This is a genomic window from Hoeflea marina (assembly GCF_003182275.1).
Taxonomy (GTDB): Bacteria; Pseudomonadota; Alphaproteobacteria; order Rhizobiales; family Rhizobiaceae; genus Hoeflea; species Hoeflea marina.
The window spans coordinates 454,487-512,157 of record NZ_QGTR01000001.1 but is presented as its reverse complement, the minus strand read 5'-3'; the positions used below and the strand labels follow the sequence as shown (position 1 = coordinate 512,157).

Genomic DNA, 57,671 nt, shown 5'->3' with positions numbered 1-57,671 from the left:
CTTGCCGGCCTTGAGCCGCGCAAGTTCACCGGTGCCGAATATCTTGTAGAGATATGAGCGGGAGAGGCCGGAGAATTGGGTCGCCTGAGGGATTGTCAGCGCGACCTTTTCGACAGGGATTTTACCAGGTTGTGCTTCTTGTAAATTGTGGTCCATTCGGGGTAGGCCTCCATCTCGGTTTGTGACAGTGCCCATTCATACGCAACCTTTTTTCGTTGTATGTTAGAAAGTAATGGGTATTTCTTTCTAACGTCCGCAATGCTGATTTTTCCGGCTCTCGTGAATTTTGAGACGGTACTTTTTGCGGTGGAGAATTTGACTGTTTCAACATCAAGAGCCTCCGGTGTAACGTCCTCGGGCACGTACGCGACTCCCTTCGCATCCCAAGTGCGGCAGATGATCTCTCGGCAAATGCGCTCTTGTGAACCATTTTTTATGCCGCTTAGTTCGAGCAGTGTTGCTATTTGTCCGGCAGCGACGAGATAATCCCATGCCCTGCCAAAATCGAAAATGTCGCCACCAGCTGGTTGCCCCCTTTTCCTTTTTGGCGGCGCGGTTGGTGCGATCTCAGGATGCTCTGAAGCAGCGCGCACCAATGCTTCCAGCACCGTCATGCCGGGTGCCGGTTCGACATCGCGCCTGAGCAAGAACAACTGCAATGCCTTTTCAATTGAGATCATGTCTTTGGATACAAACTGATCTTGCTCCGATACGACAGAAATCTGTGGCTTTGGAGCATAGAGGCCAGGTGGTTCATGACTGACGGTCGAGGCAAAAAGTTCACTTTGCAAAAGGTGTAGAGCTGCAGCGCGGGTAGCCACCTGCGATTCAAGATATCTTTCTTCTTCATCAGAGAGTTTCGACAAACTGGCACCAGCTTTCCATGAGTTCTCGTCGTTTGGCCAAGGCGTCGCCCCGGCGGTAGGCACGCTCGGTAGCATCGCCCACGACATGTGCGAGTGCAGCCTCAGCAATCTCTCGCGGGAATTCGCTTTCCTCACCCGCCCAGTCCCGAAATGAGCTTCGGAACCCGTGCACAGTTACATCAACCAGCTTCATTCGTCGCAGCAGCATTTCCATGGCCATGCCCGAGAGCGGCCGGCCCGGCCGTTGTCCCGGGAAAACGAATTCCGATTGGCTGCTCACGCGCAATTCGGTCAACAACTCGCCTGCCCGTTTGCTGAGCGGGACCCTGTGCGGTCGCCCCGCCTTCATGCGCGCGGCGGGCACGGTCCAGACCATCTGGTCCAGATCAAACTCGGACCAACGGGCGCCAAGAACCTCGCCTGACCGCGCTGCGGTGAGGATCAAGAATTCCAGCGACCGTGCTGCCATCGCCGCGAGGCTGCGCAACCGGATCACGAACGCGGGGACATCGGCATAGCCCATCGCCGCGTGGTGGCCGCGTGTGAGCTTGGCTCGAGGTGGGAGGATGTTGCGCAGATGACCGCGCCAAAGCGCCGGGTTCTCGCCCGACCGCCAACCTCGCGCCTTGGCATAATCGAGCACCCGCTCCACGCGGCCGCGGATCCTGGAAGCCGTCTCCGCCTTTGTCTGCCACACCGGCGTCAGCACGGCGAGCACGTCGTCGGTGGCTATGGCAGACACACGCATCGGCAGCAGCCGCTTGCAGTATGCCTCGCCCAACGTCATGCGCCACTGCTGCCGGTGTTTCTCATTGCGCCACTGCCCTTCCATGGAGGTAAGGAACCGATCAGCGCACTCGGCGAATGTCGGCTCCTCCGACAGCCGCTGAAGCGCGATGGGATCTTCGCCGGCCGCCACCAGCGCGCGATACTCTTCGGCCTTCTTCCGCGCAGCCCCCAGCTTGACCGCAGGATACGGACCGAGCCCTGCGACCCGCCGCTTGCCGCTCACATTGAACATGAAAACCCAGCTCTTCGAACCGCCGGGCTTGACGTTCAGATACAGCCCTCCGCCGTCACTGTACCTGCCGTCGGAAAGACGGTCGGACTTGACGAAGGCGTCGGTCAGCTTGTGGATGGTCCTGCTCATCGTGTGCACTTCTGTGTGCACTTAATAGCGTGGGCAGAAGCAGCCGATGAAAAATCGTAGTGGATGAATGAAGCCATTTTATTGTGATATCACAATGCCTTGGCAACACAATCACAGACACTGAAAAATCAACAGAAATCGAGGTTCGTCGGACACCTCCTCCGCCAGCTTTGTTTGCGCGCAGCCGCCACGCCAATCCTGCGCAGGTGGCGCCGGGTTCGAACTTCGTCCTTCACCTTCCGCCATCGCGCTTTCCGTGTCTGACCACCGCTCATCAGCTTGAACGGCAAGGTGGAGCCTGTCGAGTGACGCAAATCCAGGCTGCGTGATGGCCCGCGACAGCCCGCGCTCAAGCGCTCCGTTCCTCCTTTTGTTCGCGGTGCACGCGGCTCTAACGCGGGGGACCAGTTTCCCGAATTTTGGGCGCTGCTTCACATGCTCGAACTGCTGAAGCCGGAGACACCGCTACCCACCGATCCACCTAAAGCACATCGCGTGAATTCGCATTCTCGCGATGTGCTTTAGCTCTTTGTAATTATGCATGTCGTGATCCCGAAACCGCTGCACACTTTCGGGCGACATGCATTAGGAGAACCGCATAATTCTGTCTTTGAACCTAAGCCATCATTGAGGTCGCGCGTACACTGGACCCGAAGGACAGGCCTTGGTTGCTTAACCTGCAGCACGTTCAAGCATTCGCGCATGTCAACGCGCGCAGTCTTAGCGAATAGCAGCCCGCCAGCTTTCCGGGTCGAGTCGCAAGGCGGCGGCGAGCGGCGGGTTGACGGTGAATATCTGCGGGGTCTGGGCGAAGCGGTGCACGCGGTAGAGCTGCCACGCATCCTTGCGCTCTTCGGCGACTTCCACTTCCGTGCGCGTCAGGAAGAAGGGTGTTTTGGCCGCGCCGTTGGCGGTCTTCACCTCGATCAGCATTTCGGTGCCCGTCGGCTCGAATGAGAGGATGTCGTACCCCGCACCATCCCCATCCTCCATAGAGACCCAGCGGATTTTTCTCGCCAGGTCGGAGCGGTCCTGATCGATCAGTCGCTGGCGTTCGATATCGAGGACGAACTGCTCCCCACCCTTCCCGAGCTCCCTGTTTCTGAAATCACGCTCAACAGGATCAAACTTGCGCACCAGGCGCTCCAGCCCGGCTGAACGCTTGGAGGGCGGATCTTCTGCCTGGGGCATCGGAACAAAGACCGATTGAGGCTCGGCCACATGCAACACTCTGGTCGGTGCCTGCCGGTACGCCTCATCGCGATTGCCCGTCAGGTGCCGGTCGATCGCATCAAAGAGCGCGTTCTGGAAGTTCACGGCGGGCTTGTATCCAAAGATCCAGGGCAACCCCAGTTCATGCAGCACCGCCGAGATGTTCTGGTACTTGAACTCAATCGACCCGCGCGATCTGCCTATAGCTCCGGCGACGGCAGCATTGTGATGGGACTTCACATAGGGGTGGCGGGCCAACTCCTGGCCCAGCATTGAGAAATAGTCGGCGACGATGACGTCGAGTTCGTCATCCGTCCAATCCGACCCTGCCTTCGAATCATACGCCACCAAAGCCCCCTTCCGGCCAGGGTGCGGGAATCCCTCCCGCTTGCCAAGCGCCCGAGGCTCCGGTTTGCACTTCGTCTGAGATGCTCAATTCCATTGAGTCTACCGGGGCAGACATGAACTGGACCGCAGTTTGAAAAGGCGCTATTCTACTCAACATGGTTGAGCAGAATACGCCCCGACTAAACCGACTTGAGCAGGACCTTCCCGAAGGGCTACTGGTTGATGGCGCTTGGCTTGAGAAGCGCGGCTACGCCAGCAACCTGCGTACCTATTACGCCAAGAACGGCTGGCTCTCGCAGCCGACGCGCGGCGTCTATGGCCGCATACGCGGCCCTCTCAAATGGCAGCAGGTCATCATATCCCTGCAAACCATCCTCGAATATTCACCGCTGATCGTAGGCGGTCGCACGGCGCTCGAACTGCAAGGACTGACCCATTATCTCTCGCAGGATATACGCGAGGTGCATCTTTACGGGCCAAAGGCACCACCGACATGGGTACACAAACTGCCATTGGACCAACGCTTCGTCTATCACAACGATCGCAGGCTTTTCCACAATAACCCAGTCCACTACGGCATAAGCAGCCTTGCCTGGGATGTAAAATCCAATCGGGGGCGCGATCTCACCCGGCTTCAGGGCGGCGATGTCACGTCAATGGCGTGGGGTCAGTGGGATTGGCCGCTCACCCTGTCCACGCCCGAGCGCGCCGTCCTCGAACTGCTCGACGAGTTGCCCTCTCGGGAGAGCTTTCACCATGCCGATAAGATAATGGAGGGCCTCTCCACCTTGAGCCCGCGCCGCATGCAGAAGCTTCTTGCCGACTGCGCGAGCGTGAAGGTCAAACGTCTGTTCTTCTTCTTCGCCGACCGCCAAGGGCACGCATGGCTCAAGCGCCTCGATCGCAGTGCCATCGACTTAGGCTCGGGCAAGCGCATGCTCGCCAAAGGTGGCCGTTACGACCCGGTCTATCAAATCACCGTGCCGGGGGACCTCGATGCCAATCAATGAGACCTACCGCCGCCAGGTGGCGTTGCTTCTGCGTATCCTTCCGTTCGTCGCAGCGGAGGACTGTTTCGCGCTCAAGGGCGGCACGGCCATCAACCTCTTCATTCGTGATATGCCGCGCCTCTCGGTCGATATCGATCTGATGTACCTGCGCGTGCGTTCGCGCGTGGACTCTCTGGCGGAGATCGATACGGCGCTAAAACGTGTTGAAGCGGCAGTCACCAAAAGCATTGCCGGATCGCAGGTTACCCGAACGCTAACCGAGGGCGCTGTGACCAAGCTGCTGGTCCGTGCTGATGGCGTTCAGATCAAGATCGAGCTATCGCCTGTTACGCGCGGGACGGTGTTCGAGCCGCAACTACGTGGCGTGTCACAAGCCGTGGAAGACGCCTTTGGCTTTGCCGAAATCAATGTCGTGTCCTTCTCTGACCTCTATGCGGGCAAGCTGGTGGCAGCCCTCGACCGCCAACACCCCCGCGACCTTTTTGACGTTCGCGATCTGCTAGCCAACGAAGGCATCACCGATGACCTGCGTGAAGCCTTTGTCGTCTACATGCTCAGCCATAATCGGCCAATGGGCGAGGTTCTGTCCGGGCGCACGAAGAACCTCGCAACTGAATACAAGAACGGCTTCGAAGGAATGACCGAGATACCCATTGCCATCGAGGATCTAATCGCGGCTCAAAACGCCCTGATCAAAACCGTAATCAGCGGCATGCCCAATCGACACCGACAATTCCTGATCGGCTTCGAGCGCGGGGAGCCGGACTGGTCGCTGCTCAATATACCGCATGCCTCTACGCTTCCGGCCATTCTGTGGCGGCAGCGAAACCTTGATGGCCTGGAACCGGACAAGCGCGCGCGTCTGGTCGCCCGGCTCGAAGAGGCGCTCGCAGGTCCGACTGACAGCAAGACCTGAGTTTTCCGGCAGAGCGAAGATATGGATCTCAACTCACGCGAGATTGCCTCGCTTGTCTGGACAGGAATCGCCCTGGTGGCGTCCCTCTCATAGGCGCCAGTCCACCCCGCGATGCGCGAGGTCTGGTGCGCCTTGAGACATGGGAAGAGTCTGATCGTCCCGGGTTTGCTCGGCCTCTACGTCGCAGGCATTGTCTGGTGTCGGGGCGCGTCTCGGCCTGTGGGGGTGGGATCAACTCACGATCCGGGCTTCTTCGGCAAATGGATCACTGACGACCTGAAGTTCTTTGTCGTGGTCGAGTTCCTGGTGAATTTCTACACCGTCCACCTCGCGGTCGAGCTTCTCATGCTCCCGTTCTTGACTCTGGTGTTCATGATGCCGGCGGTGAACGAGAGTTCAGAAAAATACGCCCCCGTGACCAAAATCCTGAACGCCGTCATCGTTATCATCGGTCTCGTCATTCTTGCCTACACGCTGGCGATGGTCGTTGCCGATTTTTCCAACTTTGCCTCGCTTTCGACGCTACGTGATTTATATACACTCGTTCTGCAGTCACTGCTGTCCACGAGGCGAGTGTCCATCCACCCTGGAACCCGAAAACGCGCCCCGCCCCGCCACCACTCACTCCGGCAGCACCTGGGCAATCGCGAGGCCGGCCAGGCGGGCGGTGGAGAGTAGGCGGTCGAGGCCCTGGCCGCGGCGGGCGACAGCCGACAGCCCGGTCATGGTGATGCCGACGAAATCAGTGAGCGCCTGCGCCTCGCCGGGGTGGCGCGCGGCGATGTAGCCGTGGATCGCTTCCAGGGCTTGGCGCTGGAAGACGCAGGCCGCCTCGCGCGCCTCGTCGTCCGCCGAGCGCGTCCCCTCCACCACCAGGCAGCCCGTCGCCACCGGATCGGCGACATACTGCCTGGCCGCTTCCTCGAGCAGGCCGGCGAGCGCCTGCCCCACCGGCCTGTCGGGGCGCAGATGCGCGTCGAGATCCAGCGCGCCGTTATGCTGGTAGCGGTCGAGGATCTGCGCGTAGAGCCCCGCCTTGCTGCCGAAGGCGGCATAGAAGCTCGGCGGGTTGATGCCGATGGCGTCGGTCACGTCGGAGACGCTGACCCGGTCGAAGCCGCGCGCATGGAAGAGATGCTGCGCGGTGGCGATCGCCGCGTCGGGGTCGAATCCGCGGGGCCGGCCGCGCGGCCGGGACGTTTTTGTAGGAGTCATTACATATTTGCCTTGACGATCGGTTCGGGTTGTTTATGTAACGCAGACTACATTAAAACTCAAGGAGAGCCTGATGGCCATGTTTGACCGAAAATCCGTCCTCGTGCTGGGCGGCAGCCGCGGCATCGGCGCCGCGATCGTCCGCCGATTCGCGGCGGAGGGCGCGGCGGTGACGTTCACCTATGCCGGATCGCGCGAGGCGGCGCTCGAGCTGGCCCGCGAGACCGGCAGCACGGCGGTGATGACGGACAGCTCCGACCGCGACGCGGTGCTCGCCCGGGTGCGCGACATGGGCGCGCTCGACGTGCTGGTGGTCAATGCCGGCATCGCCGTCTTCGGTGACGCGCTCGACCAGGATCCCGACGAGATCGACCGGCTCTTCCGCATCAATGTGCTCGCCCCCTATCACGCCTCGGTGGAGGCTGCGCGGCGGATGCCGGAGGGCGGCCGGATCATCATCATGGGCTCGGTCAACGGCGACCGCATGCCGGTGCCCGGCATGGCTTCGTACGCGCTGAGCAAATCGGCGCTGCAGGGCCTGGCGCGCGGCCTGGCGCGGGATTTCGGCCCGCGCGGCATCACCATCAACGTGGTGCAGCCCGGCCCGATCGACACCGACGCCAATCCGGAGGCCGGGCCGATGAAGGAGCTGATGCACAGCTTCATGGCCCTCAAGCGCCACGGCCGCCCGGAAGAGGTGGCCGGCATGGTCGCCTGGCTCTCCGGCCCCGAGGCCGGCTTCGTCACCGGCGCCATGCACACGATCGACGGCGCCTTCGGCGCCTGAACCGGGCGGGCCGCAACGGCCGTCCACAGCGCGGCAGAGGATTGTGCTCACCGCAGGCTTCGCCCGGTTCATCCCGGGCGAAGCTGATGGCGCGCGGGCCATGCCTGCCACCGCCACCGCCGCCCCCGCACCCTGTCACCCGCCCGGACCTCAGACCTTCTGCCTATGTGGCATGGCGATTGCTTGACATCGGGTGACCTTGGACCCCGGCGACAGGATTTCCGCGATGAACACGCTCAGCCTGGATATCCGCATCCTGCGCTCGCTGCAGAACGTGGCCGAGACCGGCAACATCACCGAGAGCGCGCGCCGGCTCGGCCGCACCCAGCCGGCCATCACGCTGCAGCTGCAGCGGCTCGAGGACATCTGCGGCTTCAACCTGTTCCGCAGCGAGGGCCGCCGCATGCTGCTCACCCCCGACGGCGCGCTGGTGCTTTCCTACGCCAACTCGATCATCCGGCTGCACGACGAGCTGATCTCGCGGCTGCAGGCGCCCGACGTCGAGGGCCAGGTGGTGCTCGGCACGCCCGATCTCTACGCCGCCTTCATCCTGCCCTCGGTGCTGGCGCTGTTCCGCCAGGCCTTCCCGCGGGTGCAGGTGCAGCTGCAGTGCTCGCTGTCGACGCCGCTGGTCCGCCTGGTGCATCGCGGCGAGGTCGACCTGGCGCTGGTCACCCGGATGAACGATTTCTCCGGCGGCCGCGTCGTGCGGCAGGAACAGCTGATCTGGATGACTGGAGACAACTCCTCCGCCCATATGGAGACGCCGGTGCCGCTGGCGCTGCTGCCGCCCGGCAACATCTACCGCGACCACGCCATCGAGTGCCTGGAGACCGTGCAGCATCCCTGGCGCATCGCCTGCGTGAGCGAGAGCGTCAGCGGGCTGCAGGCGGCCGTCTTCGCCGGCATGGCCGTCACCGTGCTCGGCCGCAGCGCGCTGGTGCCGGGCATGCGCGAGATCGTGCGCGGCCCGGACTATCCGGCGCTGCCGAAGGTCGACCTGCTGCTCTACAAGGCGCCGGGAACCAAGTCGGCCGCCGCCAACGCGCTGCACGACTACCTGGCGCATTACCTGCCGCTCGGCCCGGGCACCGACTTCCTCAAGCCGCTGCAGGCCGCAGCCCAGGGCCGCGACACGGCCGCCGACGCCGACGCCGAATGAGCGCCTGTGCCGCCCCCACCGGCGGCGGACAGGGGCGGCACCGGCGCGTTCCGGAGAAAATAGAAAAATATTTCACCCCCTCCCCGTCCGCGATTTGCCTGCGGCAGACCTTCGACTGCCGATCCATCGATCAATTCCCTGCCTTTACAGGGCTCTCTGAAGCAAATTTGTGCAGTGCATGATGAAAAAAGCATCATATTTGCGGTGCTTATGGATGGCATTTTCATTTCTCATTTTGTGATCTCGCGAAATATTCGTCTAGTCGCCGTGGCAGAGCAGCCTCTCGTTCTCGAAACAGGGAAATGTGCACGATGACCAAGTCAAAGACCATCTCAAGACGCAACCTGCTCAAGGCAGGCGCAGCCGCGGCCGGCGCGGCCGCCGGATCCGGCGTGATCACCGGCTTCCCGACGATCTGGGCGCAGGAAATCAAGGACATCGAACTTCGCCATGTCGGCGTCTCCTATTCGGTGGTCAAGGCCATCGGCGACCAGGCGGCCAAGGATCTCGGCTTCAAGGTGACGATGCAGAATCTCGACACCTCGGCGTCGATCAACCGCTTCATCACCCAGCCCAACTCCGTCGACATCGCGGACCTCGAGGGCTGGCAGGCCAAGCTCGCCGCCAAGCGCGGCATCATCCAGGGCATCGAGGCCAAGAGGATCAAGCAGTTCGACAACTTCCTGCCGATCTTCACCAAGGGCGAACTCGAAGGCAGCCAGATCGCCAACCAGGGCATCTCGCCCTTCGCGGCACTCTATCTCGAGAAGAAGGATTCGACCGAGCTGCACGCGGGCGTCGCCGAGTGGCTCACCAACGTGCCGCAGGTCTACAACGCCGATTCCATCGGCTACCGCCCCGATCTGGTCGATCACCCGGTTACCGAATGGAAGGACCTGATCGACCCGAAATACAAGGGCAAGGCCGCCATCCTCGACGTGCCCGCCATCGGCATCATGGATGCGGCGCTGTGCATGGAGAGCGCCGGGCTGGTGCAGTACGGCGACAAGGGCAACATGACCAAGGAGGAGATCGACAAGACCATCGACAAGCTCATCGAGCTCAAGCGCGACGGTCATTTCCGCGCCACCTGGACCACCTTCGACCAGTCGGTGCAGCTGATGGCGGCCGGCGAAGTCGTCATCCAGTCGATGTGGTCACCGGCTGTCGCCGCCGTTCGCACCAAGGACATTCCCTGCGTCTACGCACCCGTCAACAAGAAGGACGGCAAGGAAGGCTATCGCGGCTGGTGCAACGGCATGGGGCTGATGAACCATCTCGAAGGCAAGAAGCTCGATGCCGCCTACGAGTACATCAACTGGTACCTCGAAGGCTGGCAGGGCGCCTTCGTGTCGCGCTACGGCTACTACAGCCCGGTGCCCTCGACCGCCAAGAAGTTCATGACCGATACCGAATGGGCCTACTGGTACGAAGGCAAGCCAGCGCCGGAAGCGATCACCGATCCCTACGGCCTGCCGATGGAGAAGGCCGGCACGGTTCGCGACGGCGGCTCCTTCGTCGAGCGCGTGACCAACATCTCGTGCTGGAACACGCTGATGGACGAGGCCGCCTACATGAACAAGCGCTGGAACGACTTCAAGGTCGCCTGACCGCGCAGACCCCGACCGCCGCGTCCCGGGCACATCGGCCCGGGGCGCAGACCCCGCCGGACCGCCGGTCCGGCGTCCCGCAAGCCCCGGAGTGCCCGTGATGAAACTGAGCAGGAACATGACCGGCTGGCTGAACGTCACACCGCTTCTCGCGGTGCTCGTCCCCTTCTTCATCGTGCCGATCCTCGTCGTCTCCGTCGCCAGCGTCATGCAGACCGACGGCTATGGCGGCATGTTCATGGATTTCACGCTCGGCAAATATCTCGATGTCGCCACTTCGGCGCTCACCTACAATCTCTATTTCGCGACCATCAAGTTCGCGCTGCTGACGCTGGTGTTCTCGGCCTTCATCGGCTTCTGGGTCGCCTATTTCCTGGTCTTTCATGTCCGCAGCAAGCTGATTGCCATGGGGCTGTTCCTGGTCTGCACGGTGCCGTTCTGGACCTCGAACATCATCCGCATGATCTCGTGGATCCCGCTGCTCGGCAAGGAAGGCCTGGTCAACCAGGCGCTGCTCGGAGCCGGGCTCATTCACCAGCCGCTCGAGTTCCTGCTCTATTCAAGCTTCGCGGTGGTGGTCGCCTATGTGCACCAGCTCACCATCTTCATGATCGTGCCGATCTTCAATTCCATGGCCCGCATCGACAAGCGGGTGATCGAGGCAGCGCTCGATGCGGGCGCCGGCCGCTGGGACATCATGCGGATGATCGTCATTCCGATGTCGAAGAGCGGGATCGCGCTCGGCGCCATCTTCGTCGTCTCCATCGTCATGGGTGACTTCTTCGTCGTCAAAGTGATGTCGGGCGGCGGCACGGCCTCCGTGGTCGGCGCCTTCTACGAGGACATCAGCGTGCTGCAATACCCAACCGCCGCGGCGAGCGCGGTGATCCTGACCATCATCGTCATGCTGATGGTCGCCGTCATCCTCCGCGTCGTCGACATCCGCAGGGAGATCACGCTGTGACCGCTCCGATCTCCGCCAGGACAGGCACGACGATGATGAGACGCAAGGTCCGCAAGAGTTCGGATCGTCCCTGGACCTTCTATGTGCTCGCCAGCTTCTTCGCGCTCTATGTGATCGCTCTCTACGGCCCTATGATCTCGATCTACATCCTGTCCTTCCAGGATGTGCAGGGCGGGCTGGTGTTCCCGATGCGCGGCGTCTCGCTCTACTGGTTCAACGAGCTGATCATGCAGACCCGCGCCGGCGATGTCAGCGGCGCCTTCAGCCGATCGATGTATCTGGCGGTCTCGGTCACGGTGATCACCGTCGTCGTCTCGTTCATGGCCGGCATGGCCTTCCGCAGGCGCTTCCGGGGCGACACGATCGTCTTCTACCTGATGATCGCGAGCCTGGTTGCGCCCGGCCTCGTCCTCGGCATCGGCATCGGCCTCGGCTTCAACATGCTCGGGATCGAGACCAGCTGGTACACCTCGGCGCTCGGCGCGCAGCTCTCATGGACGCTGCCCTTCGGCATCCTGGTGATGTTCGCGGTGATGTCGCGGCTCAACAATGACTGGGAGGAAGCGGCCCGCGACCTCGGCGCCTCGCGCGCCCAGACCATCATTCTGGTGATCCTGCCGATCCTCGCCCCGGGGCTGATCGCCGTCGCCCTGTTCGGCTTCACCCTGTCCTACGACGAATTCGCCCGCACACTGCAGACCGCCGGTCCGCTCAACACGCTGCCGCTCGAAATCTGGAGCATGACGCTCAATGTGACGTCGCCTTCGCTCTATGCGCTCGGCACAGTGTCGACGGTGGTGTCCTTCATCATCATCGGCGTCAGCCTCGGCTCGATCGTCATGCTGCAACGGCGCAGCGCGGCGCGCCTCAACAATGCCAAATGAAATGGAGAAGCCGGTGAGCACAGGAAAAGGCGACATCGAGCTCGCCGGAGTGGCCAAGAGCTACGATGGCAGCACCTACGCCGTGGACGGGATCAACCTGAAGATTCCCGATGGCGCCTATTGCTGCCTGCTCGGACCGTCGGGCTGCGGCAAGAGCACGATCCTGCGCATGATCGCCGGCCACGAGGACCCGACGGTGGGCGAGATCCTGATCGGCGGCGAGGACGTGGTCGGGCTCGACCCGGTGGAACGGCGCACGGCGATGATGTTCCAGTCCTATGCGCTGTTTCCGCATCTGAGCGTACGCGACAACATCGCCTTTGCGCTCAGGGTGCGCGGGATGGCCAAAGGCGCGCGCGACGACAAGGTCGACGCGATGATCGAGAAGGTGCAGCTCGGCGAATTCGCCAACCGGCTGCCGGCGCAGCTGTCCGGCGGCCAGCAGCAACGCGTGGCGCTGGCCCGCGCCGCCATCACCGAGCCGCGCGTGCTGCTGCTCGACGAGCCGTTGTCGGCGCTCGACGAGCATCTGCGCATCAAGATGCGGGCGGAACTGAGCCGCATGCAGCGCGATCTCGGCATCACCTTCATCCATGTCACCCACACCCAGATGGAGGCGATCGCGCTCGCCGACATGGTCGTGGTCATGGACAAGGGCCAGATCCGCCAGGCCGCCCCCGCCCCCGAGGTCTATGCCAGGCCCAGGGACCGCTATGTCGCCGAGTTCATCGGCGGGCAGAACGTGCTGTCGGGCACCATCGGCCAGGTCAACGGCGTCCGCGCAACGCTCGCCGGCGCCCGGTTCAGCGCCATCAACATTCCCATCGTCCAGAGCCGCAGGCTCGAAAGCGGGCAGATGCTCGACATCGCCGTCCGCCGCGACGACATCGATCTCCTGCGCCCCGGCGGGGCCGGCGTGCCGGAAGGCTCGACCGCCATCGAAGGCTCTGTGATCGGCGTCGAATACCAGGGGAATTTCGTCAAGGTGATGCTGGAGGCCGGCGGCGAGGACGAGTTCGTCGCCTATGTGCCGGAACGCCGCTTCTTCGAAGACGCCCTGTCCATCGGCGATCGTGTCCTCGCCGTCTGGCAGATCGACCATGCCCACCTGCTCGCCTGATACCGGAGTATTCGAATGAAAATCTCGTTTGTCCTCAATGACCGCCCCACCACCGTCGAGGTGGAGCCGTCCATGCTTCTGAGCGAAGTGATCCGCGAAACCCTGTCGATGACGGGAACCCATGTCGGCTGCGACACGTCGCAGTGCGGCGCCTGCGTCGTTCATGTGAACGGGAAATCAGTGAAAAGCTGCACCCTGCTCGCGCCCGCTGTCGAAGGCGCCGACATCCGCACCGTCGAGGGACTGTCGGGCGACACCGGCCCGCTGCATCCCATGCAGCAGGCCTTCCGAGACAATCACGGCCTGCAATGCGGCTTCTGCACGCCCGGCATGCTGATGGCGGCGCTGGACCTGGTCAGCCACAACCCGGACCCGGCCGAAAGCGACATCCGTGAGTGGCTCGAAGGCAATATCTGCCGCTGCACCGGCTACCAGAACATCGTCAAGTCGGTCATCGCGGGCGCCGCCGCCATGCGGCAAGCATCCTGAGGGAGAACACCATGTCGGAAGTCATCGGAATCGGATCGTCACCCAAGCGCAAGGAAGATGCCCGCTTCGTCCGCGGCCGCGGCAATTATGTGGCCGACATCAAGCGGCCGAACATGCTGGTCGGCGTCTTTCACCGCTCGGAGCACGCCCACGCCATCCTGAAGTCGGTGGATGTCTCGGCCGCTCTCGCGGTGCCCGGCGTTCGCGCCGTCTTCACCGGCGAGGACATGAAGGCCGACAATGTCGGCGGACTGCCGGTCGGCTGGGGCATCAAGGGCAAGGACGGCGAACCGATGAAGGAGCCGCCGCATCCGCCGATGGCGCACGGCAAGGTGCGCTATGTCGGCGACGCGATTGCCTTCGTCGTCGCCGAGACCGAGGAACAGGCGCAGGCAGCATCGGAACTGGTCGTGGTCGACTACGAGGTGCTTCCCGCCGTCGTCGGTCTTGTCGACGCGCTCAAGCCGGGCGCGCCCGCCATCTACGACGAGGTCGAGAACAATCTGTGCTGCGACTGGCATCTGGGCGACGCGCCCGCAGTGGAGGCCGCCTTCCGCAGCGCCGCCCATGTCGCCTCCATCGAACTCGTCAACAACCGCCTCATCGGCAATCCGCTCGAACCGCGAGCGGCGATCGGCGAATACGATTTCGCCACCGGCCAGTACACGCTGTGGACGACCAGCCAATTCCCGCATGTGGTCCGGCTGCTGATGGGCGAAATGGTGCTGCACATCCCGCAGCACAAGCTGCGCGTCGTCGCCCCCGATGTCGGCGGCGGTTTTGGCGTCAAGCAGTTCCACTACGCGGAAGAAGCAGTGGTCACCTGGGCGGCGGGCAGGCTTGGCGGCGCGGTCAAATGGGTGTGCCAGCGTTCCGAAGGCTTCGTCTCCGACGCCCACGGCCGCGACCATGTCACCGAGGCCGAACTGGCGCTCGACGAGGCCGGCAAGTTCCTCGCCATGCGGGTGAAGACGCTCGCCAATATGGGCGCCTATCTCTCCACCTTCGGCCCCAACATTCCGACCAATCTCTACGCGCCGCTGCTCTCGGGCGTCTATGTGATCCCGTCGATCTATTGCGAGGTCAAATGCGTCTTCACCAACACTGTGCCGGTCGACGCCTATCGCGGCGCCGGACGGCCCGAAGCGACCTTCGTGGTCGAGCGGCTGGTGGACTTGGCGGCGCGCGAGATGGGGATCGACAAGATCGAGATCCGCAAGCGCAACATGATTTCCCGCGAGTCCTATCCCTACCAGACGCCGGTGCTGGTCGAGTATGACAGCGGCGACCCGAGGGGCTGCCTCGATCGCGCCGAGGTGCTGGCCGATGTCGCGGGCTTCGAGGCCCGCCGCGCCGAGGCCGCAAGCCGCGGCAAGTATCTCGGCCTCGGCATCTCCACCTATGTCGAGGCCTGCGGACTGGCGCCCTCGCGCCTTGCCGGCCAGCTCGGCGCCCGCGGCGGCCTCTACGAGAGCGCCACCGTCCGGGTTCACCCCTCGGGCGTTGTCACCGTGCTGATCGGCACCCACAACCACGGCCAGGGCCACGAGACCACCTTCGCCCAGATCGTCTCGGACCATCTCGGCGTGCCCTTCGAGGATGTCAGCATCGTCTGCGGCGACACCGACCGGGTGCAGTTCGGCATGGGCACCTACGGCTCGCGCTCGCTGGTGGTGGGCGGCGCGGCACTCGCCAAGGCCAACGACAAGGTGATCCTGAAGGGCCGCAAGATCGCCGCCCACCAGCTCGAGGCGGCGCTCGACGACATCATCTTCGAGAAGGGCGAATTCTCGGTCGCCGGCACCGACCGCAAGAAGAGCTTCGTCGAGATCGCGGGCTCGGCCTATGTGCCGTTCGACTATCCGCTCGAAACGCTTGAACCGGGCCTCGAGGAACAGGCCTTCTACGATCCGGTCAACTTCACCTATCCCGGCGGCGCGCATTTCGCCGAGGTGGAGATCGATCCGGAAACCGGGGTCGTCACCATCATGCGCTACACGGCGGTCGACGATGTCGGCACGGTGATCAACCCGATGATCGTGCACGGGCAGCTGCACGGCGGCATCGCGCAAGGCATCGGCCAGGCGCTGTTCGAGCATGGCGTCTACGACCAGACCTCGGGCCAGCTCTTGTCAGGCTCGTTCATGGACTACTGCATGCCGCGGGCCGACAATCTGCCGAACTTCCTGCTCGAGCAGCATTCGACCACCTGCACCCACACCCCGATGGGCGTGAAGGGCTGCGGCGAATGCGGCACGATCGGCTCGCCGGCGGCGATCATCAGCGCGGTCGTCGATGCGTTGAAGCCGCTCGGCGTCAGCCATGTCGACATGCCGGCCACGCCCAATCACATCTGGAACATCATCCGCAGCTCGAGCGCCCGGCTCGCGGCGGAATAGGAGAGCCGACATGAAACCTTTCGCCTATCACAAGCCCGACAGCGTCAGCGCCGCGGTCGCCCTGCTGGCGGCGCATGCCAACGCCGTGCCGCTCGCCGGCGGCATGACGCTGGTGCCGACGATGAAGCAGCGGCTGGCCGGACCCGATCATATCGTTGACCTTTCCGGGATCGCGGGCCTGTCCGGCGTTTCCATGGATGGCGGGACGCTGGTCATCGGCGCCTCGACCCGGCATGCCGACGTGGCGTCCTCCGAGCTGGTGCTGGCGAAGCTGCCGGCGCTGGCAAGGCTCGCCGGCCGCATCGGCGACCAGCAGGTGCGCCACCGCGGCACCATCGGCGGCTCGATCGCCAACAACGATCCGGCGGCCGACTATCCGGCGGCGGTGCTGGCGCTCGGCGCCGACATCGTCACCGACCGGCGCAGCATTCGCGCCGATGACTTCTTCATCGACATGTTCGAAACGGCGCTCGAGCCGGGCGAGATCGTCACCTCGGTGCGGTTTCCCCTCCCCGATGCCGCCGCCTACTGCAAGTTCGCCAACCCGGCGTCGCGCTATGCGCTGGCGGGCGTCTTCGTCGCCAAAACCGGCGACGCCGTCCGGGTGGCGGTGACGGGAGCGGCGTCGGCGGTGTTTCGCGCCGGCGACATCGAGACGGCGCTCAGCGAGAGCTTCGAGCCGTCGGCCCTGGAGCGGATCTCGATCGACGCCTCCGGACTGATGGCCGACATCCACGCCGACAGCGAGTACCGGGCGCAGCTGGTCATGGTCATGGCGCGGCGCGCGGTGGCGATGGCGCTCAGCCCGGGCTAACCGGCGCTGCCGGACGCCCCGGCGCACCCCGACCCAGCGACTGTCGCGCAGCCATTGCCCTCGCCCCGGCGACGGCCGGCCAGGCGGGCCTGCGCTCGGTTCGCCTTCTCTTCGAGCGGTCGGACGCCGCCGTCGCCCGATCGCCCACCCCATTGACGCGGAGGACACGCCAGGTGCAGCACGAACAACCCGACGGCGCGGCGCCCGAATTCGGCCGGCTCGACCAGGCCGGCAGGGACGCGGCCTACAACAATTCGCAGGCCGTCGCCGACAGTGCCGAGCGGCTCGAGGACTGGACGCGGCGCAGCGCCGTCTGCCGGGCGCTGCCGTCGACGCGCCGCGACATCCGCTACGGCGACAGGCCCAACAACTGCCTCGACTATTTCGCCACGGAGGCAGCCGGGGCGCCGCTGTTCATCTTCATCCATGGCGGCTACTGGCAGCGCAACAGCAAGGAGGTCTTCGGCTTCGTCTCCACCGGCCCCTGTGCCGCTGGCATCAATGTCGCCACTATCGGCTACACGCTGGCCCCCGAGGCCAGTCTGTCCGACATCGTCGCCGAGGTCTTCCGCGCGATCGATGCGATCGTCGCGCTCGCCGGCGACCTGGGCTTCGATCCGGCCAGGGTGCATGTCGGCGGCTGGTCGGCGGGCGGGCATCTGGCCGCGCTCTCAGCCGAGCGGCCGTGCGTGCGCGGCGTCATGCCGATCAGCGGCATCTTCGATCTCGAACCGATCGTGCTCACCTATCTCAACCGCGACCTGCAGCTGCGGCCCTTCGAGGTGCGGTCGCTGGCGCCGATCCAGAACCTCACCAGGCGCGACTTACCGATGCGGCTGTTCGTCGGCGGCGCCGAACTGCCGGAACTGCAGCGTCAGTCGCGGATCTATGCCGCAGCCGCCCGCGCCGCGGGGCTCGACGTCTCGATGACCACGCTGCCCGATCTCAACCACTATACCATCATGGAGGAGTTCGCCGCCCCGGACGGTCTGCTCACCCGAGGGCTGCTCGACCTCGTCGGGGGCGGGACCGGCTCCTGAGACGCCCTGCCGGATCCGCGGCTCACGCCAGCTGCCTCGGCTCCATCACCCGGATGCCGAGGGAGACGAACTTCTCCTCCACATCCAGATTGTACTGGGCAACGGTGCGGAGCAGCCATTGCCGGAAGCGCTCCTCGGCCGGGCTCAGCCTGACGCCCCGCGGACGGTACATCGCGTAATTCTGGTAGCTGCGCATCCCGACCTTGACCGGCGCGATCAGCTGCCCGGACTGGATCGCGCTCAGGCACAGAAAACTGTCGCCGATGGTGATGCCGGTTCCGGCAATGGCGGCGGAAAGACACAGCGTCGTCTCATTGAATGTCGTGTGGCTTGCCGCCGGTCCGGGGGCTTCGATGCCCGCGACGTCGAACCAGTGCTTCCAGGGATCGTAATTGCCGTCGATCAGGAAATGCGCCGCCTTCAGCGATCCGTCGGGGGCCACATGGCGCAGCCCGTAGGCGGCGGTGCAGACGGGAATGTCGATCCAGTTGCACAGTGTCTCGGCGACGAGTTCGTCGCCCTCGAAGCAGCCGTTCTCGCCGTAGAAGATGCGAAAACTGAAATTCTCGCTCATGTTCAGCCGGCCGTTCTTCTCGGCAGTGATCTCGATGGAGATGCCCGGATTGGCAATGAGGAACTGGCCGATGCGCTCGGCCAGCCAGGAGGAGGCAAAGTCGCGCTCGACCAGCACCCTCACCTTGTTGTCGTGCCGGCCGCGTTCCGCGATGCGCTGGGTGGTGACGGCAATCAGGTCGAAGGCCTGACGCAACCCGCTGTACAGCTCCTGGCCGTCCCGGGTGAGCTGGCAACCCGCCGATGAGCGGTCGAACAGCCGGCAATCCATGGCCGCCTCGAGCAGCCGGATCTGCTTGCTGATCGCCGGCCGGGTAACATTGAGTTCGCGGGCGGCGTCAACGAAGGTGCCATGCCGCGCGGCAGTCTCGAACGCGCGAAGCGCGGAAAACGAATAGATCTGCACGGGCTGTCCTTCCGAGGGGTAACCTCAGGTTACCGTAGGGGAATATTGTTCGCTTCGCAATCGGGCTCTCCCGACCTAGCCTGTGCGGGTTGACGCAATCACTTCCAGGAGAGACGCCGCGCATGACCACACCGATCAGTTTCAATGCCGCAGGACCCCAGGGCTGGGCCGGTACCGACAATGTGGCGCAGCCGACCGCGGAGCTGATCGAGGGCAATCCTGTCGGTCTCGATCATGCCTATTTCACCCGGCCCGAGGCCGGCGTCCGGGCCGGCATCTGGCGATCGGAAGCCTATACCGAATTCTACGAGAGTTATCCCTGCGACGAGTTCATGTGCGTGCTGTCGGGCTCCGTCACCATCGAGAGCGACTCGTTCAGCCAGACCTATCGCCAGGGCGACGCATTCCTGATCCCGAAGGGATTCAGAGGCTTCTGGAGACAGACGGAAGCGATGCAAAAATACTATGTCATCATCGAATGACGCGGTGATGAGCATGGGAAAGCCAGTCTCAGGAGCCGGTTCGACCGCGGGCACGCGCGAGTCGGTGGGGGAGTTCGACTATGTCATCGTCGGCGCCGGCTCCGCCGGATGCGTGCTCGCCAACCGTCTTTCGGAAGATCCTGCCGTGCGGGTTCTGGTGCTCGAAGCGGGGGGCAGCGACCGCTCTGTCTTCGTCGCGATGCCGTCCGCCCTTTCGATCCCGATGAACACCAGGCGCTTCAACTGGGGCCTGAGGACCGAGCCCGAACCCGGTCTTGACGGCCGTGTGATGAACCTGCCGCGCGGCAAGGGACTTGGCGGCTCCTCCTCGATCAACGGCATGTGCTACGTTCGCGGCAATCCGATGGATTTCGAGCTCTGGAGCGCGCTCGGCGCGGAGGGCTGGCACTGGGCCAATGTCCTGCCCTACTACAAGCGCATGGAAGGCGTGGATGCTGCCTCGGACATGCGCGGCGGCAACGGTCCGCTGCGCGTCACCAGGGGCAGGATGCAGAACCCGCTCTACCAGGCATTCGTCGACGCGGCGGGCCAGGCCGGCTATGCGCTCAGCGCCAACATGAATGACCTGCAGCACGAGGGCTTCGGCCCGATGGAGATGACCGTCGGCAACGGGCGGCGATGCAGCGCCGCCGTCGCCTATCTCCGCCCTGCCCTCAAGCGCGGAAACGTCACGCTCATCACCCACGCGCTGACCGAGCGCGTCATCCTTGACGGCCGCAAGGCGACGGCGGTCGCGTTCAGCAGTCACGGCAGGTCCTACGTCGCGCATGTGGCCAGGGAGGCCCTGATCTGCGCCGGGTCGATCATGTCGCCCGTCATCCTCAAGCGCTCCGGCATCGGACCGGCCGCGGAGCTTGCCAGCCACGGCATTCCCGTTACAGCCGACCGGCAGCAGGTCGGCGAGAACCTGATGGACCACCTGGAAGTCTATGTGCAGCAGGAATCGAAGCTTCCGGTCACGCTCTATTCGTCGATGAACGCGGTGTCGAAACTGATGCTCGGGGCGCGCTGGATGCTGACGAAGTCCGGGCTCGGCGCCAGCAACCACTTCGAATCCGGCGGACACATCCGCAGCCGCGCCGGCATCGTGTATCCGGACATCCAGTTCCACTTCCTGCCGCTGGCGATATCCTACGACGGCAGCGCCCTGGCCGACGGCCACGGCTACCAGGTTCATGTCGGCACCAAGCGCTCCAAGAGCCGTGGCTGGGTCAGGCTCGGCAACGCCGACCCCGCCAGCACCCCCAGGGTGCGCTTCAACTACATGAGCCACCCCGACGACTGGATGGAGATGCGCGCATCCATCCGCCTTGCCCGCGAGATCCTTGAACAGCCGGCCCTGTCGCCCTATCGTGGCCGCGAACTTGCGCCGGGCAGTCAGTGCCAGTCCGATGCTGCACTGGACCAATTCATCCGCGAAAAGGTCGAAAGCGCCTATCATCCCTGCGGCACCTGCCGGATGGGCAGCGACGCGGATGCGGTGGTGGACCCGGAGTGCCGCGTCAACGGCCTTCAGAACCTGCGGGTGATCGACAGCTCGATCATGCCGCAGGCCACGGCCGGAGATCTCAACGCACCCACCATCATGCTGGCGGAACGGGCATCGGACCTGATCCGCGGCAGAGTTCTGGCGGGCATCCCGGATGCTCGGCTGCTGGCCGACCCGGAATGGGCCACGCGCCAGCGTTCGGGCCAGATCACCAGGGACTACGCCGGTCAACGGGACCTGCTGCGCGAGCAGCTGCTCCAGGAATCCAAAACAAGAAGGGAACAGACGTCATGAACATCAGGAATTTGCTCTGCACCGCCGCATTCTGCGCGGTCGCAGGTCTCGGAGCGGGACATGCTTCGGCAGCGGAGTCTCAGGACACGATCAAGATCGCGCTGAACGAGTGGACCGGCCAGCAGCTCTCGGCCCGCATCGCCGCCGAACTGCTCAGGAAGATGGACTACAAGGTGGAGCTGGTGACGGCCGGCGGCCTGCCGCAGTTCACCGCGATGGCCAAGGGCGAGCTGCATGCCAATCCGGAAGTCTGGGACAACAGCATCACCGATATCTACACCAACGGCCTTGCCTCGGGCGAACTGGTCAATCTCGGCGATCTCGGCCTGAAGCCGCGGGATGGCTGGATCTATCCTCCCTACATGGCCGAGCTCTGCCCCGGCCTGCCCTCCTATCAGGCCCTGTACGACTGCACCCAGGCGTTCTCGAATGCCGAGACCTTTCCGGATGGCCGGTTGATCGCCTATCCCGCGGACTGGGGAACGCGGTCGCAGCAGCTGGTCGCCGCGCTGGAGCTGCCGTTCAAGGCCGTCCCGGGCGGCAGCGAAGGAGCCATGATCGCAGAACTCAAAGGCGCCATTGCCGCCAAGCAGCCGATCGTGATGATGATGTGGGAACCGCACTGGATCTTCTCGCAGATGGATCTCAACTGGGTCGAATGGGACGCATCCGACGGCAATTGCGTCGAGAGCGAGGAAAGCCGCGGCAAGGCCTGCGGCTTCGCCCAGGCCCATGTCAACAAGATCGTCTCGGCGTCATTTCCGGACAAATGGCCCAATGCGGCGAAGTTCATGGAAAAATACACCCTCACCAATGACGAGCAGAGCCGGCTGATCTTCGAGGTGGACCAGGATCACCGGCCGATCGAGGAGGTCGTGGCCGAGTGGATCGATCAGAACAAGGACAAGTGGTCCGTCTGGACCGCACCCTGAGCGGAGATTGCCGACACCGCTGCGGCCGGGACAGAACAAGGTGGACATCATGACGACCCGCGACAATGCCCCGGCCGCAATCAAGCTCTCGGCCCGACATCTGTGGAAGGTGTACGGGCCGGGGGCGGACGGCTTCTTCGACAGCACCGGCCCGCGGCTGGGCGCCGAGCAGTCACTGCGCGAGATGCGCGCGCACGGCCACATGCCGGCCGTCATCGATGTGAGCTTCGATGTCCGCGAAGGCGAGATCTTCGTCATCATGGGCCTTTCGGGATCGGGCAAGTCGACGGTGATCAGATGCCTGTCGCGACTGGTGGAGCCGACCCATGGAGAGGTGAAACTCGACGGCGAGGACCTGCTGGGCAAATCCACGGCCGAACTGATCGAGATCAGGCGCCACAAGATGGGCATGGTGTTTCAGAACTTCAGCCTGCTGCCGCATCTGACCGTGTTCGAGAACGTCGCCTTTCCGCTCAAGCTGCAGGGGCTCGGACTGAAGGACCGGCGCCGGCGCGTCGAGCACGTCATTGCCCTGGTCGGGCTCGAGGGTCGCGAGAGCAGCTTCCCCGACGAGCTGTCCGGGGGGCAGCAGCAGCGGGTGGGGATTGCCCGGTCGCTGGCGGTGGAACCGGACGTCTGGCTGCTGGATGAGCCGTTCAGCGCGCTCGATCCGCTGATCCGCCGGCAGATGCAGGACGAGTTCCTGCGTATCCAAAACACATTGAAGAAGTCCATCGTCTTCATAACGCACGATTTTCTGGAGGCTTTGCGCATCGCCGACCGCATGGCGATCATGCGCGACGGCAGGATCGTCCAGATCGGCACGCCGCGCGAATTGCTGCTCAATCCGGCCGATGCCTATGTGGCGGAATTCACCTGCGACGTGCCCCGAAGCCGCCTGCTGACCGCCGGGGACTTTGCCGTTGCCGGTCCGGCGCAGGCTGCATCCATGGCAACCGTCGCGGGCGAGACCGGCTTCGACAGGCTCGTCGAACAGCTGGCACGCAATCCCGACGGACTGCAGGTCAATGACCGGCATGGCGCCCGGCTCGGCATCATCACGGCTGCATCGATGGTGCAGACCCTGGCTTCCTTCACGCCGGTCTCGCCGCATGCAAGCTGACCAGTCCCGCCTGTCGCCGCCGCTTCAACTGCCCGCAGCCGGATCGACCGTGCCGGCAGGCATGCTGCTTGTCGCCTTCGCGCTTGTCTGCGTTCTCCTGAGCGCGCGCTATCCCTGGCTGGTCCGGTTTCCGGCCGCAGCCGAACTGCCGGTCGCGGCCGCGTTCAACATGGCGCTTTCCGCTTTCGAGGCGCGCACCGAATCCGCCTTCAAGCTGGTCTCCCGCCTTCTCACCTCTCCCATGAGCATGGTGCGGACAGCGCTTCAGCTCACGCCCTGGAGCATGGTCGTTCTCGGCTTTGTCGCCATGGCCTGGCGAGCCGGGGGAATCGGCTTCGCGGCGTTCGTCGGGGCCAGCCTGCTCTATGTTCTCGGCATCGGGCTCTGGGAGCAGACGATGAACTCGCTGGCTCTCGTCATCCTCTCGGTGCCGATCTCGATCATCATCGGATTCGGCATCGGCTATCTGGCCTTCGCCTCGAAAAGGGCCGAGCGGCTGACCAATCCGCTGCTCGACATCCTGCAGACCGTTCCCGCCTTCGCCTATCTTCTGCCGCTGCTGCTGCTGTTCGGCTTCGGTCCGGTGGTGGGCCTCATCGCCAGCATCGTCTTCGCGTTTCCGGCGATGGTCCGCAACACCATGCTGGGCCTGCGCAACGTGCCTTCCGACATTCTCGAGGCGGGCGAGATGGCCGGCGCGACCGGCAGGCAGCTGTTCTGGCAGGTCCGCATTCCCTCTGCCCGCTACCAGCTTCTCGTCGGTGTGAACCAGACCACCATGGCGGCTCTCTCCATGGTGATCATCGCCTCGATCATCGGCGGGACCAACGACATCGGCTGGACCGTGCTGTCGGCGATGCGGAAGGCGGATTTCGGCTCCAGCATCCTGGCGGGCATCGTCATCGCCCTGCTGGCCATGATTCTCGACCGGCTGACCGCAGGCTTTGCGACAAGGGCGAAGACGCATCGCTCTCAGAAGGACATCCCGTTTCGTGCCTTCGCCGCACTCGTCGCTGCCGGGCTCATGGTGATGTACGGCGCCTCGACCCGCTTCGACCAGTTGGCGGCATGGCCGGCAGACTGGATCGCCGACCCCTCGGAATCGCTCAATCGGGGAATTGAAGCCCTTGTCCTGTTCACCCGGCCGGTCCTCGACGCGGTCAAGACCGGCATGCTCTTCTTCGTGATGCTGCCATTGAAGATCGGACTGCAGAAAGTGGTGGGACCGGCGAGCTGGGGATTCCAGCCCGGCATATGGCATGTCGTCGGATATGTCGCGCTCGCGGTCTCGGCTGCCTCGTTCGCACTGCTCAAGGGCCGCGACGTCGCCGCGTCGGCGATCCTGCTCGTCGCGATCCTGTTCTATGTCGGCCTGACCGGCCTGCCATGGCCGGTGATGGTCGCTGTTGTCCTGGCGCTGGGCTACCGGCTCGGCGGTCTGCGTCTGGTGGCGATCTCGGGCTTCGCGCTCGGCTTTCTGCTTCTCACCGGCAGCTGGCAGAAGGCCATGCTCTCGGTCTATCTCGGCTCCCTGGCGGTGATCCTATCCTTCGCGATCGGGTCCGCCCTCGGCGTGCTGGCCTCGGAGAACGAGACGTTCTCGCGGCTGATGCGGCCCGTCAACGACACGATGCAGACGATGCCGCAGTTCGTGCTGCTGATCCCGGTGGTGATGCTGTTTGCGATCGGTGACTTCACCGCGCTGATTGCGATCATCTTCTACGCCTATGTGCCGGCGTTCCGGTACGCGGAAGCCGGGCTGCGCCAGGTCGACGGCCGGGTCGTGGAAGCGGCGACCAGTCTGGGGACGACGCGCCTGCAGAGGCTGGTTCACGTCAAGCTGCCGCTCGCCATTCCCAACCTGATGCTCGGCCTCAACCAGACCATCGTCTACGGCATCGGCATGCTGGTCATCGCGGCGCTGGTGGGAACGAGCGACCTCGGCCAGGAGGTCTATATCGGGCTGAGCGCCGGAAATTTCGGCCAGGGCATGGTCGCGGGCCTCGGCATGGCGGCCATCGCCATGCTGGCCGACAGCTTCTGCAAGGCCTGGCAGCGCCACTATCGAACCCGCATCAGAAACGGATGACAAGATGAAACTGATCTATTCGGACGCCCATCGCGACCATGCCGGCGCCAAGGAAATGCGCTATGACCAGATGATCCCGATGTGCGAGAGCCCGGAGCGCATGGACATGATCATGGAGGCACTCGCCGCGGCCGGGTTCAAGGATGTCGTGCAGCCCGCCCCGCACAGCCTTGAGGTGGCGCACCAGATTCACAGCCCCGCCTTCGTGAGCTTCCTCGAGAAGGCCTATCCGATGTGGGAGCGCGAATTCGGCCCCGGCGGATTCGCCACCGCCTACACGTTCGGAATGCGCGGCATGAACCAGGTCCCGAACGGCTCGATCCACTCGATGCTGTCATGCTACACCTTCGATGTCTGCGTGCCGTTCGTCAAAGGCACATGGACCGCGATCCGCTCGGCGATGGATGTGGCGCTGACGGGTGCGAGCCTGATGGCCAAAGGCGAGGCTGCCGTCTTTTCGCTGTGCCGCCCGCCGGGGCATCACGCGTCCGGCGATCTTGCCGGCGGGTACTGCTACATGAACAATGCGGCCATCGCCGCCCAGGCCCACCTCAACAACGGCGCCGGGCGGGTGGCGATCCTCGACATCGACTATCACCACGGCAACGGCACGCAGACCATCTTCTATGGTCGAAAGGACGTGTTCTTCGCCTCGCTCCATTGTCGGCCGGAGGAGGAGTATCCGTTTCTGCTCGGCTATGCGACCGAACGCGGCGAAGGGGAAGGACAGGGCTACAACCTCAACCTCCCCATGCCGCGCGGCACGGATTACGGCGTCTGGTCCGCATCGCTGCTGACGGCCATCGATGCGATCCGTGCGCTGGCGCCCAGCGTGCTCATCGTGTCGCTCGGCGTGGACACCTACGAGGGAGATCCGGTGGGCGGCTTCAGGCTCGCAAGCCAGGACTATCTCGACATCGGACGACAGATCGCCGGCCTGGAGCTGCCGACGCAGTTCGTCATGGAGGGCGGCTACGCGATGGAGGCGCTCGGAACGAACGTCGCCAATGTGATCCGCGGCTTCACCCGGGATGGAGAGATCTGAGGCCAGCCCCGCGCCCGAGGCCGACGGCATCAGGAAGACCCTGGCGACGCCGGCCGGAGGATGGTTCCCACAGACCGAATCGGCCAACAGCGTTACGTCCCGGGGCTGAAACACCAGGCGGCCGGAGGCCGGGTCAGCGGCTCCGAAGGCGGGAGGCGAATTCGGCTGCCTCGACGAGGGCCCCGGACAGCAGGCCTGTCCGGTGCCCCAGGCGCTCCAGCAGTTCGAACACCTTGAGGGTGTCGACATTGCCCCTGGCGCCGGGCGCATAGGGGCAGCCGCCCAGTCCGGCGATCGAACTGTCGAAGACCCGCAGGCCCTTCTCGAGGCTCACCTCGATGCTCTCGAGGGCGCGACCGTTGGTATCGTGAAAATGGCCCGCCAACCTTCGGGCCGGCGCAACCCCCAGGACGGCGTCGAGCATGGCGGCGACCGAGTCCGGCCGCCCCTTTCCCACCGTATCGCCGAGGCTCACTTCATGGCAGCCCAGGGCAAGCAGCCCGGACGTCACCCTCGCAACTGCTTCCGGCGCCACGGCGCCCTCATAGGGACACTCCACCACGCAAGAGACATAGCCGCGCATCGGCATGCCGGCCGCCTTCGCAGCCACCGCCACCGGCCGAAACCGCTCCAGGCTCTCGGCGATCGAGCAATTGATGTTCTTGCGGCTGAACATCTCGGACGCCGAGGCAAAAATGGCGACCTCATCGGCCCGCGCGGCATGGGCCTGTTCGAATCCCCGCAGGTTCGGCGTCAGCACCGAGTAGACCGTTCCCGGCCGCCGCGTGATGCCCCCAAGCACTTCGACGGCGTCGGCGAGCTGCGGGATCCATTTCGGCGAGACGAAACTCGTCACCTCGATGCGCCCCAGACCGCAGCCGGACAAACGGTCGACGAGCTCGATCTTCAGCGCGGTATCGACGAACGTCTTCTCGTTCTGCAGGCCGTCGCGCGGGCCCACCTCCACAAGCGTTACGTCCCGCTCAGCCATGAGCCTCACCGCACCAGTTCCGGAAGCCAGGTGACCATTCCGGGAAACGCCACGCAGATCAGCAGGCCCACCAGTTGCAGGACAAAGAACGGCGCGATGCCCCGGTACACGATCCCCATGCCCATCTCGCGCGGCAAGGTCCCCTTTATGTAGAACAGCGTGTAGCCGAAGGGCGGGCTGATATAGCCCATCTGGATGGTGACGGCGAACAGCACTCCGAACCAGATCGGATCGAAGCCATAGAACTGGACCACCGGAAGGAAGACCGGAACGGTCAGCAGGATGATGCCGATCTCGTCAAGGACCGTTCCGAGGAAGACCAGGATCAGCATCATCAGCGCCAGCACGACATAGGGATTGGCGTCCAGGCCTTCCAGCAGCCCAAGCAGGGTGTCGGCGCCCCCGAGCCCGGTGAAGATCGCCACATAGGCCTTCGCGCCCAGGGTGATCCACAAGATCATGCCCGAAACTTTCAGTGTGCCGATGGCGGTGTCTCCGAGCGCCGCAAGGGTCAGATTGCCGCGGGTCAGAGCCGCGATCGCTGCCCCCAGCACGCCCACTGCGGCCGCTTCCGTCGGTGTGGCGACCCCGAAGAAGATCGAGCCGAGCACCATGACGATGATCATGGCGGGGAGAATGAGCGTCCAGAGCGAGCGAAGCTTTTCACCCCAGCTGGCGCGGCGGACATCCTTCGGATCGGGGACGCGATCGGGCATGAAGATGCTCACGCCGACGATATAGGCGATGTAAAGACCGCCCAGCAGCAGGCCGGGAACGATGCCTGCGATCAGCATCTTGCCGATCGAGACCTGCGCCGTCACCGAGTAGACGATGGTCAGCACCGAGGGCGGAATGAGAATGCCGAGCGTGCCCGAGGCACAGATGGTGCCGGTCGCCAGCCGCGGATCGTAGCCGCGCTTGAGCATTTCCGGCAGCGCCAGGATGCCCATGGCGGTGACCGCGGCGCCGACCACACCGGTCATCGCCGCCATCACCAGGCAGATCACCACGGTGCCGATGGCAAGACCGCCGCGGACCCGGCCGAACCACAGTTCCATGGCGTGGTAGAGATCCTTGATCACATCGGAACGCTGCAGCAGCAGCGCCATGAAGATGTAGAGCGGAATGCCCAGCAGCGCTTCGGAATGCATGGTGTCGAACATCTGCAGCACCACGATGACCAGCGCGTCAGAGTTCCAGAACATCACGGTGAACAGGACGGAGAGCCCGCCCAGAACGAAGGCGACCGGGAGGCCGGCGAGCAGGAACAGGCTCAGCCCGCCGAACATGATGATGAGAATTGCCGTGGACGACATCAGCCGATCACCTCGGGATCAGACGCGACCTCATCCATGGTATGGGGATCGAAGAGGATGCGCAGCCATTCCGCCAGTGCCTGAAGGCCCAGCAGCAGCAGCGATATCGGCACGAAGAACTTGATCGGCCAGATCGGCGGGTTCCACGAGGAATAGGAGGTTTCGGCATATTCCCAGGACTGGAGCGCGAAGGGCACCGCATAGACGAGCAGTATGGCGCAGAAGGCGATGATGATCGGATAGTTGACGATCTCCAGCAGCCGGCGCGTGCGTGGACCCACGGCGCGCTGCACCAGATCCAGGTTCACATGTCCGCGGCTGTGCAGGAGATGGGGTCCGGCGAGCAGGAAATAGGGGCCGAAAAGCAGCGTCGCCAGCTCCATAGCCCAATCGGACGGGGCGTCGAACACATAGCGCGACACGACCGCGAACAGCATGGCCGGCACGATGACGAACATCAGCAGGCTCGCCAATCGAAACACGAGCCGGTTGAGCCGCGTGATGGCGGCGAGCATGAGGCTGACTGGCTTTGGCATGGCGTGCGGACCCGCATGGTAAGGGGACGGGACGCACCATGGTGTGGTGCGTCCCCCCGGGGCTTAGGACAGGAGACCGAGCTCTTTCATCTGTGCCATCTGCGAGTCCAGTATCTTGTTGGCAAGCGGGTCGTCCTTGGCCGCCTGGCGCCAGAGCTCCGCAGCCTTGACCCGGTTGGCATTCACGTCATCCTCCGCCAGCTCGATCACGGTCACGCCGCGTTCCTTGAACGTCGCAAGGGCGGTGGCATCGGTCTTGGTCTTGTTGATCTGATAGGCGTCGGAGACCTCCTTCGCCGCCTCGGCCAGCGCCTGCCGGAACTCGTCGGGCAACTGGTCGAACGCCGCCTGATTGGCAACATAGGAGGTCGCCGTTGTCGGCTGGTGCACGCCGGGCAGGATGATGAACTTCGCCACCTCGTCGAGACCCGCATCGAGGTTTGCCTGCAGATCGCCGCGATCCGCAAGATCGATCAGCCCCTTGTCTAGACCGGAATAGACCTCGGCGGTCGCAAGCGGCGTCACGGCCACGCCCAGACCACCCATCACGGTGGAGGCCAGACCGGTGAACCGACCCTTCTTGCCCTGAAAGTCGGCGACGGTGCGGATTTCCACCCGCGAGTGAATCGGCTCCTGGTCGTAGATCACCGGTGCGATGTAGTGCAGGCCGGCCGGCGCATAGGCCTCGCGGGCCATGTCGATGCCGCCCAGATCGTAGAACCAGGCCGCGTAGTCCTCGGACTTCTTGTAGCCGAATGGGATCGTGCTGGTGAAGGCATGGGCCGGGATCTTGCCGGCGGTATAGCCGTCAAAGGTCTTCATCAGCTCGAAGGCGCCGCCGCGGACCGCATCGAAGGACTGGGCGGGCGGAACGATCTGGCCAGCTGAAAACAGCTTGAGCTCGAATGCGCCGCCGGTCTTCTCGGCCACCTTCTGGACGAAGATCTCCTCGTACTGCTGCGGTGTCGTGCCGCCGTCCCAGAGCGACTGCATGCGCCAGGACACCTTGGTCCCCTGGGCGATAGCGGGCGTTGCAAACCTTGCGGATGCCGCGACAGCGACACCTCCGGCTGTGAGCTGCAACAGTGAACGTCTTGAAATCTTGATTGACATGTCTGCCTCCCTTTCGATGCGCCGGACATCCGGCAATTGGTCTACTCTTTGAGCTTGATGCTCGGGGCGCTCCCTGCCCCGGATACTGGTCGTCAGGCCTTGCGCAGCTCCGTGAGGATGTCCTGCGCACGCTCTACACGCACATCGTGGGTCTCGGCCAGTCGCTTGGAGACCAGTTCGATCTCCGAGCCGGTGGCTCCGGCAACGATGGCGATGTTTCTGGAGTGAAGCGCCATGTGGCCGCGCTGGATGCCTTCGGTGGCAAGCGCCCGCAGGGCGGCCATGTTCTGCGCAAGACCGACGGCAACGGCGATTTGCGCGAGTTCCGCGGCCGAACTGATCTTGAGAATCCGCAGCGCCAGCTGCGCCAGCGGATGGGTCTTGGTGGCGCCGCCGACAATGCCGACCGCCATCGGCATTTCCAGCGTGCCGACGAGCCGGCCCTGGCTGTCCTTTTCCCAGGTGCTGAGCGATGTGTAGTGCCCGTTGCGAACCGCAAAGGCGTGGGCTCCCGCCTCAATGGCGCGCCAGTCATTGCCGGTCGCGACGATCACCGGATCGATGCCGTTCATGATGCCCTTGTTGTGGGTGGCGGCACGATAGGGATCGATGGCCGCGAAATTGCAGGCTTCGACGATACGGTCGATGATCTCGGCGCCGGAAAACTCCTTGGTCTTCATCGCCTCCTCGGTGAGGCAGACCCGGGCTCGCGCCAGGCGCAGATCGGCGAGATTGGACAGGATCCTGAGCCGCACGGTGCCGCCGGTCAGTTCCTCGACCATGGGAGCGACCCGTTCGGCCATCGTGTTGACGGTGTTGGCGCCCATCGCATCACGGACATCGACGATGAGATGCATGACCACCATCGGCCCGCTCGGCGTCGAAGCAAACACATGCACTTCGATGTCGCGGCAGCCGCCACCAAGCCCGATCAGCACCTTGTCGCAGGCATTGGCCGCTTCGATGATCCCTGCCTTTTCAGAGAGGATTTTCAGCCGCGCGCCATGCGGATCGGAGAGGCCGACGAGCTGCACCTGCGCCCGCATCAACGGTTCGCTGACCGACGTTTCGAACCCGCCGCAATCGCGCGCGATGCGCGCCATGTAGGATGCCGCGGCGACCACCGACGGCTCCTCCACCACCATGGGAATGATGTAGTCACGGCCGTTGAGGGTGAAGTTGGCGGCGACGCCGATGGGGAGTTCGAACGTGCCGATGACATTTTCGATCATGCCGTCGGCGGTTTCCACCCGCAATGCCCCGGGAGTGGCCATCAGCGCCGTGTCCTGCTCGGAAAGGCCCGTGGTTTCGGCCACCTTCCGCCAGCGCTCGGCAGGAGTCAGATTTCGAAATCCCTCAAGGCGTGAGCTGCCTACACCGGAGTGCGCTTTCACTGTCTTCCTCCCATCGGACCACCCGGCCCGGCATTTTGTTGTGTCGCGCAATCGCAGCGACGTGTGTTTCGCGCAAATTTGCAGTATTGTACCATTCGATCAAGGTACAGTTGGGACCAGATCCCACAAGGTGTACCACTCCAATTTCGGAGACAGTCGGGAGGACGTGATGGCGGCGGAGACAAGCAAAATCGACGGGATCGTCGACAGGATCGCCCAATCGATAGATGGCGGCATCCTGCCGGTGGGAACCCGGCTGCGCTCGCTCCGGGCGGCGGCCGTGGAATACCGCGCGTCGAAAAACACGATCGTGGAGGCCTATGACCGGCTGGTGGCACGCGGCTATATCGAGCCCCGCCACGGCGCCGGCTTCTATGTCACCGCGTTGCGGAAGAAGCCCGCCGACCCGGTGACCGAACGACTGGCGGAGGCGGTGGACATCGCCTCGCTGTTGCGCGAACAGCTCGAGCAGAGCTTCAGCGTGCGGCTCGGCGATGGCAGGCCGCCTGCGGAATGGGTCGAGGGATCGGTGCTCAAAAGCCATCTCCGCAACATCGCCAGCGGCCAGCGATCGCTTTTCGAGCATGCCTACGAAAGCCCGATCGGCTTTGGGCCCCTCCGCGAAACCCTGTCGCGCATGCTCGCCGAACGCTCGATCGGCGCCCATCCCGATCAGTTCCTGCTGACGCTCGGCGCCAATCATGCGTTTGACCTGATTATCCGGCAGTACCTGCGCAAGGGCGACGCGGTGCTGGTGGACAGTCCGGGCTACTATCCGCTCTTTGCCAAGCTCAAACTTGCAGACACCAAAATCATCGGCATCCGCCGCGACGCCAGCGGCCCAAACCCGGAAGATCTGGCACAGAAGGCGCGCGAAAGCGGCGCCCGGCTGTTCTTCACCCAATCGCTTGCCCACAATCCGACCGGCGGATCGCTGCATCTCGGCCGTGCCCACGAGATCCTTCGGGTCGCGGAGATGCTGGATCTGACCATTGTCGAGGATGACGCCTTCGGCGACCTGATGCCGGCGACAGCACCCAGGCTGGCGGCGCTCGACCAGTTGCGCCGGGTAATCTATGTCGGCACCTTCGCAAAGATCCTTTCCGCCAGTCTGCGCGTCGGCTATGTCGCGGCGTCCCCGGATGTCATCGCCCATCTCGTGACCATGAAGATGCTGACCATCGTCAACAGTTCCGGTTATGTCGAACGCATCGTCCACGCGGTGCTCAGCGACGGCCATTACCGCCATCACCTCAAGCGGCTGACCCGAAGGGTGCAGGAAGCCCGCCTCGCCGCGGTCAAAATGCTTCGCGGCACCCATTTGCGCACCGAGATCGAGGAGGCGGAAGGCTATTATCTGTGGGTGGCGCTGCCGGAGGGCATGGACGACATCGAACTCACCCGGACGGCTGCCAGGGAGAGCATCTTCCTGGCGCCGGGTTCGGTCTTCGAAGCCGACGCCAACCGCTCACCGCAGCGGCATCTGCGGCTCAACATCGCCTATGTCAGCGATCCCCGCTTTCATGATTTCGCCAGGCGCGAGATCCACAAGGCAGCGCGCTGAGCGTCGCAGCGGCTGCCCTCGCCCGCCTCAGCGCCCGCCCGACAGGCCTTCCGAGATTTCCCGCGCCGCCGCCGTCACCAGGGCGACATAGCGGTCGAGGTCGGCCTGCTGGGTGCGGAAGGCCGGGGCGGCGATGTTGATGCCGCCGATCACCGATCCGCCGAAGGCGAGAATGGGAGCGGCGACCGAGACCAGCTGCTCGCTGACCTCGCCATGGCTGATGCAGTAGCCGGCTTCGCGCACCCTGCGCAGCTCCACCAGGATCCGCGCCCGGTCGACAGGGGTTCTCGGCGTCATGCGGTCGGGCCTGCCCGGGATCAGCTCCGCCTGCAGCTCTTCGGGCAGGAAGGCGAGCAGCACCTTGCTCGATCCGGCATAAAGCGGCCGGCGGCGGCCGACCACGGCATGGACGCGGAGGTCGCGCGAAGGCTCGAACTTGGCGATGCACAATGCCTCGGCATGATCCCGGATGCGCAACTGCACCGTCTCGTTGACCTTCTGAGACAGGGATTCGAGGATCGGGCTTGCCAGCTTGACCAGGTCGATCTGGGTGGAAGCCGCCGTTCCCAGCACCAGGATGGCGTTGCCGAGCCGGTAGCCGCCCGATTCGGTGCGCTGCACGAAACTTCGATGTTTCAGTGTGCGTAACGACCGGAGGATTCTTGGCTTTGTTTCACCCAGATTCTGCGCGATCTCGGTCAGTCTGATGTCGGCATGCTTGGCAATCTCCATCAGAACCGAGATGGAGAGATCGACAGACTGCAGGATCTGCAGGTCTTCCTCGGGATTCATGGCATTTTCTCCGGATCGGTTCCGCCACGCAATGATCGGATGGGCGGGCCTCAAGCAAATTACGTCAGCCGTAACATGAATGTTTTGTGTTTGACAACACCGCCGTGATGGAGAAGTCTTTCCTCATTCAAAGGGCCTCCCGCCGCGAGATCGGCATGTCGGAAGCCCTCCAGCCATCTGCAACGAGGAGCGAGACATGCCCATCACCATCACCCGACGGACCCTCAACCGCACGGCGCTTGCCCTGCTCCTGTCGACCGCAATTCCGGCGGCCGCCATCGCCGACGACGGCGACCAGAAGCTCGCCATCGGCATGTCCACCACCTTCACCACGCTCGACCCCCACGAAGCCTCGAGCGCGCCGAACAATGCGGCCTCGCGGCACATCTTCGACAGCCTGATCAACCGCGGCGGCGCGGCCGAGAACCAGCCGCAGCTGGCCACGGAATGGAAGGTGCTCGATCCGACCCACTGGCAGTTCACGCTGCGCGAAGGCGTCAAGTTCCACGACGGCACAGCCTTCGACGCCGAGGACGTGATCGCATCGCTGTTGCGCGCCCGCGACCTGCCGAGCCAGTCCTTCGCCTCCTACACCCGCAACATCACCAATGTGACGGCGCCCGATCCGTTCACCGTCGTCGTCGAGACCTCCGTTCCCGACCCGATGATCCTCAATTCCTTGAGCCGCATCCGCATCATCAGCGCCGACCATGCCAAGGACGGCGTGGCCGAGTTCGACGACGGCTCCGCCGCCGTCGGCACCGGTCCGTTCAAGTTCGTCTCCTACGCGCCGGGCGACCGGCTGGTGGTCGAGCGCAACGACGACTATTTCGCCGGAGCCGCCGACTGGAGCGACGTGACGCTGCGGATGATCCCGGATGACGGCGCCCGCCTGGCGGCGTTGCTGTCGGGCGATCTCGACCTGATCGAGACGCTGCCCGCGGAAGGCATGGAGCGGGTGGAAAGCAGCAAGGACTACAAGGCGATCTGGGGCCAGTCGACGCGACTGGTTTTCCTCGGCATGGACGTGTCCAAGGACCAGTCCCCCTTCGTCAAGGCCAAGGACGGCTCTGAACTCGACAAGAACCCGCTCAAGGACGAGCGCGTCCGCCGCGCTATGCTGATGGCGATGAACCGGCCGGCCATCGTCGACCGGGTGATGCAGAAGAACGGCACGGTCGCCGACCAGTATGTGGCGGAAGGCTATTTCGGCCATTCCGACGACGTCAAGCGCGTCGACTACGATCCCGAAGGCGCCAAGGCGCTGCTTGCCGAGGCCGGCTATCCCGACGGCTTCAAGCTGACCCTGCACGGCCCCGCGGGCCGCTACGTCAAGGACTCTGAAGTGCTGCAGGCCATCGGCCAGATGCTCGCCCGGATCGGCATCGACGCCTCGGTCGAGGTCATGCCGTGGTCGATGTATTCGGATGCCTATTCCGAGGGCCAGTTCTCGGTCTTCTTCGCGTCCTGGGGCGTGAACACCGGAGAAGTGTCCAATCCGGCGATCGCCACCGTTGCCACCCGCAACGACGAGAAGGGCACCGGCCGCTACAATGGCGGCGGCATCAACGACACGGAGATCGATGCGCTGCTCGACCAGGCCACCTCGACACTCGAGGAAGCCGAGCGCGAGCCGCTGCTCAAGCAGGTTTCGGATCTCACCTTCAACAAGCTGTGGATCCTGCCGCTGCACTACGAGAACGTCGTTCTCGGCGCGCGCGCCGGCATCGACTACACACCGCGCGGCGACAAGTACACGCTCGCCTACGACGTGAAGAACGCTGCCAAGTAAGACGATGCCGCGCGGACGGCCCTGCCGTCCGCGCGCTTTCCCGCAATTCAGGAGACGACCATGCAGGAACTAGGAACGAGCGGTGCGGCCGCCCGGGCCCGGGCCATCTACGACTACGGCCATACGGCGATTTTTGCCTCCACGATCGATCCGCGCCTGCACATGCTGCTCTATGTGCCGCCGACGGCAGCCGACGGGCGAAAGCTGGAGCTGCTCGTGGCCGTCCACGGCACCGGCCGCACCTCGGCGATCGAGTTCCGCGACGGATTCTCCGAATTCGGCCTCTACAATGACTGCGCCGTGCTGTGCCCGATCTTTCCGATGAACGTGCTCGGCGATGGCGCACGCTCGGGCTACAAATACATGATCGAGGGCGACATCCGCTATGACGAGGTGGTGCTTTCGATGGTCGCCGAGATGGGCGCCAAATACGGCCAGGACTGGTCGCGCTTTGCCATGTTCGGCTTTTCCGGCGGCGGCCATTTCACCCACCGCTTCGCCATCCTGCATCCCGAACGGCTCTGGGCGGCCTCCATCGGCGCCCCCGGCTCGGTGACGCTGCTTGATCCGGACCGCGACTGGTGGGTGGGAATCCGCAACCTGCCCGAGCTGTTCGGCAGGCCTTTCGACGCCGCGGCGCTGGCGAAGGTGCCGGTCCACATGGTCGTCGGCGGCGCCGATCTCGAAACCTGGGAGATCACGCACGCGGAAGGGTCCAAATACTGGATGGACGGCGCCAACGATGCCGGCAGGACCCGCGGCGACCGCCTGCGCACGCTGGCCAAGTCCTTCGAGTCCGCCGGCGTCAAGGTCGAGTTCGACGAGGTGGCCGGGGTTTCCCACGACCGGATGAGCGTGCTCGGCCACGTCAAGCGCTTCCTGGCAAGCACACTTATGGAGATGCGCGTCCGATGAGAAATTCCACGATCGTCGCCCCGCAGCCCGAAGCGGTCGAGGCCGGCGCCAATGTGCTCGAGCGCGGCGGCAACGCCATCGACGCCGCCCTCGCCTGCGCCTTTGTCCAGGGCGTCGTCGATCCGCAGATGTCGGGCATCGGCGGCTTCGGCTCGATGCAGGTCTACATGCCGTCGAAGGGCAAGCACGAGGTGCTGGAATTCTATGCCAGGGCGCCGCTCGCGGCAAAGCCGGACATGTGGCTCGACAAGGTCCAGGGCGAGAGCCGCGACGGCTTCGGCTTCATCCTCGACGGCAACATCTCCGACATCGGCTACCAGGCGGTCTGCACGCCCGGTTCGCTCAAGGGCTACGAGACCGCGCTGCGGGACTACGGCACGTTCGACTGGGCCGACCTGATCCGGCCGGCCATCGACTATGCCCGCAACGGCTTTGCCATCCGCGAGCACATGCACTGGTACTGGGCCAAGGACCAGTCCAATGACGGGTTCGCCAACACCATCGACAAGCTGTCGTTCTCCAGGACCGGCCGCGAGGTCTATTTCCACCCCGACGGCCGGCTGCGCAATGTGGGCGACCTGCTGAGAAACCCGGACATGGGCGACACGCTGGAGCGGATCGCCGAAAGCGGCGGCTCCGACATCTTCTATCACGGCGAACTTGCCGGGCAGATGGCGGACGATTTCGCGGCGTCGGGCGGCCTGCTGACGCGCGACGATTTCGCCGCCTACGAGCTCAACCGGACAGCGCCGATCTGGGGCGAATACCGCGGCCACAGGATCGCCTCGACGCCGCCGCCCGGCTCCGGCTTCCCGCTGATCACGCTGCTGCAGATTCTCGAGAATTTCGACATCGGCGCCATGCGCCATTCCGAGCTCGAGCATGTGACGGTGATGTTCGAGGCGATGAAGCGGATGACGATCGACAAGGACACCTATATGGGCGATCCGCATTATGTCGACGTGCCGTTCGAGACGCTCCTGACCAAGGACTACGCCGCGGCGAGGGCCGCCGAGATCCGCCGCGGCGAGCGGGCCGACGTGCGTCGGTTCGACAAGTCGCAGCGCGACACCACCCATGTCTCCGTCGTCGACAAATACGGCAACGCGGTCGCCCTCACCCACACGCTGGGCAGTCCTTCGGGCGCCATCACCGATGGGCTGGGCTTCATGTACAACGGCACGATGAGCCGCTTCGACCCGCGTCCGGGCAGGCCCGGCTCGATCGCGCCCGGCAAGCGGCGGCCGAGTTCGGCGGCACCCACAATCGTCTTTCGCGGCGACGACCCGTATATCGTTGTCGGCGCGCCCGGCGGCAGCTATATCGCTCCGACGGTCGCGCAGTGCATCGTCAACATGATCGATTTCGACATGTCGGTGCTCGAGGCCGTGGTGGCGCCGCGGATCGTCGGCGTGTCCAACAAGGTCGACATCTGCAACCGCATCCGCCGCTCGGTCGAAGCGGGACTGAGGGCGAACGGCTATGACGTGGCACGCACGGCGCAGACCTTCGCGTTTGCGGCGCTGCATGCCATCAAGATCGAAAACGGTGTGTCGAAGGGTGCGGCAGACCCGCAGCGCGACGGACTTTCCCTGTCCGTCGACTGACCAGCAAGGACCCTCGTCATGGTGACGTCCCTCATCCGCCGCACATTCCAGGCCCTCATCGTCCTGTTCGCCATGACGGCGATCGTCTTTGTCGGCGTCAACGTCATCGGCAATCCGGTCGACATCCTGATCAATCCGGATGCCAATGCGGCCGAGAAGGCACGGGTGATCGCCCATTTCGGCCTCGACAAGCCGCTGTGGGAGCAATATCTGCGCTTTCTCGGCGGCATCGTGCAGGGCGATTTCGGCACCAGCTTCGTCTACAACAAGCCGGCGCTCGGGCTGATCCTCGAGCGCATGCCGGCAACTCTGGAACTCGCCTTCACGGCGCTCTTCATCGCGCTCGCGGTCGGGCTGCCGCTCGGCCTCTATGCCGGCCTCTATCCCAACCGCGTGTCCTCCAAGGTGATCATGTCGGGCTCGATCCTCGGATTCTCGCTGCCCACATTCTGGGTCGGGCTGATGCTGGTGCTGGTGTTTTCGGTGGAACTGGGCTGGCTGCCGTCGAACGGCCGCGGCGACACGGTGGAACTGTTCGGCGTCCGCTGGTCGTTCCTCACCGGCGACGGGCTGCGCCACCTGCTGCTGCCGGCCTTCAACCTGGCGCTGTTCAAGACCTCGCTGGTGCTGCGGCTGACGCGCGCCGGAGTGCAGGAGGTGCTGCCGCAGGAATATGTCAAGTTCGCCCGCGCCAAGGGGCTCACCGAGCGGCGGGTGATCTTCGTGCATGTGCTCAAGAACCTGATGATCCCGGTGATCACCATCGTCGGCCTCGAATTCGGCTCGCTGATCGCCTTTTCCGTGGTGACGGAGAGCATCTTCGCCTGGCCGGGAATGGGCAAGCTCATCATCGACAGCATCAATCTGCTCGACCGCCCGGTGATCGTCGCCTACCTGATGATGATGGTGGTGCTGTTCGTGGTGCTCAATTTCGTCATCGAGATCTGCTACACCCTGCTCGACCCGCGGGTCCGGCTGAATGCGCGGGATTAAGCCATGACCGACCTGCCCGTCCCCTCCGAAGACCTGCCGGTTCACGCCGAGGCGCCCCCTGCCCGCTTCCGCAAGCGGCTGCGCCAGTTCGCGGAATCGCCCGGCGCCGTGGTCGGGCTCATCGCCCTCGCCGTCATCGTGCTGGTGGCCGTGCTGGCGCCGCTGATCTCGCCGCAGAACCCCTACGACCTGATGCAGCTCGACATCATGGACAGCCGGCTGCCGCCGGGGTCGCAGTCGTTCGACGGCCTGCCGTACCTGCTCGGCACCGATTCGCAGGGCCGAGACATCCTTTCGGGCATCTTCTACGGCCTGCGCACCTCGCTCATGGTCGGGGTGGTCTCGGCAATCGCGGCGGCGATCATCGGCACGGCCGCGGGCCTGCTGGCGGCCTATCTGGGCGGCCGCACCGAAACGCTGCTGATGCGGCTGGTCGATCTGCAGCTGTCGTTTCCGACCATCCTGATGGCGCTGATGATGCTCGCCGTCCTCGGCAAGGGCGTCATCAATGTCGTCATCGCTCTGATCATCGCCGAATGGGCCACCTATGCCCGCACGGTGCGGGCCACCGCGCTCGTCGAGCGCGAGAAGGAGTATATCGAGGCGGCGCGCTGCCTGCGCCTGCCCGGCTGGCGCATCCTGTTCCGGCATCTCCTGCCCAACTGCCTGGCCTCGGTGATCGTCATCGGCACCATGCAGGTGGCGCGCGCCATCGGCCTGGAGGCGACGCTGTCCTTCCTCGGGCTCGGCGCGTCGGTGACGGAGCCGTCGCTCGGCATGCTCATCTCCAACGGCTACCAGTACCTGCTCTCAGGCCTCTACTGGATCAGCTTCTTCCCGGGCATCGCCCTGCTCATCACCATCGTCGCCATCAATCTCGTCGGCGACCGGTTGCGCGACATTCTCAATCCGAGGAACAGCTAGCATGAGCAGTCTGCTGGAAGTCAGAAACCTGGTCACGGAATTTGCCGCCAAGCCCGACCGTCCCGGCCTGCGCGCCGTCAACGACGTCTCCTTCTCGCTCGAGCGCGGCAAGGTACTGGGTCTCGTCGGAGAATCTGGTTCGGGCAAGTCGGTGACCGGCTTCTCGATTATGGGGCTGGTCGACCGCCCCGGCAAGGTGACCGGAGGACAGATCCTGTTCGACGGCGTCGACCTGGTCGGGCTCGATCCGGACGCCATGCGGCGGCTGCGCGGTCGCCGCATCGCCATGGTGTTCCAGGATCCGATGATGACGCTCAACCCGGTGCTGTCGATCCGCACCCAGATGGTCGAGGCCATCCACGCGCATGAGGATGTCTCCGAGCGGACCGCGCACGAGCGCGCCCGCGACGCGCTCGGCCAGGTCGGCATCCCCAGTCCCGAGGAGCGGCTGGCCTCCTATCCGCACGAGTTTTCCGGAGGCATGCGCCAGCGCGTCGCCATCGCCATCGCCCTGCTGCACAAGCCCGACCTGATCATTGCCGACGAACCCACCACGGCGCTCGACGTCACCATCCAGTCGCAGATCATCGCCGAGTTCCAGACGCTCGCCGAGGTCAGCAACACCGCGGTGATCTGGATCACCCACGACCTTGCCATCGTCTCGCGCCTCGCCGACGAGTTGGCGGTGATGTATGCCGGGCGGCTGGTGGAGACCGGCGGCGTGTCCGAGGTGCTCAACACTCCGCGCCACCCCTACACCAGGGGCCTGATCGCCTCGGTGCCGAGCCAGAACCGCCGCGGCGAGCGGCTGCGCCAGATCCCGGGCGTGTCTCCCAACATGGCCGATCTGCCGCAGGGCTGCAGCTTCCGTCCGCGCTGCGATCGCGCATTGCCGGGCTGCCTGTCGGTGCCGCCGCAGGTTCCCGAGGCCGGGCGCAGCTACCGCTGCATCAATCCGGTCATGGAGGCCCAAGCCTGATGGACGCCAATCCCACTTCTGTCGGCGAGCCGCTGGTCGAGGCCCGCAACATCACCCGCCGCTTCGGGGCAACGCCCGACCTGGCCGCGCGGGCGGCCATCGCGCTCGGCCTCGCCCGGACGCCGCCGATCGTCCATGCCGTCGATGGCGTCGATCTCGTCATCCGCAAGGGCGAGGTGATGGGGCTGGTCGGCGAAAGCGGCTGCGGCAAGTCGACGCTCGGCCGCATCGTCGCCAACATCGTCGAGCCGAGCGAGGGAGAGTTGCGCTGGCGCGGCAGGCTGCAATCGGAGATGAACAAGGCGGAGCGCCATGCGGCGGGCCTGGCCACCCAGATGATCTTCCAGAACCCGATGGCGGCGCTCAATCCGCGCATGAGCATCGAGGAAATCGTCGCCGAGGCGCCGCGCGCCCACGGCCTGTCGAAGGCGGAAGGCCGCGCCTATGCCGACCGCTACATGCGCATGGCGGGCTTCGATCCGGCGATGAAGCAGCGCTACCCGCATGAATTCTCCGGCGGCCAGCGACAGCGGGTCAACATCGCCCGCGCGCTCGCCGTGCAGCCGGAGTTCCTCGTCTGCGACGAGAGCGTCGCGGCGCTCGATGTCTCCATCCAGGCGCAGATCATCAACCTTTTCATGGACCTGCGCGAGCAGCTGGATCTCACCTATCTGTTCATCAGCCACGATCTCGGCGTGGTCGAGCACATCTCCGACCGGGTGGCGATCATGTATCTGGGCCGCATCGTCGAGGAGGCACCGGTCGGGGACATCTATGCGCGGCCGAACCACCCCTACACCCAGGCGCTGCTGTCGGAGGTGCCGCGCATCGAAACCGCGCGCCGGCGCTTCAAGCCGGTGGGCGGGGAACTGCCGAGCCCGCTGTCGCCGCCGTCCGGCTGCCATTTTCATCCGCGCTGCCCGTTTGCGATGGATCGCTGCAGGGTGGAGGTTCCGGCGCGGCTCGAGGTGGCGCCCGGGCACCTTTCTGCCTGCCATCTCAACACGCCCTGAACCGCCCGTGCGGGGCGCGGCCGGCGGCGCGGCGCCGGAAGTTGACGGCGTCGATTTGCATTTGCGGGCCGGACGGGTAGAAGGAAGCCGCGCGGCCCGCAATCCGCAGCATGGCCGGTGCGGTGCGGGTCTGTCGCAGGTCCGCCATCCGAGCACGAGGAACGCTGTTGCCCCCCGCCGATCACCTTGAAGACCTGTTGAGCGCCACCAGGACCGCGTTTGCCGACGGCGCGCTGGTGCGGCTCCGGCTCGGCGCCTATCACGGCGCGGATTCCGACCTGAAGTCGGTCGAGATCAAGAAGATCACGGTCAAGGGCGGGGACCGGTTATCCTTCACCTATCACTACAAGACGCGCGACATCATCAAGAACTTCGTCGAGCCGGAGGCGCTGGCGTTGCTGCGCACCGCGCTCTCGCGGGACTTCCGCAGCGCGCAACTGGCGACCACCGGCTTCGACATGGATTTCGAGCGCACCGGCGATCAGATGCTGGTCAATCGCACAGAGGTGAGCGGGCGCGCGGCTCCCTCGACCGATCACAACCGGGCCAAGAACCGTCCTCTAACCGCCACCGACAAGCCCTGGCTCAAGGCGCTCGGCATTGTCGGCAAGGACGGGGCGGTGCGCCACAACGCCCAGGACAAGTTCCGCCAGATCAACAAGATGGTGGAGATCTTCGCGCCACTCATCAAGGCGATCGGGGCCGAGCGACCGCTGATCGTCGACATGGGCGCGGGCAAGGGATATCTCGATTTCGCGCTCTATGACTTTCTCGCCACCGTGGCCCGGCGGCCGGTCCGCATCGTCGGCGTCGAAATGCGCCACCAGCTGGTCGCCGACGGCAATGCCACGGCGCGCGCATCCGGGTTTGAGGCGCTCAGCTTCCAGTCCGGCAGCATCATGGAATTCGACGCAACCGGCGCCGATGCGGTGATCGCGCTGCATGCGTGCGACACGGCGACCGACGACGCGATCTTCAAGGGCATCGGCGCGGAGGCCTCGCTGATCGCGGTGGCGCCGTGCTGCCACAAGCAGATCCGCCGGCAGATGGCGGACGGTCATCCCGACCAGCGCCTCAACGCCCTGCTCCGGCACGGTATCTTCGTCGAGCGGCAGGCCGAGATGGTCACCGACACCCTCAGGGCGCTGCTGCTGGAGCTCAACGGCTACCGCACCAAGGTGTTCGAGTTCGTCTCCGACGCGCACACGCCGAAGAACAACCTCATCGTGGCCGAGCGGGATCTGCGCGCCGCCCGCGATCCCGACGCCGTTCTCAGGCAGATCGCGGCAATCAAGACGATGTTCGGCATCCGCCGCCATCATCTCGAAGACCTGCTCGGCCTGTAGAGCATTTGCAGACGAAGTGAATTTCACTTCGTCACAGGAAAATGCGACAACTCAAGAACCTAAGTGCTTCTGCGGTTCAGTGAAAAGCGAAGCGCTCCAGCACCTGACCGCGCCGGCTTATCTCTCGTCACCGCCGGGCCTTTTGCGCTCGCGCGACCCCGCGCCGTTCCAAAGGCCTGCCCCGCCGGGACCGCCGCAGTCCCTGCCCCTGTGGGGCGCGGAGCGGCGCAAGGCATCCGCCCCGCAGCGGGCGCCGCGCTCCCGTGTTACGGCGCCGGGCGACGCGCGGGGGGCCGAATCGCCGGTGCAGCATCGCGCCATGCACAGCTTCCTCGCCAATCCGACATCAAGGCTGTCGACGGCCTGCTCGGCCTGCACACTGGGTGCGGCAAGCAGAGCGGTCACGAGGGGCCGGCCGGCGCCCATCACTTCGGACTGCGCCTTGCCCAGTCGGCCAGCGACGGATGGACCAGGCCGGTTCGACCTGTGGTGGCCGGGGCCGCGCAGAGCGCGTTGAGCACCGCTTCCTGCGTCGCCTCCGCCGCCGCGCGGAAGGGCAGGTCGATATGCTGGTCCCCGAGCCTGCGGATCTCCTGGAAGGCCGGCGCGTCGAGCGCCAGCCGGTCGGCGGTGGTGAATCCCAGCGCGATGTCGCCGGACCCGTGTCCCCAGTAGGCCCCGAGCCGGGCAAGCCCGGCGCCGGCCCGACGCGTCACCCGCTGCAACTGCCGGTCGGACAGCGGCAGATCGGTGGCCAGGATGACGATGACCGATCCCTTCTCGGCTTCGGCCGGCCGGCGCGGATCGGGACGGCGGCCGTCGGGGAGAACGAGATCGCCGGCGCGCCCGAAATTGGCGAGGACCAGCGCCCCGAGCGTGAAGACCTGGGTCCCGATCGACATCCGGCGGGAGGCGCTGCCGATCCCGGCCTTGAAGCCGAAGGCGGTCATCCCGGTGCCGGCGCCGACCGCACCCTGGGCGACCGGTCCGGTCGCTGCCGAATCCAGGGCCGCAAACGCGTCCGCCTCCGTCACGGCCAGCGCCTGGATGTCGCTCACCGCGCCGTCATTGCATTCCAGCACCACGGCATTGACGGTCGAAAGATTCCGGCCGATGCCCGGATTGGCGGCGATGGCGCGGCGGACGAGCGCCAGCGTGCAGGCGGCGACACCGAAGGTATTGGTGAGCAGGATCGGCGTCTCGATGGTCCCCAGTTCGGCCACCTGGACGAGCCCCGCCGATTTTCCGAAGCCGTTGAAGACCTCGACGGCGGCGCGAACCCTGTCCCGGAACAGGTCGCCGTCATGCGGCAGGATCGCGGTCACGCCGGTCGCGAGCCCGGCGCCGCTCATGGTCCGATGACCCACGCGAATGCCCGGCACATCGGTGATCGCGTTCAGCGATCCCGGCGGAAGGCAGTTCGGCCCCTCGCTCCAGAGGCCCAGGTCCTGTGCTGTCGTCATGTGGTGTCCTCTCGCAGGCGCCGGCCCTGTTCAGGTGCGCCGGATTCGCCTCGCGGCGTCGCGACGCGCAGTCTGCTGTCCCGGCAGGGAAAGTCAAAGGGCCGCAATGCATTTTGCCGGGTGCCGCGTGCCGCGTGCCGGGTGCCGGGTGCCGGAGCCATCCCGCCTGCGGGCGGTCGCACCAACCGCTCGGCGTCATCGCCGGCGGACGGCAGCGCCGGGATCATCTGCCGGCCCCCGGCCTTTCGTATCGGCCAGAGGCGGCGGACCGCGATGACCGCATCGGCAGAGCGGCGCTCGCAATGGCGCTGTCATGGCTTCGCCGGCGGCCGGGACATCAGTCTCGGACAGCTTCTGGGTCGTCGAAGTGGGAAGATCACCGGGGATCAGGGGCTTTGTGGTCGGAGCGGCAGGATTCGAACCTGCGACCCTCTGGTCCCAAACCAGATGCGCTACCAGGCTGCGCTACGCTCCGAATTTCACAAGGCAGGGTCCGGATACACGGTTCATGGCAGGGCCGCAACACAAAAGCGCCGCCTGTCCAAAACCATTTCGGATCAGGATCGAATCAAGGCCGGATCACGGCTCGAGCGCGGGATGAACGACCCTGTCGCCGGCCATGATGCCGCTTGCGGCGGCGACGCCGGCATTGAGCTCAAGCACGTAGCGCACCGGACCCGGCGAGGCGATGATGGTCTCGGAAAACGGCACGGCGTCATGCGCGACGCCCGCCACTGCCCCGTCCTCGGCAATGAAAACCATGTCGAGCGGCAGGACGGTGTTCTTCATCCACATATAGACGTCGCGCGTCGCATCGAACCGGAACAGCATGCCGTGATCGGACGCCATTTCCGTGCGGTTCATCAGTCCCTGCTCGCGATCCGCCGGCGTCAGCGCCAGCTCGACCGAAAACCGCAGCGGGCAGCCGTCCGTGGCAGGGGCCGCGGCGCATTGCCGGGTCTCGATGACGAGCGGCTCGGGGCTGGTCTCGAAGGCAAGGCTCGAGCCGGCCAGCGCGACCAGACCGGCGACCGCGACGATGCAAGCGGACAACAGCCTCCGCATCTCAGTGCGGCTTCGGAAGTGGCGCATCGATGTCGGGATGGATCTCGGCGGCCATCAGGCCCTTGTCGCCGTCGCCGAACCGCACCAGCACCACCTGGCCCGGGCGTAACTCCGCCAGGCCATAGCGCCGCAGCGTCTCCATGTGGATGAAAATGTCTTCTGTGCCGTCGCCCCGCGTGAGAAAGCCAAAGCCCTTGGTGCGGTTGAACCATTTCACGATCGCGCGTTCGAGCCCGCTCGAGGGCTTGACCTGGACATGGGTGCGAACCGGCGGCAGTTGCGAGGGGTGAACCGCAGTCGATGTGTCCATGGACAGGATGCGGAAGGCCTGGTAGCCACGCTCACGCTTCTGGATCTCGCAGACAACGCGGGTGCCTTCAAGAACAGTCTGGTACCCGTCGCGACGCAGGCAGGTGACATGAAGCAATATGTCCTCCATGCCGTTGTCGGGAACAATAAAGCCGAAACCCTTTGCGACGTCAAACCACTTGATGACGCCGGTAATCTCCATCAGATCCACAGCGTCCGATGTCGGATCCACCGCAGCTTCGGACTTATGCGAGGAACTTTCCCCCATTTCGGATACCTCTCCGATACGCGCCACACACCAACGAAGTGATTCTCATTTGAAACAATAGCATTGGAATCGCCTTTTCGCGCAATACCCCTGCCCCAAACTTGCGCGCGCATCGGCGCATTGAAAAGAATTTATTTGCCGATCTCGGAATTCCCCCTATCTTCCGGGAGGAAAAACAAGGAGATGCCAATGCGTTACCTGCACACCATGGTCCGAGTCACGGATGTGGACAAGTCGCTCGACTTTTATTGCAACAAGCTTGGGCTGGTGGAGATCCGCCGAATGGAGAATGAAGCGGGGCGTTTCACGCTCATCTTCCTCGCCGCGCCCGAGGACGAGGAGAGGGCGAGGAAAGATCAGGCGCCCATGGTGGAACTGACCTACAACTGGGATCCCGAAGCGTATGACGGGGGCCGCAATTTCGGCCATCTCGCCTATGTCGTCGACGACATCTACGCGCTCTGCCAGTCGATGATGGATTCGGGCATCACCATCAACCGCCCGCCCCGCGACGGCCATATGGCCTTCGTGCGCTCGCCGGACGGGATCTCCATCGAGCTGCTGCAGAAGGGCGACCGCCTTCCCAGCCAGGAGCCATGGGCCTCGATGCAGAACACGGGCAAGTGGTAGGCACTTCGCCGCGGACGTCCGCATAGCCACGGGCCGCTTCCGTCCCGCCGCCGGACGGGAGCGGCGCAAGCTCCGGACAATGCTGCACTGCCACAGTAGCCGGGTCATGGTTTTGCCGTATTTGACCCGCATCCGGGCATGATATCCGGTTGTTTTCGCGCAGTTGGCTAATGTTCGCCATTCGGTTACAAAATAGCCTTCAATGACGACGAATCGATTTTGACGCTCGGGGGCGTCTCCAGGAATAAGCGGGGCTTATCACGTGCAATCCGGCGGCTTTTACACAGCAGGGCGAGGCGTCACCACGCGTTCTCTCCTGCTTGCCGCCACCGCATTGGTCCTTTCTGGCTGCGTTTCCTCCACCGACACCACGTTCATGGGCGCAGGCGGCCCCGGCTTCGCACCCGACGTGCAGGCCGTCGACGCTGCCGCAGGTCTGGCGCAGGCACCGGGCGCGGCGGCCGCGCTGGCCATGACCGAGGGCGATGGCTCCCTGCCCGTACCCACCGCTTCGCCAAATGCCGACGCCACCCTGACGGCGTCGCTGGACACCGCGCCCGAGGGCGGCGCCGGAATTGACGCGCTTAACCGCGGCATCACCCAGTCCTCCGCCATCCAGCCGGTCACCAATCTCTATTCCCAGTCGGAGCCGATGCAGGCAGCGCCGGCTGAGCCGCAGCAGGCCGCCGGAGCGACCGGGACGGCCGCGCTGCCCGATGCGCCCCAGACCGCGCCGATCCCGACCGCCTCGCCGAACGCGCAGCCGCAGGTCGCCGCAGCCGCGCCACAGAAAGAGCCGGCAACGGCCGCCGCCGAGCCCGAACCCCAGCCGGTCGCCCTTGCCGTGGTCGCACCGCCAAAGAAGCAGTCGATCTTCGCCCGCCTGTTCAGCGCCCAGCCGACGCCGCCCAAGAGCGTGCCGACGGTCCGCAAGCAGGTTGCCGAGCGGCCGCAGGTGCAGGTCGCCTCCGCCGCCGGCGGCGACAACGCCCTGCCCGGCGTGCGCGCCTCCGCCCTGTTCGAGATCACCACGGGCACCGACGAGGATGGCGAGAACGCGGCCGGCGTCGAATACGCCTCCGCTGCAGGTCTTGCCAGGCTGTCGCCGAACGGCCTGCACCTGCAGACGGAAAAGGTCGACGTCGCCTGCCTGAAGCCGAACCTCGTGCGTGTACTGAGATCGATCGAGAATCACTACGGCCGCGATGTGGTCGTCACCTCCGGTTTCCGCAGCCCGAAGCACAACCGGCGAATCGGCGGCGCCACCGGCTCCAAGCACACGTCATGCGAGGCTGCCGACATCCAGGTGGCGGGCGTGACCAAGTGGGAGCTGGCGAAATATGTGCGCTCGATGCCGGGCCGCGGCGGCGTCGGCACCTACTGCCACACCAATTCGGTGCATGTCGACATCGGCGTCGAACGCGACTGGAACTGGCGCTGCCGCCGCCGCAAGTAGCCCTTCGGCCGTCCCCGCCTTCCCGACCCCGACCGCGCAATTCCGGCGCGGTTTTTTGATGTCCGCGCGGCTGCGGATGCGCGCTGCATTTTTTTCCGGGACGGATCATTATCCGCTTGCGGGAACAAGGCGGGCTGACTATAAGGCCCACATCGCGTTACGCGCCCTTCGTCTATCGGTTAGGACGCCAGATTTTCATTCTGGAAAGAGGGGTTCGACTCCCCTAGGGCGTACCACGATCCTCCCGCATTTTCAGAGATTTGCAGCCGTTCCCTCATGGGACCCCCGACTGTTTCGGCGTGCTCGCGCGCCGGCGGTCCGGAACAAGCGCGCCACGTTGGGCGGCCGCGTCCCGCGCAGGCGCAGCCATGCCCGTTCCAGCCGCGGGCGAGCCCCCGCCCGGGACTGCCCGGTCCTTCACGGTGCGATCTGATCGGGCTCGCCGCTGCCTGTCGCGGGCGTCAGCGCGCCACGGCGGCGTCGAGCACCCGCAGCTGCACCCGGCGGGAGCCCTGCCAGTGGTCGGCCGAGAGCGTGCCGGCGAAATGGAAGTTCAATCCGCGGCCGGCCATCAGCGCCTGGCCCAGCGGCGTGTCCATGGCGCGGAAGGCGATTCCGTCAAGGCGACCGCCATCGGGGCCCTTGAGCGTCACCTTGACGTGGTTCTGTCCCACCAGGCGCACATCGGCGAGCACATGGGCAGGCACGGCGAAGACCGGCTGCGGATGCGCGGCGCCGTAGGGGCCGGCCTTTTCCACCTGGTCGACCAGCGCGATGGTGGCGCCGGAGGCGGCAACGGCGCCGTCGATGCGGAGCCGGTGATTGTCGCGGAGGCTGGCGACGGTTGACCGCGCCGAATCCTCGAAGAAGCCGCGCATGGCGCCGAGTTTCGATTCCTCAACCGTCAGCCCCGCTGCCATGGCATGGCCGCCGCCCTTGACCAGCAACCCGTCTTCCACCGCCTTGCGCACCATGCGGCCGATGTCGAAGCCGGCTATGGAACGACCCGAGCCGGTGCCCTTGCCCTGGCTGTCGAGAGCCACGGCGAAGGCCGGTCGGCGGTAGCGTTCCTTGAGCCGCGAGGCAAGCAGGCCGACAATGCCGGGATGCCAGCCACGCCGGGCGGTAACGATCACCGGGGGGCCCTCGCCCGCACCCATCTCCACGGCCACCTCGGCCTCGGCCTCCTCCAGCATCGCCACCTCGATGGCCTGGCGCTCGCGGTTGAGCTGGTCGAGCCGCTCGGCGATGGCGTCGGCCTCGTCGACCTCGGTCACCGTCAGCAGCCGGCTGCCGAGCGCCGCATCGCTGATGCGACCGCCCGCATTGATGCGCGGACCGATGAGGAAGCCCAGATGGTAGGGGCTGAGCGGGCCGTTGACGCCGGCCTTGCGCACCAGCGCCGCCAGCCCGACATTCTTCATCTGGCGCGCCACCATGAGCCCCTTGACCACGAAGGCGCGGTTGAGACCCTTGAGCGGCACCACGTCGCAGACGGTGGCCAGCGCCACCAGATCGAGCTCGCCCAGCAGATCGAAGCTGCGGACGGTGTCGGGATGGCTCACGCGCAAGAGCCGCAGGCAGCCCGCCACCACCATGAAGACGACGCCGCAGGCGCACAGATGGCCCTGGCCCGACAGATCGTCCTCGCGGTTGGGATTGACCAGCGCGTGGCAGACCGGCAGGTCCGGGCCGACCTGGTGATGGTCGATCACCACCACGTCGACGCCGAGGCGGGCGGCCTCGGCGAGCGACTCATGGCTGGTGGAGCCGCAGTCGACGGTGACGATCAACTGCGCGCCGCGGCCGACGAGATCGGCGATCGCCTGCGGGTTGGGACCGTAGCCCTCGAAGATGCGGTCGGGGATGTAGATCTCGCAGGCGACGCCGAAATGGGCGAGAAAGCGCTGCATCAGCGCCGAGGAGGCGGCGCCGTCGACATCGTAATCGCCGAAGACCGCGACGCGCTGGCCGCGATCGATCGCCGACACGATGCGGGCGGCGGCAAGGTCGCAGTCGGTGAGCCGCGACGGATCGGGCATCAGGTCCTTGATGGTGGGATCGAGAAAGCGCTGCGCCTCGCCCTGGGGCACGTCGCGGCCGGCCAGCACCCGGGCGATGATCTCGGGAATGCCGGTGACCTGCGCCATGGACAGCGCCTTGTTCTCGCCGGCCTGGTCGAGCCGCGACACCCAGGCCTGGCCGGAGAGCGAATTCTCGACCCCGAGAAAGATCTTTTCCGCCGGTTTGCTGTCGCTCATGCTGGGAATGGTTCCGCTGTGCCGTGCGGGCCGAAGACGCCGGCCCCGCTGCGGCGCACCTTGCCCGTTATGGCGTCGGGGAGCAAGGAAGAGGAGCCTCGAACCACGAGGGGCCGGCTTGGGAAGCTGGGGACAGTCGGCTCCGGGCGCTGTCCCTTCCCTCATCCGGGCGCTGCCCCTTCCCTCATCCTGAGGCGCGGCCCTGAGCCTGGCGATGGGTCGACCCGAAGGTCGAGGGAAGGCGGCGATGGCACTGAGCGTCCGCCTTGGCATCAATCGCGGTCTTGCGCCCACCAGCTTGAAGAGCGATCTGCCATCATCTAGTGTGGCAGCGAATTCGGAATTCGCGGAGTTGGTGTGGCGCTGCATCACGCGTCGACAACCTGGCGAAGGAACAGCAGGGGACGCAGGCAGAATGGATACAGCCGAAACAACCGCGGCCAAGAGTTCCGCGCGCCGCCGGGCCGACGAGATCAGGCAGTTCCGCTGCAAGAACCTGATCGCCGTTCTGGAAAATCCGAGCGATATCAAGAATATCGGAACCGTCATCCGCAACGTCAACGCGCTCGGAGTCGAAAAGGCCTATGTGGTCGATCCTCGCCGGTCGCTTCCGGACGACTGGCAGGAGATGCGCGAAAGACGGACGCTGTCCAAGCTCTCCGTCTCGGCGATCAAATGGAGCTTCGTCAAGCGCTTCGACAGCACCGAGGATTGTCTGGCGCATCTGGAGAAGAACGGCTTCGTGTCGATCGTCACATCACCCCACATCAAGGGCAGACACAACGCCGTCCTGCATGAGCCCGATTACACCGTCCACACCAAGCTGGCTGTCTGGTTCGGAAGTGAATCCACAGGCATAAGCGACCTAGCCGTCGACCGCAGCGAGATGTGCGTGAGCATTCCCATGGTCGGGATGATCGAGAGCCTGAATCTGGGCACGACCTCGGGAATTGTCCTCTACGAGATCACCCGGCAGCGACGCGCCTATCAGGAAAAATACACACGCGCCGGAAAACGGCGACCGCGGGCAACTGCGAAGACGAACGACGCGGACAGGCCTGCCTAGAGGGCATCCATGGCATGACGCGCGCCAAAGCGGTTTCACCCTCGCCCTTCGAGGGCCGCATCGCGGCCGCCTAAGGATGGGGGTGAAGGGTGGCGCCGTGTTGGCCGTTTCGCGCCCCCTTCGGCATGGGGTGAAGGCGGGCGTCGTCTTGTCCCCTTATGGTGCCAAATGATTGGAACAACGGACAATTCGCGGGCGTTCCCCCTTCCCTCATCCTGAGGTGCGACCCTGAGCCCCGCGAAGGGTCGCCTCGAAGGGCGAGGGAAGGCCACGGAGCTGCATCTTTGCTTGTACCGCAGAATTCATTCGCGCATTGTCATGAGCATTCCCGGGCCCCAGGAGACGGGCGCAATTGGAAGCGACGGTCTACATACTGCGATGCGCCGACGGCAGCTATTACACCGGCCTGACCCGACAGGACGTTGAGGCGCGCGTCTGGGAGCACAACAACCTGCCGGATGAAAAGAGCTTCACGGCAAGACGGAGACCGGTGTCCCTGGTGTTCACAGAAACCTATGACCGCCTGCTCGACGCCATCGCGCGTGAAAAGCAGATCAAGGGATGGTCCCGCCGCAAGAAGGAAGCCCTGATCGCGCAGGATTACGAAGGGCTGCCTGCACTTTCGCGCCGATCCAAAGTTGAAGACCTCCGGGATTAACCGCTGCGATCAGCGGTTTCACCCTCGCGCTTCGAGGGTGGCTCACGCGGCCGCCTAAGGATGAGGGTGAAGGGAAGCGCCGTGTTGGCAGCTTCGCGGCCTCTTCGGCATAGGAGTTCCCCTTATCGTGCCAAATGATTGGAACAACGGACAATTCGCGGGCGCCGCCCCTTCCCTCATCCTGAGGTGCGACCCTGAGCCCCGCGAAGGGTCGCCTCGAAGGGCGAGGGAAGGCCACGGAGCTCCCGGATCAGATGGAGCTCCCGGATCAGATATTTGCGGCAAGATCAGTGGCTTCACCCTCGCCCTTCGAGGGCCGCTCGCGCGGCCACCTCAGGATGAGGGTGAAGGGACGCGCTGCCGCCGCCACTCCCGGAGGGCGGCGCCGTCCAGTCCCCCAATGGCGCCAAATCATTGGAAGAATGGACAATTCGCGGGCGTTCCCGCTTCCCTCATCCTGAGGTGCGACCCTGAGCGCTGCGAAGGGTCGCCTCGAAGGGCAAGGGAAGGCCACGGAGCTCCCGGATCAGATACTGCGGCAAGATCGGTGGCTTCACCCTCGCCCTTCGAGGGCCGCTTCGCGGCCGCCTCAGGATGAGGGTGAAGGGAGGCGCCGTGTTGGCAGCTTCGCGGCCTCTTCGGCATGGTGGTGAAGGGAGGCGCCGGCTACTCTGGATCAATGTTGGACGTTGTCGCCGTGTCATCAATACCGAGATCGGCAGGACTGCCGGCTTGTTTTCCAGAGCCGGCATCCGGCGCTGCGCTGATGCCCGCCAGCAGCGTCTCGATCCGCGCCAGCCGCTCGTCGATGCGTGCGGTGCTGTCCTCGACCCGGTCGATCTTGCCGAACATCTGCCAGCCGCCGAACAGGAACGCTGCGACGCAGGTGGCGAACACCGCGCCGTAGAGGTTGAGCACGTGGCGGATGCCGGAGATGCCGTGACCGACCTCCCGCAATGTCTTGAAATCATCGGCCACCAGCACCACCCCGTCGATGGAACACGATCATTGCGGACTCGCCATGTCTGACGCATATGCCGCGACACCGCGCAGACCCCGCCGTCGGGAGCAATGATAGGTGCGAGACGTCCGGTGATCAAGAGCCCGTTCCCGCTCCTTCCGAAGCCGGTGGAGGAGCTCCCCCTCACCCGAACTTGTCGAGATCCTGGTGCCGGGCCTTGATCTCGCGCACGGTGCGCGAGGACGAGCGCATGACGATGGTGTGGGTGACGATGGCATCGCGGTTGAAGCGGACGCCGTCGAGCATGTTGCCATCGGTGACCCCGGTGGCCGAAAACAGAACGTCGCCGCGCGCCATGTCTTCCATCTGGTAGATGCGGTTCGGATCCTCGATCCCCATCCGCAGGGCGCGGGCCACCTTTTCGGGCGTATTGAGCTGCAGCCGGCCCTGCATCTGGCCGCCGATGCATCTGAGTGCGGCTGCCGCCAGCACGCCCTCGGGCGCGCCGCCGATGCCGATATAGATGTCGATGCCGGTCTCGTCGGGATTGGTGGTGTGGATGACGCCGGCGACATCGCCGTCGCCGATGAGCCGGATCGCAGCCCCCGTCGCCCGCACCGCCTCGATCAGGCGCGCATGCCGCGGCCGGTCGAGAATGCAGGCGGTGATCTCGCTGACGGCCACGCCCTTGGCGCGGGCGAGTGCCGCGATGTTGTCGGCCGGGCTCATGTCGAGCCGGACGGTGCCCGCCGGATAGCCCGGGCCGATGGCGATCTTCTCCATGTAGACGTCGGGCGCGTAGAGCAGGCTGCCCTTCTCGGCGATGGCGATGACGGCGAGCGAATTGGGCAGGTTCTTGGCGCAGATGGTGGTGCCCTCGAGCGGGTCGAGCGCGATGTCGACATCGGCGCCCTGACCGGTGCCCACCTCCTCGCCGATATAGAGCATCGGCGCCTCGTCGCGCTCGCCCTCGCCGATGACCACGGTGCCGGCGATCGGCAGCCGATTGAGCTCGGCGCGCATGGCGTCCACCGCCACCTGGTCGGCGGCCTTCTCGTCGCCGCGACCCCTCAGCCGGGCCGCCGCCACCGCCGCGCGCTCGGTCACCCGGGCGATCTCAAGCGTGAGGATGCGGTCGAGACCGTTGCCGGTGGTGCTGGTTACGTCTGCCTGCCTGTCAGCCATGCGCTGCTCCCGATCTGTCGTTCGAGGCTGCTCTTACAGCGGCGAGAGCTACCAAGGCAATGCGAAACTGGCGTGAAAACCGCTGTTTTCCCTGCAGTTTTGGCGAAATTTCGACTAAATCGATTGTAGAATCATCAGGGCCCGCATGCTGCGATGCACCCTCCGCCGCCATGCGAGGCGCCGCGGCCCGCCAGCGAGCGGACCCGCCGCCTTTCAGCCGGCGGCGGTGCGCTCGATGCGGATCACCTGCGGCGCGCCCGCAAGGTATCCCTCGCCGCGAATGCCGTCGACGGCATTGCGAACGGATGCCTCGGTGGTGGCGTGGGTGACGAGGATGACCGTCTGCCCCGACCTGGCGGCAGCCGGCTGTCCGCGCTGGACGATGGATTCCAGCGAGATGCCGTTCTTCGCCATCTCGGTGGCGATGGAGGCGAAAACGCCGGTGCGGTCCTCGACGCGCAGCGAGATGAAGTAGCCGCCCTGGTGGCTCTGCATTTCCGCCTGGCGGTAGGGTTCGAGGCTTGCGGCCGGACGGCCGAGCGCCGGGCCGTGCTGGTGGCCCGGGCGGCTCTTGGCGATGTCGGCGATGTCGCCGAGCACGGCCGAGGCGGTGGCGTCGCCGCCCGCGCCGGGACCGGAGAGCATCAGCTCGCCCAGGATGTCGGCCTCGATCGTCACGGCGTTGGTGACGCCGTCGACCTGGGCGATCATCGAGTCCTTCGGCACCATGGTCGGGTGCACCCGCTGCTCGATGCCGGTCTCGGTGCGCTGGGCGACGCCGAGGAGCTTGATGCGGTAGCCGAGCTCGTCGGCGGCATGGATGTCGTCGATGGTGATGTTGGTGATGCCCTCGATATAGACCTCGTCGCAGGCGATCTTGGTGCCGAAGGCGAGGCTGGTCAGAATCGCCAGCTTGTGGGCGGTGTCGTTGCCCTCGATGTCGAAGGCCGGATCGGCCTCGGCATAGCCCAGCCGCTGGGCTTCGGCGAGACAATCGGCAAAGCCCATGTTCTCGCGCTGCATGCGGGTGAGGATGTAGTTGCAGGTGCCGTTGAGGATGCCGTAGACGCGGCTGATCGAATTGCCGGTCAGCGACTCGCGCATCGCCTTGATCACCGGGATGCCGCCGGCCACCGCCGCCTCGAAGTTGAGCAGCACGCCGTGCTCCTCGGCGATCGTCGCCAGGTCCACGCCATGGCGGGCGAGCAGCGCCTTGTTGGCGGTGACCACGTGCACGCCGCGGCCGAGCGCCGTGCGCACCGTCGACAGCGCCGGATCGGAATCGCCGCCCATCAGCTCGACCAGCACATCGATCTCGCCCGAGCGCGCCAGCTCGACCGGATCGTCGAACCAGGTGACGCCCGACAGGTCGATGCCGCGGTCGCGGCCGCGATCGCGGGCAGAGACGGCGACGATGCGGATTTCACGGCCGCAGATCTGGGTGAGCATGGTGTGGCGGGCCGTGATGGCCGAAAACAGCGCCGCACCCACGGTGCCAAGACCGGCAATGCCGATTCTGAGGGCCTCAGTCATGTCTGTGTCACCCGAAGATTGGCGTCCGGCGCGAGAGCCGCGGACAGCAGGAAGCGATGGCGCGGTTTAAAACGCCCCGCCGCCAAGGTCAACGGCCCGCCGCGCCGACTTGCCGCGTGCGGGCCGATGGCGGAGGAGAGGTCGGCCCGGCCTCAGCGGCGCGCCGACAGCGACACCACATTGGCGGCGTCGCCGGTGCCTGTGGTGGCAAGGAACTTCTTGATCGAGCGCGCCGCCTGGCGGATGCGGTGCTCGTTCTCGACCAGCGCGATGCGCACGTGATAATCGCCCTGCTCGCCAAAACCGATCCCCGGGGCAACCGCCACGTCGGCCTTCTCGATCAGCAGCTTGGAGAATTCCAGCGAGCCCATGTCCCGGAACTGCGGCGGGATCGGCGCCCAGGCGAACATCGTCGCCGGCGGCGGCGGCACGTCCCAACCGGCCTTGCCGAAGCTGTCGACGAGCACGTCGCGACGCTTCTTGTAGATCGAACGCACCTCGGCGATGTCGGAGCCGTCGCCGTTCAGCGCCGCGGTCGCCGCCACCTGGATCGGCGTGAAGGCGCCGTAGTCGAGATAGGACTTGACCCGCGTCAGCGCCGAGATCAGCCGTTCGTTGCCGACGGCAAAGCCCATGCGCCAGCCCGGCATCGAGAAGGTTTTCGACATCGAGGTGAACTCGACGCAGATGTCCTTGGCGCCCGGCACCTGCAGCACCGACGGCGGCGGCGTGCCGTCGAAGTAGATTTCCGAATACGCCAGATCCGACAGCACGATCAGATCATGCTTCTTGGCGAAGGCGATGACGTCCTTGTAGAACTCGTAGGAGGCAACATAGGAGGTCGGGTTCGACGGGTAGTTGAGAATGAGCGCGATGGGCTTGGGGATCGAGTGCTTCACGGAGCGCTCGAGCGGCGCGAAGAAGCTCGCATCCGGCACCACGTCGAGCGAGCGGATGACTCCGCCCGACATGATGAAGCCGAAGGCATGGATCGGATAGGTCGGGTTCGGGCACAGGATGACGTCGCCGGGCGCGGTGATCGCCTGCGCCATGTTGGCAAAGCCCTCCTTGGAGCCGAGCGTGGCGATCACTTCGGTGTTC

At 65.0% G+C, this 57,671-nt stretch carries 52 protein-coding genes and 2 tRNA genes (2 of these 54 running past the window's edge); 33 read left to right on the top strand and 21 right to left on the bottom strand.

The annotated features are described in order from the left end of the window. The 4 genes from DFR52_RS25135 to DFR52_RS02395 form a co-directional block, all read right to left on the bottom strand. On the bottom strand, nt 1-156 hold the 5' portion of the coding sequence (locus tag DFR52_RS25135) for a helix-turn-helix domain-containing protein (protein WP_110030309.1). Its footprint begins 60 nt before the window's first position; only the first 156 of its 216 coding nucleotides appear in the window; it begins with the start codon at nt 154-156; its stop codon lies off the left edge, out of view. Further along, entirely contained in the window at nt 96-866 is a 771-nt protein-coding gene (locus tag DFR52_RS24145) for a hypothetical protein (RefSeq protein WP_146215527.1), read from the bottom strand. The genes DFR52_RS25135 and DFR52_RS24145 overlap by 61 nt, the downstream gene beginning before the upstream one ends. After that, nucleotides 850-2,016, bottom strand: a complete 1,167-nt coding sequence (locus DFR52_RS02400; protein ID WP_110031086.1) for a tyrosine-type recombinase/integrase — start codon at nt 2,014-2,016, stop codon at nt 850-852. Before DFR52_RS02400 ends, DFR52_RS24145 begins: the two co-directional genes overlap by 17 nt. A gap of 720 nt (nt 2,017-2,736) precedes the next feature. After that, nucleotides 2,737-3,576, bottom strand: a complete 840-nt coding sequence (locus tag DFR52_RS02395) for a protein NO VEIN domain-containing protein (protein ID WP_210205749.1) — start codon at nt 3,574-3,576, stop codon at nt 2,737-2,739. A 155-nt stretch (nt 3,577-3,731) separates the two neighbouring features. On the opposite strand from DFR52_RS02395, the gene DFR52_RS02390 reads away from it, so the two are divergent. From DFR52_RS02390 to DFR52_RS02380, 3 genes are all read left to right on the top strand, one after another. Further along, a complete protein-coding gene (locus DFR52_RS02390; protein ID WP_110030308.1) occupies nt 3,732-4,586 on the top strand; it encodes a type IV toxin-antitoxin system AbiEi family antitoxin in 855 nt (284 codons plus the stop codon). Further along, nucleotides 4,573-5,502: a nucleotidyl transferase AbiEii/AbiGii toxin family protein gene (locus DFR52_RS02385; RefSeq protein ID WP_110030307.1), complete on the top strand. Its 930-nt coding sequence runs from the start codon at nt 4,573-4,575 to the stop codon at nt 5,500-5,502. The genes DFR52_RS02390 and DFR52_RS02385 overlap by 14 nt, the downstream gene beginning before the upstream one ends. A 111-nt stretch (nt 5,503-5,613) precedes the next feature. Next, the gene (locus tag DFR52_RS02380) at nt 5,614-6,180 is read left to right on the top strand and encodes a hypothetical protein (RefSeq protein ID WP_110030306.1); all 567 of its coding nucleotides are present in this window, start codon (nt 5,614-5,616) and stop codon (nt 6,178-6,180) included. On the opposite strand, the gene DFR52_RS02375 is transcribed toward DFR52_RS02380, so the two are convergent. Then, nucleotides 6,124-6,717 (bottom strand): TetR/AcrR family transcriptional regulator, encoded by a 594-nt coding sequence (locus tag DFR52_RS02375; RefSeq protein ID WP_110030305.1) that lies wholly within the window; start codon nt 6,715-6,717, stop codon nt 6,124-6,126. The two genes, DFR52_RS02380 and DFR52_RS02375, sit on opposite strands and share 57 nt — an antisense overlap. Before the next feature lie 79 nt (nt 6,718-6,796). On the opposite strand from DFR52_RS02375, the gene bdcA reads away from it, so the two are divergent. The 10 genes from bdcA (at nt 6,797) to DFR52_RS02325 (ending at nt 17,986) form a co-directional block, all read left to right on the top strand. After that, nucleotides 6,797-7,504: an SDR family oxidoreductase gene (gene bdcA, locus DFR52_RS02370; protein ID WP_210205780.1), complete on the top strand. Its 708-nt coding sequence runs from the start codon at nt 6,797-6,799 to the stop codon at nt 7,502-7,504. A gap of 226 nt (nt 7,505-7,730) precedes the next feature. Continuing rightward, entirely contained in the window at nt 7,731-8,666 is a 936-nt protein-coding gene (locus tag DFR52_RS02365) for a LysR substrate-binding domain-containing protein (protein WP_110030303.1), read from the top strand. Between the two features lie 311 nt (nt 8,667-8,977). Beyond that, nucleotides 8,978-10,276, top strand: a complete 1,299-nt coding sequence (locus DFR52_RS02360) for an ABC transporter substrate-binding protein (RefSeq protein WP_425351125.1) — start codon at nt 8,978-8,980, stop codon at nt 10,274-10,276. Between the two features lie 100 nt (nt 10,277-10,376). Continuing rightward, on the top strand, nt 10,377-11,240 hold the full coding sequence (locus DFR52_RS02355; RefSeq protein WP_110030301.1) for an ABC transporter permease: 864 nt from the start codon (nt 10,377-10,379) through the stop codon (nt 11,238-11,240). A gap of 32 nt (nt 11,241-11,272) precedes the next feature. After that, nucleotides 11,273-12,124 carry an ABC transporter permease gene (locus DFR52_RS02350; protein ID WP_110030300.1) on the top strand — a complete coding sequence of 284 codons (852 nt, stop codon included), beginning with the start codon at nt 11,273-11,275 and terminating at the stop codon, nt 12,122-12,124. A 13-nt stretch (nt 12,125-12,137) separates the two neighbouring features. Beyond that, nucleotides 12,138-13,244, top strand: a complete 1,107-nt coding sequence (locus DFR52_RS02345; protein ID WP_110031084.1) for an ABC transporter ATP-binding protein — start codon at nt 12,138-12,140, stop codon at nt 13,242-13,244. Nucleotides 13,245-13,259: 15 nt separating this feature from the next. Next, entirely contained in the window at nt 13,260-13,733 is a 474-nt protein-coding gene (locus DFR52_RS02340) for a (2Fe-2S)-binding protein (RefSeq protein ID WP_110030299.1), read from the top strand. A gap of 11 nt (nt 13,734-13,744) precedes the next feature. Further along, nucleotides 13,745-16,132 (top strand): xanthine dehydrogenase family protein molybdopterin-binding subunit, encoded by a 2,388-nt coding sequence (locus DFR52_RS02335; protein WP_110030298.1) that lies wholly within the window; start codon nt 13,745-13,747, stop codon nt 16,130-16,132. A 10-nt stretch (nt 16,133-16,142) separates the two neighbouring features. Further along, nucleotides 16,143-16,946: an FAD binding domain-containing protein gene (locus tag DFR52_RS02330; protein WP_110030297.1), complete on the top strand. Its 804-nt coding sequence runs from the start codon at nt 16,143-16,145 to the stop codon at nt 16,944-16,946. Nucleotides 16,947-17,119: 173 nt separating this feature from the next. Then, complete coding sequence (locus tag DFR52_RS02325) at nt 17,120-17,986, top strand: alpha/beta hydrolase (protein WP_110030296.1); 867 nt, start codon at nt 17,120-17,122, stop codon at nt 17,984-17,986. Between the two features lie 22 nt (nt 17,987-18,008). Here DFR52_RS02325 and DFR52_RS02320 read toward each other — a convergent pair whose 3' ends face one another. After that, the gene (locus tag DFR52_RS02320) at nt 18,009-18,965 is read right to left on the bottom strand and encodes a LysR family transcriptional regulator (protein ID WP_110030295.1); all 957 of its coding nucleotides are present in this window, start codon (nt 18,963-18,965) and stop codon (nt 18,009-18,011) included. A gap of 122 nt (nt 18,966-19,087) precedes the next feature. Here DFR52_RS02320 and DFR52_RS02315 point away from each other — a divergent pair, with 122 nt between their 5' ends. From DFR52_RS02315 to DFR52_RS02290, 6 genes are read left to right on the top strand one after another with little or no spacing between them, the layout of a single operon-like run. Beyond that, nucleotides 19,088-19,447 carry a cupin domain-containing protein gene (locus DFR52_RS02315; RefSeq protein WP_110030294.1) on the top strand — a complete coding sequence of 120 codons (360 nt, stop codon included), beginning with the start codon at nt 19,088-19,090 and terminating at the stop codon, nt 19,445-19,447. A gap of 13 nt (nt 19,448-19,460) precedes the next feature. Beyond that, nucleotides 19,461-21,251 (top strand): choline dehydrogenase, encoded by a 1,791-nt coding sequence (gene betA, locus DFR52_RS02310; RefSeq protein ID WP_110031083.1) that lies wholly within the window; start codon nt 19,461-19,463, stop codon nt 21,249-21,251. After that, complete coding sequence (locus tag DFR52_RS02305; RefSeq protein WP_158284836.1) at nt 21,248-22,183, top strand: ABC transporter substrate-binding protein; 936 nt, start codon at nt 21,248-21,250, stop codon at nt 22,181-22,183. Before betA ends, DFR52_RS02305 begins: the two co-directional genes overlap by 4 nt. 49 nt (nt 22,184-22,232) lie before the next feature. Further along, nucleotides 22,233-23,306: a quaternary amine ABC transporter ATP-binding protein gene (locus DFR52_RS02300; RefSeq protein ID WP_110031082.1), complete on the top strand. Its 1,074-nt coding sequence runs from the start codon at nt 22,233-22,235 to the stop codon at nt 23,304-23,306. Beyond that, entirely contained in the window at nt 23,296-25,395 is a 2,100-nt protein-coding gene (locus tag DFR52_RS02295; RefSeq protein ID WP_158284835.1) for an ABC transporter permease, read from the top strand. Before DFR52_RS02300 ends, DFR52_RS02295 begins: the two co-directional genes overlap by 11 nt. Nucleotides 25,396-25,399: 4 nt before the next feature. Next, complete coding sequence (locus tag DFR52_RS02290; protein ID WP_210205748.1) at nt 25,400-26,440, top strand: histone deacetylase family protein; 1,041 nt, start codon at nt 25,400-25,402, stop codon at nt 26,438-26,440. A 133-nt stretch (nt 26,441-26,573) separates the two neighbouring features. Here DFR52_RS02290 and DFR52_RS02285 read toward each other — a convergent pair whose 3' ends face one another. The 5 genes from DFR52_RS02285 to DFR52_RS02265 form a co-directional block, all read right to left on the bottom strand. Next, nucleotides 26,574-27,431, bottom strand: a complete 858-nt coding sequence (locus tag DFR52_RS02285; protein WP_110030291.1) for a hydroxymethylglutaryl-CoA lyase — start codon at nt 27,429-27,431, stop codon at nt 26,574-26,576. Between the two features lie 5 nt (nt 27,432-27,436). Next, on the bottom strand, nt 27,437-28,747 hold the full coding sequence (locus DFR52_RS02280) for a TRAP transporter large permease (protein WP_110030290.1): 1,311 nt from the start codon (nt 28,745-28,747) through the stop codon (nt 27,437-27,439). Continuing rightward, nucleotides 28,747-29,283 (bottom strand): TRAP transporter small permease subunit, encoded by a 537-nt coding sequence (locus DFR52_RS02275; RefSeq protein WP_110030289.1) that lies wholly within the window; start codon nt 29,281-29,283, stop codon nt 28,747-28,749. Before DFR52_RS02275 ends, DFR52_RS02280 begins: the two co-directional genes overlap by 1 nt. 63 nt (nt 29,284-29,346) lie before the next feature. Continuing rightward, entirely contained in the window at nt 29,347-30,276 is a 930-nt protein-coding gene (gene dctP, locus DFR52_RS02270; RefSeq protein ID WP_245415160.1) for a TRAP transporter substrate-binding protein DctP, read from the bottom strand. A gap of 212 nt (nt 30,277-30,488) precedes the next feature. After that, nucleotides 30,489-31,790, bottom strand: coding sequence for a hydroxymethylglutaryl-CoA reductase, degradative (locus tag DFR52_RS02265; protein WP_110030288.1), 1,302 nt, complete (start codon nt 31,788-31,790; stop codon nt 30,489-30,491). Between the two features lie 169 nt (nt 31,791-31,959). Between DFR52_RS02265 and DFR52_RS02260 the strand changes: the two genes are divergently transcribed. Continuing rightward, nucleotides 31,960-33,354 (top strand): aminotransferase-like domain-containing protein, encoded by a 1,395-nt coding sequence (locus DFR52_RS02260; protein ID WP_110030287.1) that lies wholly within the window; start codon nt 31,960-31,962, stop codon nt 33,352-33,354. A gap of 27 nt (nt 33,355-33,381) precedes the next feature. Here DFR52_RS02260 and DFR52_RS02255 read toward each other — a convergent pair whose 3' ends face one another. Beyond that, on the bottom strand, nt 33,382-34,146 hold the full coding sequence (locus tag DFR52_RS02255) for an IclR family transcriptional regulator (RefSeq protein ID WP_110030286.1): 765 nt from the start codon (nt 34,144-34,146) through the stop codon (nt 33,382-33,384). 208 nt (nt 34,147-34,354) lie between these two features. Here DFR52_RS02255 and DFR52_RS02250 point away from each other — a divergent pair, with 208 nt between their 5' ends. The 8 genes from DFR52_RS02250 to DFR52_RS02215 all read left to right on the top strand — a co-directional run bounded on the left by DFR52_RS02250 (nt 34,355) and on the right by DFR52_RS02215 (nt 43,715). Beyond that, nucleotides 34,355-35,938, top strand: coding sequence for an ABC transporter substrate-binding protein (locus DFR52_RS02250; protein ID WP_425351142.1), 1,584 nt, complete (start codon nt 34,355-34,357; stop codon nt 35,936-35,938). A 60-nt stretch (nt 35,939-35,998) separates the two neighbouring features. Next, nucleotides 35,999-36,853: an alpha/beta hydrolase family protein gene (locus DFR52_RS02245; RefSeq protein ID WP_110030284.1), complete on the top strand. Its 855-nt coding sequence runs from the start codon at nt 35,999-36,001 to the stop codon at nt 36,851-36,853. Next, nucleotides 36,850-38,460 carry a gamma-glutamyltransferase gene (gene ggt / locus DFR52_RS02240; RefSeq protein WP_110030283.1) on the top strand — a complete coding sequence of 537 codons (1,611 nt, stop codon included), beginning with the start codon at nt 36,850-36,852 and terminating at the stop codon, nt 38,458-38,460. The genes DFR52_RS02245 and ggt overlap by 4 nt, the downstream gene beginning before the upstream one ends. Nucleotides 38,461-38,478: 18 nt before the next feature. Further along, on the top strand, nt 38,479-39,453 hold the full coding sequence (locus DFR52_RS02235; RefSeq protein ID WP_110030282.1) for an ABC transporter permease: 975 nt from the start codon (nt 38,479-38,481) through the stop codon (nt 39,451-39,453). A 3-nt stretch (nt 39,454-39,456) separates the two neighbouring features. After that, nucleotides 39,457-40,377 carry an ABC transporter permease gene (locus DFR52_RS02230; protein WP_110030281.1) on the top strand — a complete coding sequence of 307 codons (921 nt, stop codon included), beginning with the start codon at nt 39,457-39,459 and terminating at the stop codon, nt 40,375-40,377. A 1-nt stretch (nt 40,378) separates the two neighbouring features. Then, a complete protein-coding gene (locus DFR52_RS02225) occupies nt 40,379-41,356 on the top strand; it encodes an ABC transporter ATP-binding protein (RefSeq protein ID WP_110030280.1) in 978 nt (325 codons plus the stop codon). Further along, nucleotides 41,356-42,369, top strand: coding sequence for an ABC transporter ATP-binding protein (locus DFR52_RS02220; RefSeq protein WP_110030279.1), 1,014 nt, complete (start codon nt 41,356-41,358; stop codon nt 42,367-42,369). Before DFR52_RS02225 ends, DFR52_RS02220 begins: the two co-directional genes overlap by 1 nt. A gap of 197 nt (nt 42,370-42,566) precedes the next feature. After that, complete coding sequence (locus tag DFR52_RS02215; protein WP_210205747.1) at nt 42,567-43,715, top strand: class I SAM-dependent methyltransferase; 1,149 nt, start codon at nt 42,567-42,569, stop codon at nt 43,713-43,715. Nucleotides 43,716-44,140: 425 nt separating this feature from the next. Here the strand turns inward: DFR52_RS02215 and DFR52_RS02205 are convergent, their stop codons facing one another. The 4 genes from DFR52_RS02205 to DFR52_RS02190 all read right to left on the bottom strand — a co-directional run bounded on the left by DFR52_RS02205 (nt 44,141) and on the right by DFR52_RS02190 (nt 46,820). Then, nucleotides 44,141-45,178: a DmpA family aminopeptidase gene (locus DFR52_RS02205; RefSeq protein ID WP_110030276.1), complete on the bottom strand. Its 1,038-nt coding sequence runs from the start codon at nt 45,176-45,178 to the stop codon at nt 44,141-44,143. A gap of 398 nt (nt 45,179-45,576) precedes the next feature. Next, nucleotides 45,577-45,653, bottom strand: a tRNA-Pro gene (locus tag DFR52_RS02200). Nucleotides 45,654-45,757: 104 nt separating this feature from the next. Continuing rightward, nucleotides 45,758-46,231 (bottom strand): DUF192 domain-containing protein, encoded by a 474-nt coding sequence (locus DFR52_RS02195; protein WP_245415158.1) that lies wholly within the window; start codon nt 46,229-46,231, stop codon nt 45,758-45,760. Nucleotides 46,232-46,244: 13 nt separating this feature from the next. Next, nucleotides 46,245-46,820: a cold-shock protein gene (locus DFR52_RS02190; protein ID WP_110030274.1), complete on the bottom strand. Its 576-nt coding sequence runs from the start codon at nt 46,818-46,820 to the stop codon at nt 46,245-46,247. A gap of 189 nt (nt 46,821-47,009) precedes the next feature. Here DFR52_RS02190 and DFR52_RS02185 point away from each other — a divergent pair, with 189 nt between their 5' ends. The 3 genes from DFR52_RS02185 to DFR52_RS02175 all read left to right on the top strand — a co-directional run bounded on the left by DFR52_RS02185 (nt 47,010) and on the right by DFR52_RS02175 (nt 49,142). Then, on the top strand, nt 47,010-47,450 hold the full coding sequence (locus DFR52_RS02185) for a VOC family protein (RefSeq protein ID WP_110030273.1): 441 nt from the start codon (nt 47,010-47,012) through the stop codon (nt 47,448-47,450). Nucleotides 47,451-47,826: 376 nt separating this feature from the next. Continuing rightward, entirely contained in the window at nt 47,827-48,906 is a 1,080-nt protein-coding gene (locus DFR52_RS02180; protein ID WP_245415157.1) for a YcbK family protein, read from the top strand. A 161-nt stretch (nt 48,907-49,067) separates the two neighbouring features. Continuing rightward, nucleotides 49,068-49,142: transfer RNA gene (locus tag DFR52_RS02175), tRNA-Glu, on the top strand. A gap of 225 nt (nt 49,143-49,367) precedes the next feature. Here DFR52_RS02175 and recJ read toward each other — a convergent pair. After that, nucleotides 49,368-51,167, bottom strand: a complete 1,800-nt coding sequence (gene recJ / locus DFR52_RS02170) for a single-stranded-DNA-specific exonuclease RecJ (RefSeq protein WP_110030271.1) — start codon at nt 51,165-51,167, stop codon at nt 49,368-49,370. Nucleotides 51,168-51,582: 415 nt separating this feature from the next. Between recJ and DFR52_RS02165 the strand changes: the two genes are divergently transcribed. Then, nucleotides 51,583-52,233 (top strand): TrmH family RNA methyltransferase, encoded by a 651-nt coding sequence (locus DFR52_RS02165; RefSeq protein ID WP_110030270.1) that lies wholly within the window; start codon nt 51,583-51,585, stop codon nt 52,231-52,233. Between the two features lie 352 nt (nt 52,234-52,585). Continuing rightward, nucleotides 52,586-52,891, top strand: a complete 306-nt coding sequence (locus DFR52_RS02160) for a GIY-YIG nuclease family protein (protein WP_110030269.1) — start codon at nt 52,586-52,588, stop codon at nt 52,889-52,891. 666 nt (nt 52,892-53,557) lie between these two features. On the opposite strand, the gene DFR52_RS02155 is transcribed toward DFR52_RS02160, so the two are convergent. From DFR52_RS02155 to DFR52_RS02140, 4 genes are all read right to left on the bottom strand, one after another. Further along, nucleotides 53,558-53,869, bottom strand: a complete 312-nt coding sequence (locus DFR52_RS02155; RefSeq protein WP_146215526.1) for a hypothetical protein — start codon at nt 53,867-53,869, stop codon at nt 53,558-53,560. Nucleotides 53,870-54,035: 166 nt separating this feature from the next. Beyond that, entirely contained in the window at nt 54,036-55,037 is a 1,002-nt protein-coding gene (gene glpX / locus DFR52_RS02150; protein WP_110030267.1) for a class II fructose-bisphosphatase, read from the bottom strand. A 213-nt stretch (nt 55,038-55,250) separates the two neighbouring features. Continuing rightward, entirely contained in the window at nt 55,251-56,570 is a 1,320-nt protein-coding gene (locus tag DFR52_RS02145) for a homoserine dehydrogenase (protein ID WP_110030266.1), read from the bottom strand. Between the two features lie 152 nt (nt 56,571-56,722). Continuing rightward, nucleotides 56,723-57,671 carry the 3' portion of an LL-diaminopimelate aminotransferase gene (locus DFR52_RS02140; protein WP_110031079.1) on the bottom strand. Its footprint extends 272 nt past the window's final position, so the window shows 949 of its 1,221 coding nt (coding positions 273-1,221); its start codon lies beyond the right edge, outside the window; it ends in the stop codon at nt 56,723-56,725.

Bases quoted from the DNA above. Each gene is read 5' to 3' on its own strand.
- DFR52_RS02290 (WP_210205748.1), top strand. From the start codon at position 25,400: ATGAAACTGATCTATTCGGACGCCCATCGCGACCATGCCGGCGCCAAG.
- DFR52_RS02190 (WP_110030274.1), bottom strand. From the start codon at position 46,820: ATGGGGGAAAGTTCCTCGCATAAGTCCGAAGCTGCGGTGGATCCGACA.
- bdcA (WP_210205780.1), top strand. From the start codon at position 6,797: ATGTTTGACCGAAAATCCGTCCTCGTGCTGGGCGGCAGCCGCGGCATC.
- DFR52_RS02400 (WP_110031086.1), bottom strand. From the start codon at position 2,016: ATGAGCAGGACCATCCACAAGCTGACCGACGCCTTCGTCAAGTCCGAC.
- DFR52_RS02145 (WP_110030266.1), bottom strand. From the start codon at position 56,570: ATGACTGAGGCCCTCAGAATCGGCATTGCCGGTCTTGGCACCGTGGGT.
- dctP (WP_245415160.1), bottom strand. From the start codon at position 30,276: ATGCAGTCGCTCTGGGACGGCGGCACGACACCGCAGCAGTACGAGGAG.
- DFR52_RS02245 (WP_110030284.1), top strand. From the start codon at position 35,999: ATGCAGGAACTAGGAACGAGCGGTGCGGCCGCCCGGGCCCGGGCCATC.
- DFR52_RS02225 (WP_110030280.1), top strand. From the start codon at position 40,379: ATGAGCAGTCTGCTGGAAGTCAGAAACCTGGTCACGGAATTTGCCGCC.
- DFR52_RS02355 (WP_110030301.1), top strand. From the start codon at position 10,377: ATGAAACTGAGCAGGAACATGACCGGCTGGCTGAACGTCACACCGCTT.
- DFR52_RS02330 (WP_110030297.1), top strand. From the start codon at position 16,143: ATGAAACCTTTCGCCTATCACAAGCCCGACAGCGTCAGCGCCGCGGTC.
- ggt (WP_110030283.1), top strand. From the start codon at position 36,850: ATGAGAAATTCCACGATCGTCGCCCCGCAGCCCGAAGCGGTCGAGGCC.
- DFR52_RS02275 (WP_110030289.1), bottom strand. From the start codon at position 29,283: ATGCCAAAGCCAGTCAGCCTCATGCTCGCCGCCATCACGCGGCTCAAC.
- DFR52_RS02350 (WP_110030300.1), top strand. From the start codon at position 11,273: ATGATGAGACGCAAGGTCCGCAAGAGTTCGGATCGTCCCTGGACCTTC.
- recJ (WP_110030271.1), bottom strand. From the start codon at position 51,167: ATGAGCGACAGCAAACCGGCGGAAAAGATCTTTCTCGGGGTCGAGAAT.
- DFR52_RS02185 (WP_110030273.1), top strand. From the start codon at position 47,010: ATGCGTTACCTGCACACCATGGTCCGAGTCACGGATGTGGACAAGTCG.
- DFR52_RS02235 (WP_110030282.1), top strand. From the start codon at position 38,479: ATGGTGACGTCCCTCATCCGCCGCACATTCCAGGCCCTCATCGTCCTG.
- DFR52_RS02295 (WP_158284835.1), top strand. From the start codon at position 23,296: ATGCAAGCTGACCAGTCCCGCCTGTCGCCGCCGCTTCAACTGCCCGCA.
- DFR52_RS02365 (WP_110030303.1), top strand. From the start codon at position 7,731: ATGAACACGCTCAGCCTGGATATCCGCATCCTGCGCTCGCTGCAGAAC.
- DFR52_RS02285 (WP_110030291.1), bottom strand. From the start codon at position 27,431: ATGGCTGAGCGGGACGTAACGCTTGTGGAGGTGGGCCCGCGCGACGGC.
- DFR52_RS02315 (WP_110030294.1), top strand. From the start codon at position 19,088: ATGACCACACCGATCAGTTTCAATGCCGCAGGACCCCAGGGCTGGGCC.
- DFR52_RS02205 (WP_110030276.1), bottom strand. From the start codon at position 45,178: ATGACGACAGCACAGGACCTGGGCCTCTGGAGCGAGGGGCCGAACTGC.
- DFR52_RS02380 (WP_110030306.1), top strand. From the start codon at position 5,614: ATGCGCGAGGTCTGGTGCGCCTTGAGACATGGGAAGAGTCTGATCGTC.
- DFR52_RS02230 (WP_110030281.1), top strand. From the start codon at position 39,457: ATGACCGACCTGCCCGTCCCCTCCGAAGACCTGCCGGTTCACGCCGAG.
- DFR52_RS02390 (WP_110030308.1), top strand. From the start codon at position 3,732: ATGGTTGAGCAGAATACGCCCCGACTAAACCGACTTGAGCAGGACCTT.
- betA (WP_110031083.1), top strand. From the start codon at position 19,461: ATGGGAAAGCCAGTCTCAGGAGCCGGTTCGACCGCGGGCACGCGCGAG.
- DFR52_RS02180 (WP_245415157.1), top strand. From the start codon at position 47,827: ATGGGCGCAGGCGGCCCCGGCTTCGCACCCGACGTGCAGGCCGTCGAC.
- DFR52_RS02260 (WP_110030287.1), top strand. From the start codon at position 31,960: ATGGCGGCGGAGACAAGCAAAATCGACGGGATCGTCGACAGGATCGCC.
- DFR52_RS02375 (WP_110030305.1), bottom strand. From the start codon at position 6,717: ATGACTCCTACAAAAACGTCCCGGCCGCGCGGCCGGCCCCGCGGATTC.
- DFR52_RS02300 (WP_110031082.1), top strand. From the start codon at position 22,233: ATGACGACCCGCGACAATGCCCCGGCCGCAATCAAGCTCTCGGCCCGA.
- DFR52_RS02335 (WP_110030298.1), top strand. From the start codon at position 13,745: ATGTCGGAAGTCATCGGAATCGGATCGTCACCCAAGCGCAAGGAAGAT.
- glpX (WP_110030267.1), bottom strand. From the start codon at position 55,037: ATGGCTGACAGGCAGGCAGACGTAACCAGCACCACCGGCAACGGTCTC.
- DFR52_RS02165 (WP_110030270.1), top strand. From the start codon at position 51,583: ATGGATACAGCCGAAACAACCGCGGCCAAGAGTTCCGCGCGCCGCCGG.
- DFR52_RS02340 (WP_110030299.1), top strand. From the start codon at position 13,260: ATGAAAATCTCGTTTGTCCTCAATGACCGCCCCACCACCGTCGAGGTG.
- DFR52_RS02385 (WP_110030307.1), top strand. From the start codon at position 4,573: ATGCCAATCAATGAGACCTACCGCCGCCAGGTGGCGTTGCTTCTGCGT.
- DFR52_RS02360 (WP_425351125.1), top strand. From the start codon at position 8,978: ATGACCAAGTCAAAGACCATCTCAAGACGCAACCTGCTCAAGGCAGGC.
- DFR52_RS02305 (WP_158284836.1), top strand. From the start codon at position 21,248: ATGAACATCAGGAATTTGCTCTGCACCGCCGCATTCTGCGCGGTCGCA.
- DFR52_RS02255 (WP_110030286.1), bottom strand. From the start codon at position 34,146: ATGAATCCCGAGGAAGACCTGCAGATCCTGCAGTCTGTCGATCTCTCC.
- DFR52_RS02280 (WP_110030290.1), bottom strand. From the start codon at position 28,747: ATGTCGTCCACGGCAATTCTCATCATCATGTTCGGCGGGCTGAGCCTG.
- DFR52_RS02220 (WP_110030279.1), top strand. From the start codon at position 41,356: ATGGACGCCAATCCCACTTCTGTCGGCGAGCCGCTGGTCGAGGCCCGC.